This is a genomic window from Pantoea trifolii (assembly GCF_024506435.1).
GTDB lineage: Bacteria > Pseudomonadota > Gammaproteobacteria > Enterobacterales > Enterobacteriaceae > Pantoea > Pantoea trifolii.
Map to the genome: position 1 here is coordinate 287,892 of NZ_JANIET010000001.1, position 57,671 is coordinate 345,562.

A 57,671-nucleotide genomic window follows, 5' to 3' on the forward strand; every position below is an offset into this window, starting at 1 on the left:
TTCCCTGCAGGGAATCGATAAATTCTTGCGCCTGAGCGCGCTGTTCACGACGAGACGTTTTAGCAGACATAGCAAGTTTCCGGTAAAGGTTGGAAGTTGCTTGTCCAGAGTTCGGAAGGAGTAACAGCGACGATGCTGGGCGCCAGCTTGCAACGTGCTGATGATGTCTACTCTTGTTCCCTTCGCAGGTACTAACCTGATCAGGTTCCGCGGATCCCGAATTAACGGTCTCAGCCCCGGAGGGCACTCCGACAAGGTTGTGTTTTGTGGTTTAAGCTACTTTGCTTGCCATTTTGCACCTGGGCAGTGCTCGTGACCGTCACGTACTACGTGTACGCTCCGGTCCCTGCGCGCTGTCCGAGTGCAAACTGGCTGCGCACGCTACGCTTAAACCGCAAAATTTGGCTCTTCATGTTTTGAAGAGGCAATAAAAAAGCCCATTCAGCATAAGAGGGCTTTTCTTGAATAACAAGTTTTTTACAACTTCAGGATGTTAAGCCGGGCGGGCGATGACGCTGTCATTGGCCACCGGCGGGCGCGCCAGCTGGTGATCCCAGGCGAGCTGCACCAGCTTATCTTCCAGCGTAAAGCGCGATTCCAGCACTTCACCGACTTCGGAGAGCGCGGTTTGAAAATCCACGCAATTATCATCGTTAATCGCTTGCTGCAGATGGGTGTCGTAAAGCTGCATGATGCGATCGGTATTCGCCTCAAGTGCCGGATAAATCTGCGCGGCCACGATTAATGGGCTATCACCCTGCATCTCACTAATGATGTGTTCATACACGCTGAAATGGCCGGTAGACAGGTAATCTACCAGGTTGTGACAAAACGCATCCAGCGCCTGTTCATCCAGCGCAGTTAACGCATCTTTTTGTGGCTTCATGCCAATAAGCTCGTAGTAAGTGACGAGCAGCTGTCGACGGGCGCGCAGCCATGAATCCACCAATTCATTTCTGCCACCGACACGCTCTGTCAGGTTCTCTAACTGGTTAAGCATATGGGGCTCCAGGTAGGTTATAGTTGTTAATTACACACTTAATATTAGGATTTCAGCGTGCGATTTGACGCTAAGGACAACGATTAAGATGCAACGTGAGATCTCAAGCTTAGACGCTGGTTGGTGGGTTGTCAGCCATGAGCAAAAACTTTGGATGCCGCAGGGTGAATTGCCGCATGGCTTAGCCAGCGATTTTGGCCTGAACGGCAGCAACGGCATGTTGATTGGCGAGTGGCAGGGCGAGAATGTCTGGCTGGTACGCGAGTCGCGCCCGGACAGCATGGGCTCGGTGCGCCAACTGATTGATGAGGATGTCGGCCTGTTCCAAATCGCCGGGCGTGGCGTGCAGCTGGCGGAGTTTTACCGTTCGCATCGCTGGTGCGGCTATTGCGGCCATGAGATGCACATCAGCAAACGCGAATTTGCCTGCTTGTGCAATCATTGCCGCGAGCGCTATTACCCGCAAATTGCGCCGTGCATCATCGTGGCCATCCGTCGTGGCGATGAGATCCTGCTTGCCAATCATGCGCGTCATCGCAACAACATCTATACCGTGCTGGCAGGGTTCGTCGAAGTGGGCGAAACCTTAGAACAAGCGGTAGCGCGGGAAGTGATGGAGGAGAGTAACGTGCGGGTGAAAAACGTGCGTTACGTGACCTCGCAGCCGTGGCCGTTCCCGCACTCCCTGATGATGGCGTATATGGCGGAATATGATGGCGGCGATCTGCAACACGACGGCAAAGAGCTGCTGGATGCCGGTTGGTATCGCTATGACAATCTGCCGCTGTTACCGCCGCCCGGCACGGTGGCGCGTCGCCTGATTGAAGATACTGTTGCCCTGTGTCGCGCCAGCGCGGCGTGAAAATGCTACACTGCCGGCCTTAGCATGAGAGAGCCCATTATGAGTGAACTGAAGAACGATCGTTATCTGCGCGCCCTGTTACGTCAGCCGGTAGATGTCACGCCGGTATGGATGATGCGACAAGCTGGGCGCTATTTGCCGGAGTACAAAGCCACGCGCGCTGAAGCCGGTGATTTTATGTCGCTGTGTAAGAATGCTGAGCTGGCGTGTGAAGTCACGCTGCAACCGCTGCGTCGCTATGCGCTGGATGCGGCAATCCTCTTCAGCGATATCCTCACCATTCCGGATGCGATGGGACTTGGGCTCTACTTTGAGACCGGCGAAGGCCCGCGTTTCTCCAACCCGATCACCTGTCGTGCGGATGTCGACAAACTGCCGGTGCCGGATCCAGAGCATGAACTCGGTTATGTGATGAACGCGGTGCGTACCATTCGTCACAACCTGAAAGGCGAAGTGCCGCTGATCGGTTTCTCCGGCAGCCCGTGGACGCTGGCAACCTACATGGTTGAAGGCGGCAGCAGCAAAGCCTTCACAAAAATCAAAAAGATGATGTACGCCGAGCCGCAAACCCTGCACAAATTGCTGGATAAGCTGGCGGACAGCGTGATTCTTTATCTCAATGCGCAGATCAAAGCTGGCGCGCAGTCGATCATGGTGTTCGATACATGGGGCGGCGTGCTGACCGGACGCGACTATTGCGAATTCTCGCTCTATTACATGCATAAAATCGTCGATAGCGTGCTGCACGAGAACGAAGGTCGTCGCGTACCTATTACGCTGTTCACCAAAGGTGGCGGCCAATGGCTGGAAGCGATAGCCGCGACCGGCTGTGATGCGCTGGGGCTCGACTGGACCACCGATATCGCCGATGCGCGTCGTCGCGTAGGTGACAAAGTGGCGCTGCAGGGCAACATGGATCCTTCCATGCTGTATGCACCGCCTGCGCGCATCGAGCAGGAAGTAGCCGGGATTCTTGAAGGTTTTGGCGCGGGCGAAGGCCACGTGTTTAACCTGGGCCACGGCATCCATCCAGACGTACCGCCTGAGCATGCCGGTGCGTTTGTAGAAGCGGTGCATCGTCTGTCACGTCCTTATCATCAGGGCTGATGGTGGATTTAGCCGCACTACGCCAGGAACAGTTGCAACGCGCTGCTGATGTGGTGCGGCAGGATGATTTCGACGTGCTGCCGCCGCGTTTTATTGGTGGCGCCGACGTAGGTTTTGAACAGGGCGGTGAGATCACACGCGCTGCTCTGGTCATCCTCGAGTATCCATCCTTAACGCTGGTGGAACATCGCATTGCACGCGTGGCCACTACCATGCCGTATATTCCGGGCTTCTTATCCTTCCGCGAAATGCCGGCACTGCTGGAAGCCTGGCAGCAACTCTCCCACATGCCCGATCTGCTGTTTGTTGATGGTCACGGTATTTCCCATCCGCGTCGGCTTGGCGTGGCGGCGCATTTCGGATCGCTGGTGGATGTGCCTACCATTGGCGTAGCGAAGAAGCGTCTATGCGGGCGTTTTGCTGAGCTGGACGCTGAGCCAGGCAGCCGTCAGCCGCTGCTCGACAAAGGTGAGCAGATTGGCTGGGTATGGCGCAGTAAAGCGCGCTGTAATCCGCTGTTTATCTCGACCGGCCATCGGGTCAGCATGGATAGCGCCTTGCATTGGGTGGAAGCCTGTACCGCAGGCTATCGTTTGCCGGAACCGACGCGTTGGGCGGATGCTGTCGCCTCTGGACGCCCGGCCTTTCTGCGCTGGCAAAATACGCCTTAACGCTGTTTGTGCCCGGCTTTTGCGGTACACTGCCGCCAGCTAACCTATTGAGAGTAAGTTTGATGTTACAGAATCCCGTCCATTTGCGTCTGGCGAAGCTTGAAAGCTGGCAGCATATGACTTTCATGGCCTGCCTGTGCGAGCGTATGTTCCCCAACTATTGGGCTTTCTGTCAGCAGACCGAATTCGCCGATCCGCAACTCTATCGCCGCATCCTCGATCTAATCTGGGAAAGCCTGACGGTCAAAGATGCCAAAATCAATTTCGACGGTCAGCTGGAGAAATTTGAAGCGGCGATCCCTGATGGTGACGATTTCGAGGTTTACGGTGTGCATCCGGCGATTGATGCCTGCGTGGCATTAAGTGAACTGCTGCATGCACAACTCAGCGGCGAAACGCTGGAGCACGCCATTGAAGTCAGCCGTACATCGATCACCACCGTGGCGATTCTGGAAATGACGCAGGCCGGTCGCGAAATGACCGACGAAGAGCTGCGTGGAAATCAGGCGGTAATCGATGAATGGGACCTGCAGTGGGAGATTTTCCGCCTGCTGTCGGAGTGCGAAGAGCGCGACCTCGAATTGATTAAAGGCCTGCGTGCAGACCTGCGCGAAGCGGGAATCAGTAACATCGGTATACTTTTTCAGCAATAAGGCAAGAAAACGTGACTTCAGGCCCGAATTACCGCGCCTGGAGGCTTCACATCGGCCCCCTGTCTGGTCTACATTTGGGGGGCTGAAAATTGTGGCTATCGGTGCGTGCCGGCTGAACAAGGCCTGAGAAGGGCTTTTCCCTCGCACTCGTTGCTTAGCAAGCGATAAATACACTTTAAGGATAACTTATGAACAAGACTCAACTGATTGATGTGATCGCAGAGAAAGCTGACCTGTCTAAAACCCAGGCTAAGACTGCGCTGGAATCTACCCTGGCTGCGATCACTGAGTCTCTGAAAGAAGGTGATGCTGTACAACTGGTTGGTTTTGGTACTTTTAAAGTGAACCACCGCGCTGAGCGTACCGGTCGCAACCCGCAGACTGGCAAAGAGATCAAAATTGCAGCGGCTAACGTGCCAGCGTTCGTTTCAGGCAAAGCTCTGAAAGACGCTGTTAAGTAAGTTTCCGCATTGCGGTTTAGCTTTAAAAGAGGGGGCGTTAGCGCCCCTTTTTGTTGCCGGGACCTGCCATGCTGAATTCAATTCCTCAGCGCGTGTGCGCCCTGTTATTCGGTGCGCTACTTACGGGCTGTAGCTCCACTCCTGATCTTCCTGCCTTTACGGCGAGCGGCTATCTGGCCGACCGCGGCACCGTGCGCATCTGGCGCAAGAATAGCGACCATCAAGTGGTTCATCTGCGAACGGTCTTCACGCCCTTTAATGGCGATGCGATGGAAACCACTGATTACAACTGGCAGCAGCAGAAGCTGATTAGCGTCGAACGACGCGTCGCGGGTGCACAGCCGGATGATGTCACCTTACGCTTCGATCATCAGGGCAATCTCAATTTCATGCAGCGCCAGCTGGCGGGACGACGTGAAGCAGTCAGCGCTGATAGCGTTGAGCTGTATCGCTTCGATGCGCAGCGCATGCTGGATCAGAGCAATGCGTTGCTTGCAGGCCGCGTATTGCTGCGTCAGGGCCATTGGCTGGGCGGCAATCAGGTACGAGAGTGCGATGACAAGCTGGTGAATGCGGCCTTTGATCGCGTCACGCTGTATACGCTAAGTCGCCAGCAGCAGAGCCAGTCTGCGCCGTTGATGGTGTCGTGGCTGGAAGCGCCGGAAGGTGTGCAACTGCTACGTGCTACGCCGGATGACGAATGCAGCTGGCAGCCAAAAGAGAGTGATTTCTAGCAGGCAGATAAGTGAAGGGGCACATGCTGTGCCCCTTTGCGTACTTATTTGCGGTTAATGGCGCGATAACCGATATCACGGCGGCAGAAGCTGCCATCCCACGAAATATGCTGCGCCAGCGCATAAGCGTTCTTCTGCGCAGCGGCTACATCGTCGCCCAGCGCGGTCACGCACAGTACGCGGCCACCGTTAGTCACCACCAGATCGTCTTTCATGGTGGTACCAGCGTGGAACACTTTGCCGTCCGGCACTTCTTCGAGCGGCAGACCATGAATCTGATCGCCTGTGTTGTAATCGCCCGGATAACCACCCGCCGCTAACACCACGCCGAGAGAGGGACGCGGATCCCACTGCGAGGTTTGCTGATCCAGTTTGCCATCGGTAGCCGCCAGACACAGCTCAACCAGATCCGACTGCAGACGCAGCATGATTGGCTGAGTTTCCGGATCGCCGAAGCGGCAGTTAAACTCGATCACTTTAGGTTGACCGGCTTTATCGATCATTAAACCGGCATACAGAAAACCGGTATAGATGTTGCCTTCAGCTTTCATACCGTTAACGGTTGGCCAGATGATCTGATCCATTACGCGCTGGTGGATCTCATTGGTCACCACTGGCGCCGGAGAATACGCGCCCATGCCGCCGGTGTTTGGACCGGTATCGCCATCGCCGACACGCTTGTGATCCTGGCTGGTGGCCATCGGCAGCACATTGTTGCCGTCGACCATCACGATAAAGCTGGCTTCTTCGCCATCAAGGAACTCTTCAATCACGATGCGGTGACCGGCATCGCCGAACGCATTGCCAGCCAGCATATCCTGCACAGCAGCTTCGGCTTCCGCCAGTTCCATCGCCACGATCACGCCTTTACCGGCGGCGAGACCGTCAGCTTTAATGACGATCGGTGCGCCTTTCTCGCGCAGATAGGCCAGCGCAGGCTCCACTTCGGTGAAGTTCTGGTATTCGGCGGTTGGGATCTGCTGACGTGCCAGGAAATCTTTGGTGAACGCCTTTGAACCTTCCAGCTGGGCGGCGGCTTGCGTTGGGCCAAAGATCTTCAGACCTGCCGCACGGAACGCATCAACCACACCCATCACCAGCGGCGCTTCCGGGCCAACGATGGTCAGATCGATTTTTTCCTGCTGCGCAAAAGCCAGCAGCGCGGCAACGTCGGTGGCGCTGATTGCCACGTTTTGCAAAGCCGGCTCAAGCGCGGTGCCCGCATTGCCAGGCGCGACAAACACGGTTTCGGCCAGTGGCGATTGTGCCGCTTTCCATGCCAGCGCGTGCTCACGTCCGCCATTACCAATCACTAAAATTTTCATCTGTACTGCTCCCAACAATTAATGGCGGAAATGACGCATGTCAGTAAAGATCATCGCGATGCCGTGCTCATCAGCGGCGGCAATCACTTCATCATCACGGATTGAACCGCCTGGCTGAATCACGCAGCTGATGCCGACAGCCGCTGCGGCGTCGATACCGTCGCGGAACGGGAAGAATGCATCAGACGCCATTGCGGAGCCTTTCACTTCCAGACCTTCATCACCCGCTTTGATGCCGGCAATTTTGGCCGAGTAAACGCGGCTCATCTGGCCGGCGCCAATGCCGATGGTCATATTGTCACGTGCGTAGACGATGGCATTGGATTTAACGAACTTCGCCACTTTCCAGCAGAACAGCGCATCACGCAGTTCCTGCTCAGTTGGCTGACGCTTGCTGACGACGCGCAGCTGGCTAGCATCGACCATGCCCAGATCGCGATCCTGAACCAGGACGCCGCCGTTAACGCGTTTGAAATCCAGCGCCGCAACACGACCTTGCCACTGACCACACACCAGAACGCGCACGTTCTGCTTGGCCGCAGTCACTTTCAGCGCTGCTTCGCTGGCGGATGGCGCGATGATCACTTCAACAAACTGACGGCTGATGATCGCCTGTGCGGTGGCTTCGTCCAGCTCGCGGTTGAAAGCGATGATGCCGCCGAAAGCAGAAGTCGGGTCAGTTTTGTAGGCACGTTCGTAAGCCTCAAGAATCGAACCGCCAACAGCCACGCCGCATGGGTTAGCGTGTTTAACGATCACGCAAGCGGCTTCGTCGAACTCTTTCACGCACTCGAGTGCGGCATCGGTATCGGCGATGTTGTTGTAAGAGAGCGCTTTGCCCTGAACCTGCTGCGCGGTGGCAACAGAAGCTTCAGCAACATTCTCTTCTATATAGAAGGCAGCATCCTGATGGCTGTTCTCGCCGTAACGCATATCCTGCTTCTTAATGAAGTTGAGGTTAAGCGTGCGCGGGAAGCGGCCGGCCGGCTCTTTGCTGTCGCTGTGATAAGCCGGCACCAGGCTACCGAAGTAGTTGGCGATCATGCTGTCATAAGCGGCAGTGTGTTCGAAGGCTTTGATGGCCAGATCGAAACGCGTTTCTAGCGTGAGCGAGTTTTCGTTGGCATCCAACTCGGCAATGATCGCCTCGTAATCGCTGCTCTTGACCACAATCGCCACGTCTTTATGGTTCTTCGCCGCTGAGCGAACCATAGTTGGGCCACCGATATCGATGTTCTCAACCGCATCAGCTAATGAGCAATCAGGTTTGGCAACGGTTTGTGCGAAGGGATACAGGTTGACGACCACCATGTCGATTGGGTTGATGGCGTGTTCAGCCATGATCGCATCATCCTGACCACGACGACCCAAAATGCCGCCATGCACTTTCGGGTGCAGCGTTTTGACGCGTCCATCCATCATTTCCGGAAAACCGGTGTAGTCAGAAACTTCGGTGACGGGCAGGCCCGCATCTGCCAGCAGACGTGCGGTACCGCCTGTGGAGAGCAGCTCAACACCACGACTGGAGAGTGCCTGAGCAAATTCGAGGATACCGGCTTTGTCAGAGACGCTGAGTAGAGCGCGGCGTACAGGACGACGTTGTTGCATGGTGGTTTTATCCCTTGGCTTTGTTTCGCGTAAAAAAGAGCGTTACATCAAGCTTAGTGTCTCTCTTCTATATAGAAGGAAACGCTTGCCTCATGTAACGCCCCAAAAGGGGCATCCTTGACGTCGCCAGGCATTGTAGCGAAAACGTTTGCGTGATGCTCGCCTAAATTCATTTGTGCGGCAGAGTGTGGATAACACTGTGTGTAACTGCGTATAAGGCGGGGTTTTGCTGTGGAATGCAGCGAACGGTTGTTTTTATTGAATTTAGCGGTTGCGCGCTGAGAACAACTCCCTATAATGCGCATCCATCAACACGGCACAACGGTTTACGAAATGCGGTGTTGGTGAGGAAGATTCGACAAGAACTTCCGCCGGATGAAAACGCTGAAAAAAGTGTTTGACTCCGAAGGAGAGTAGCGTAGTATACGCCACCTCGCGACAGACGGTTCAGCCGCTGCTCGCAACGCTCTTTAACAATTTATCAGACAATCTGTGTGGGCACTCGCAGGATTGATATCAGCGTCTCCGGACGCAACAAAATATCAAAGCCTCACGAGTGAACACATAATGAAATTCATTATGACGTTTTACAGATGAGCACCGCTGAACTTGTTTCAGCAAATCAAACTTAAATTGAAGAGTTTGATCATGGCTCAGATTGAACGCTGGCGGCAGGCCTAACACATGCAAGTCGAACGGTAGCACAGAGAGCTTGCTCTCGGGTGACGAGTGGCGGACGGGTGAGTAATGTCTGGGAAACTGCCCGATGGAGGGGGATAACTACTGGAAACGGTAGCTAATACCGCATAACGTCGCAAGACCAAAGTGGGGGACCTTCGGGCCTCACACCATCGGATGTGCCCAGATGGGATTAGCTAGTAGGTGGGGTAATGGCTCACCTAGGCGACGATCCCTAGCTGGTCTGAGAGGATGACCAGCCACACTGGAACTGAGACACGGTCCAGACTCCTACGGGAGGCAGCAGTGGGGAATATTGCACAATGGGCGCAAGCCTGATGCAGCCATGCCGCGTGTATGAAGAAGGCCTTCGGGTTGTAAAGTACTTTCAGCGGGGAGGAAGGCGGTGAAGTTAATAGCTTCACCGATTGACGTTACCCGCAGAAGAAGCACCGGCTAACTCCGTGCCAGCAGCCGCGGTAATACGGAGGGTGCAAGCGTTAATCGGAATTACTGGGCGTAAAGCGCACGCAGGCGGTCTGTCAAGTCGGATGTGAAATCCCCGGGCTTAACCTGGGAACTGCATTCGAAACTGGCAGGCTAGAGTCTTGTAGAGGGGGGTAGAATTCCAGGTGTAGCGGTGAAATGCGTAGAGATCTGGAGGAATACCGGTGGCGAAGGCGGCCCCCTGGACAAAGACTGACGCTCAGGTGCGAAAGCGTGGGGAGCAAACAGGATTAGATACCCTGGTAGTCCACGCCGTAAACGATGTCGACTTGGAGGTTGTTCCCTTGAGGAGTGGCTTCCGGAGCTAACGCGTTAAGTCGACCGCCTGGGGAGTACGGCCGCAAGGTTAAAACTCAAATGAATTGACGGGGGCCCGCACAAGCGGTGGAGCATGTGGTTTAATTCGATGCAACGCGAAGAACCTTACCTACTCTTGACATCCAGAGAACTTAGCAGAGATGCTTTGGTGCCTTCGGGAACTCTGAGACAGGTGCTGCATGGCTGTCGTCAGCTCGTGTTGTGAAATGTTGGGTTAAGTCCCGCAACGAGCGCAACCCTTATCCTTTGTTGCCAGCGGTCCGGCCGGGAACTCAAAGGAGACTGCCAGTGATAAACTGGAGGAAGGTGGGGATGACGTCAAGTCATCATGGCCCTTACGAGTAGGGCTACACACGTGCTACAATGGCGCATACAAAGAGAAGCGACCTCGCGAGAGCAAGCGGACCTCATAAAGTGCGTCGTAGTCCGGATCGGAGTCTGCAACTCGACTCCGTGAAGTCGGAATCGCTAGTAATCGTAGATCAGAATGCTACGGTGAATACGTTCCCGGGCCTTGTACACACCGCCCGTCACACCATGGGAGTGGGTTGCAAAAGAAGTAGGTAGCTTAACCTTCGGGAGGGCGCTTACCACTTTGTGATTCATGACTGGGGTGAAGTCGTAACAAGGTAACCGTAGGGGAACCTGCGGTTGGATCACCTCCTTACCTGAAGATACCTTCCCGCGCAGTGCTCACACAGATTGTCTGATAAAAAGTAATGAGCAAGACGGCTGCGAAGTCGTGACACTACTCGTGTCCCCTTCGTCTAGAGGCCTAGGACACCGCCCTTTCACGGCGGTAACAGGGGTTCGAATCCCCTAGGGGACGCCACTTGCTTGGTGACAGGTGAAAGGTGTCTCCACGAAGTATCTCAAAACTGACTTAACCGTCATGTTTGAGATATTGCTCTTTAACAATCCGGAACAAGCTGAAAATTGAAACGACGTGTTGGTTCATTTCTCCGTAATAGGAAATGAATAACAACATGTTCGAGTCTCTCAAATGCTTACAGTCCGCAGCGTTGCAAAACGCCTGTGGGTTGTGAGGTTAAGCGACTAAGCGTACACGGTGGATGCCCTGGCAGTCAGAGGCGATGAAGGACGTGCTAATCTGCGTAAAGCGTCGGTAAGGTGATATGAACCGCTACAGCCGACGATGTCCGAATGGGGAAACCCGGTGCACTCAGTGCATCATCGCAACATGAATACATAGTGTTGCGAGGCGAACCTGGGGAACTGAAACATCTAAGTACCCAGAGGAAAAGAAATCAACCGAGATTCCCCCAGTAGCGGCGAGCGAACGGGGAACAGCCCAGAACCTGAATCAGTTTGTGCGTTAGTGGAAGCGTCTGGAAAGTCGCGCGATACCGGGTGATAGCCCCGTACACGAAAGTGCACATACTGTGAGTTCGAAGAGTAGGGCGGGACACGTGGTATCCTGTCTGAATATGGGGGGACCATCCTCCAAGGCTAAATACTCCTGACTGACCGATAGTGAACCAGTACCGTGAGGGAAAGGCGAAAAGAACCCCGGCGAGGGGAGTGAAACAGAACCTGAAACCGTGTACGTACAAGCAGTGGGAGCCTCTTTAATGGGGTGACTGCGTACCTTTTGTATAATGGGTCAGCGACTTATATTCTGTAGCAAGGTTAACCGTATAGGGGAGCCGCAGGGAAACCGAGTCTTAACTGGGCGTTAAGTTGCAGGGTATAGACCCGAAACCCGGTGATCTAGCCATGGGCAGGTTGAAGGTTGGGTAACACTAACTGGAGGACCGAACCGACTAATGTTGAAAAATTAGCGGATGACTTGTGGCTGGGGGTGAAAGGCCAATCAAACCGGGAGATAGCTGGTTCTCCCCGAAAGCTATTTAGGTAGCGCCTCGTGAACTCATCTTCGGGGGTAGAGCACTGTTTCGGCTAGGGGGCCATCCCGGCTTACCAACCCGATGCAAACTGCGAATACCGAAGAATGTTATCACGGGAGACACACGGCGGGTGCTAACGTCCGTCGTGAAGAGGGAAACAACCCAGACCGCCAGCTAAGGTCCCAAAGTCATGGTTAAGTGGGAAACGATGTGGGAAGGCACAGACAGCCAGGATGTTGGCTTAGAAGCAGCCATCATTTAAAGAAAGCGTAATAGCTCACTGGTCGAGTCGGCCTGCGCGGAAGATGTAACGGGGCTAAACCATGCACCGAAGCTGCGGCAGCGACACTATGTGTTGTTGGGTAGGGGAGCGTTCTGTAAGCCGTTGAAGGTGTGCTGTGAGGCATGCTGGAGGTATCAGAAGTGCGAATGCTGACATAAGTAACGATAAAGCGGGTGAAAAGCCCGCTCGCCGGAAGACCAAGGGTTCCTGTTCAACGTTAATCGGAGCAGGGTGAGTCGACCCCTAAGGCGAGGCTGAAAAGCGTAGTCGATGGGAAGCAGGTTAATATTCCTGCACTTGGTGTTACTGCGAAGGGGGGACGGAGAAGGCTAGGTTATCCGGGCGACGGTTGTCCCGGTTTAAGCGTGTAGGCTGATATCTTTGGTAAATCCGGGATATCTTAAGGCTGAGGCGTGACGACGAGCCACCACGGTGGTGAAGTAACTGATGCCCTGCTTCCAGGAAAAGCCTCTAAGCTCCAGGTAACACGAAATCGTACCCCAAACCGACACAGGTGGTCAGGTAGAGAATACCAAGGCGCTTGAGAGAACTCGGGTGAAGGAACTAGGCAAAATGGTGCCGTAACTTCGGGAGAAGGCACGCTGGCGCGTAGGTGAAGGGACTTGCTCCCGGAGCTGAAGCCAGTCGAAGATACCAGCTGGCTGCAACTGTTTATTAAAAACACAGCACTGTGCAAACACGAAAGTGGACGTATACGGTGTGACGCCTGCCCGGTGCCGGAAGGTTAATTGATGGGGTTATCCGCAAGGAGAAGCTCTTGATCGAAGCCCCGGTAAACGGCGGCCGTAACTATAACGGTCCTAAGGTAGCGAAATTCCTTGTCGGGTAAGTTCCGACCTGCACGAATGGCGTAATGATGGCCAGGCTGTCTCCACCCGAGACTCAGTGAAATTGAAATCGCTGTGAAGATGCAGTGTACCCGCGGCAAGACGGAAAGACCCCGTGAACCTTTACTATAGCTTGACACTGAACATTGAGCCTTGATGTGTAGGATAGGTGGGAGGCTTTGAAGCGTGGACGCCAGTCTGCGTGGAGCCAACCTTGAAATACCACCCTTTAATGTTTGATGTTCTAACGTAGGCCCGTAATCCGGGCTGCGGACAGTGTCTGGTGGGTAGTTTGACTGGGGCGGTCTCCTCCCAAAGAGTAACGGAGGAGCACGAAGGTTGGCTAATCCTGGTCGGACATCAGGAGGTTAGTGCAATGGCATAAGCCAGCTTGACTGCGAGAGTGACGGCTCGAGCAGGTGCGAAAGCAGGTCATAGTGATCCGGTGGTTCTGAATGGAAGGGCCATCGCTCAACGGATAAAAGGTACTCCGGGGATAACAGGCTGATACCGCCCAAGAGTTCATATCGACGGCGGTGTTTGGCACCTCGATGTCGGCTCATCACATCCTGGGGCTGAAGTAGGTCCCAAGGGTACGGCTGTTCGCCGTTTAAAGTGGTACGCGAGCTGGGTTTAGAACGTCGTGAGACAGTTCGGTCCCTATCTGCCGTGGGCGCTGGAGAATTGAGGGGGGTTGCTCCTAGTACGAGAGGACCGGAGTGAACGCACCACTGGTGTTCGGGTTGTCATGCCAATGGCACTGCCCGGTAGCTAAGTGCGGAAAAGATAAGTGCTGAAAGCATCTAAGCACGAAACTTGCCCCGAGATGAGTTCTCCCTGACTCCTTGAGAGTCCTGAAGGGACGTTGAAGACTACGACGTTGATAGGCCGGATGTGTAAGCGCAGCGATGCGTTGAGCTAACCGGTACTAATGACCCGTGAGGCTTAACCTTACAACGCCAGAGGCGTTTTGGTCTGAGAGACCGAAGATTTTCAGCTTGTTTTACGGATTAAAGATTTAGCGGAAGCGGATGTTATTCGTTTTTGCACAAAGAATTTGCCTGGCGGCTTTAGCGCGGTGGTCCCACCTGACCCCATGCCGAACTCAGAAGTGAAACGCCGTAGCGCCGATGGTAGTGTGGGGTCTCCCCATGCGAGAGTAGGGAACTGCCAGGCATCAATTAAGTGAAGAAGCCCCGAACGAAAGTTCGGGGCTTTTTTACGTCTGAAATTTAGAAAAACACTTCAGATTTAGTACCATCCTGAAGCTAAAATTCGCCACATGACATACTCATCTCCCTAACGACTTTCCCAAATCCCACCTAAAGCTGAAACATTTTCATAAACCGCATGAAGACTCGACATTCTCGACATAACACGCTAATGTCGGGCATCTGGATGTCTAAACGTTTATACGGTTATCAGTAAGAGGTGAGCAGGTTATGCCAATCAGGATTCCCGACGAATTACCGGCAGTGAATTTTTTGCGTGATGAAAATGTCTTTGTCATGACGTCGTCGCGCGCCAGTGTTCAGGAGATCCGTCCGCTAAAAGTGCTGATTCTTAACCTGATGCCAAAGAAGATTGAGACAGAAAACCAGTTCCTGCGCCTGCTCTCAAACTCACCGTTGCAGATTGATGTGCAGCTGCTGCGCATTGATAGCCGCGAGTCGCGCAATACGCCGACAGAGCATCTGAACAACTTCTACTGCAACTTTGAAGACATCCAAAACGATAATTTCGATGGACTGATTGTGACCGGCGCGCCGCTGGGATTGGTCGATTTCAATGATGTCGCGTATTGGCCACAGATCCAGCGCGTGCTGCACTGGGCGAATGAGCACGTCACCTCCACGCTCTTTGTCTGTTGGGCGGTTCAGGCAGCACTCAACATTCTTTATGGCATTCCTAAGCAGACGCGGCAGAACAAATTGTCCGGTGTTTATGAGCACCAAATCCTGCATCCACACGCTTTACTGACGCGTGGCTTTGACGACAATTTCCTGGCCCCGCATTCACGCTATGCCGATTTCCCCAGCCAGCTGATCCGCGATTACACCGATCTTGAGTTGTTTGCCGAATCGGAATCAACCGGCGCGTATCTAATGGCGAGCAAAGACAAGCGCCTGGCGTTTGTCACCGGCCACCCTGAGTACGACGCTTTGACGCTTTCAGGTGAATATCATCGCGATTACGATGCGGGCCTACAGCCGGACGTGCCGTTCAACTATTTCCCACACGACAATCCAGAATTGCCGCCGCGCGCCACCTGGCGTAGCCACGGCAATCTGCTGTTTTCCAACTGGCTGAACTACTACGTTTATCAGATCACGCCGTTCGATCTGCGTCGAATGAACCCAACGCTCGAATAAATCGCAACACTTTGTTTGATCCTGCCGCGCTAGCCGAAAGCTATCGCGGCTTTTTTTTGCCTTCTGTTCAGAGGTGGAAGTAATTGCCTTTAATTCGAGAGATTAAATTGCATAAATATCAATCTGATAAATCACTATAAATATGAAAATGGAAATAGTTTTTGAAAATAAAATAAAAATCATTATGCTCTGATCTTGCAGGTTATAAAACACCCTACATCCGGATCCGATCGTTAAACGATGGATCAACCCAGGAGGCAGCCCGCATGACAGACTCGGTTATCAGCAATACGCTAACCTTCAGCCAGCCCTTTACCCACGCGGAAAAGCAGTTGCTTACCCCAGAAGCGATCGACTTTGTACACGCATTAGTAGTGCGTTTCGCACCAGAGCGCGAACGCCTGCTGAAGGCACGCCAGCAACGCCAGAAGCGTTACGATCAAGGTAAGTTACCGGGATTTGATTCGGAAACCACTTCCATTCGTGAAAATGCGTGGCAGGTTCGTCCTATTCCGCAACTGTTACAAGATCGCCGCGTGGAGATCACCGGGCCGCCGGATCGCAAAATGGTGATCAACGCACTCAATGCGAACGTCAACGTCTTCATGGCCGATTTTGAAGATTCATTGGCGCCAACCTGGCAGAAGCTGGTTGATGGACAATTAACCTTGCGCGATGCGGTCAATGGCACGCTGAACTTCACCAGTGAAACCGGCAAGATCTACCAGCTGCGCGCCAATCCGGCGCTGCTGATGTGTCGGGTGCGCGGTCTGCATCTGAATGAAAAGCATGTGGAGTGGCGCGATCGGTCTATTCCCGGCGGATTGTTCGACTTTGCGCTCTACTTTTTCCACAACGTTGAAGCGCTGCTGGAAAAGGGCCACGCGCCATGGTTCTATCTGCCGAAAACCGAGCATGCCGCTGAAGTGGCGTGGTGGCGTGAGATCTTCCGCTTCAGTGAAGATCGCTTCGATCTGCCGCGCGGCACCATCAAAGCCACGGTGTTGATCGAAACGCTGCCGGCGGTGTTCCAAATGGATGAGATCCTGTGGGAACTGCGCGATCACGTGGTGGGCTTGAACTGTGGCCGTTGGGATTACATCTTCAGCTACATCAAAACGCTGGGCCAGCATCCCGATCGTATCCTGCCGGATCGCCAGCAAATCAGCATGGATCAACCGTTCCTTGATGCCTATTCACGCCTGCTGATCAGAACCTGTCATCGCCGTGGTGCGCTGGCAATGGGCGGTATGTCGGCGCTGATTCCGAGCAAAGACGCGGAGCGCAATTTATGGGTGACGCAGAAGGTGCAGGAAGATAAAGCGCGCGAAGCGGGCAACGGTCACGACGGAACCTGGGTGGCGCATCCCGGCCTGGCAGATATCGCGATGGAGGAGTTTGACCGCCGATTGGGCGATCAACCGAATCAATTGCACATTACGCGTGAGCAGGATGCACCAATCACCGCCGAGCGTCTGCTGGCTCCGTGTCGCGGTAAGCGTACCGAAGCGGGCATGCGCGCCAACATCCGCGTGGCGCTGCAATATCTGGAAGCCTGGATCAGCGGCAACGGCTGCGTACCGATTGACGGATTGATGGAAGATGCCGCCACCGCTGAAATCGCTCGTACCTCCATCTGGCAATGGATTCATCACAAACAAATTCTCAGCGATGGCCAGCCGGTCACGGTGGCGCTGTTTGAACGGCTGCTGGCGGAAGAGCTGGCTGCCTTGCAGCAAACCGTTGGCGCAGAACGTTTTCAAAATGGACGCTTCGACGATGCCGCCGCGCTGATGGCGCAAATCACCACCGATGACGAACTGGTTTCCTTCCTCACTCTGCCGGGCTACCGCCTGCTGCCTTGAACCTGGAGATATGACGATGAATCGTACGCAACAGATCAAACAACTGGAATCGAGCTGGAATGATGCGCGCTGGCAGGGAATCACTCGTCCGTACAGTGCGGAGGATGTGGTCAACTTGCGCGGTTCGGTCAATCCCGCCTGTACGCTGGCGGAGCGCGGTGCCACTAAACTCTGGTCGCTGCTGAATGGCGAATCGAGCAAAGGCTACATCAACAGCCTTGGCGCATTGACCGGCGGACAAGCGGTGCAGCAGGCGAAAGCCGGTATAGAAGCGATTTACCTTTCCGGCTGGCAAGTGGCGGCGGATGCCAACCTGGCCGGGCAGATGTATCCCGACCAATCGCTGTATCCGGTGAATTCAGTGCCGAATGTGGTAGAGCGGATTAACCAGAGCTTCCAGCGTGCCGATCAGATTCAGTGGGCCAGCGGCGTATCGCCAGAAGACAATGATTTTATTGATTACTTCCTGCCAATTGTCGCCGATGCGGAAGCGGGCTTTGGCGGCGTACTCAATGCGTTCGAGCTGATGAAATCGATGATTCAGGCCGGTGCGGGCGCGGTGCATTTTGAAGACCAACTGGCGGCGGTGAAGAAGTGCGGCCACATGGGCGGCAAGGTCTTAGTCCCGACGCAGGAAGCGATTCAGAAACTGGTGGCGGCGCGTCTGGCCGCAGACGTAATGAACGTCCCGACGGTATTGCTAGCGCGCACCGATGCGGATGCCGCCGATCTGATCACCTCAGACTGCGACCCGCGCGACGCGGCGTTTATCACCGGCGAGCGTACTTCGGAAGGCTTCTTCCGCACCCATGCCGGGATTGAACAGGCAATCAGCCGCGGGCTGGCGTATGCGCCTTATGCCGATGTGTTGTGGTGCGAAACCTCAACGCCGGATCTGGAGATGGCGCAGCGTTTTGCCGACGCGATTCACGCGCAGTATCCCGGCAAACTGCTGGCCTACAACTGTTCGCCATCATTCAACTGGAAGAAGAACCTCGACGATCGCACCATCGCGCGTTTCCAGCAGGCGTTGAGCGAAATGGGCTATCGCTTCCAGTTCATTACGCTGGCCGGAATTCACAGCATGTGGTTCAACATGTTCGACCTGGCGCACGCTTATGCGCAGGGCGAAGGCATGCGTCATTACGTGGAAAAAGTGCAGCAGCCAGAGTTTGCGGCGCGCGATAAGGGCTACACCTTCTCGTCGCATCAGCAGGAAGTCGGCACCGGCTATTTTGATCGCGTCACCAATATCATTCAGGGCGGACAATCCTCAGTGACCGCGTTGACCGGTTCCACCGAAGCCGCGCAATTCTAAAGCCGTCGTAGGGTCGCCATTCATGGCGACCATTTCCCCGGAGCGTTGCCGATGACACCGAGAGAATCGCTGATCGCCCACACCATCCTGCAAGGTTTTGACGCGCAGTATGGCCGCTTTCTGGATATCACCGCCGGCGCACAACAGCGCTTCGAGCAGGCTGACTGGCACGCGGTGCAGCAGGCCATGAAAGCGCGTATCCACCTTTACGATCACCACGTTGGCCTCGTCACCAACCAGCTGCGCATTCTCAATGACACGTCGGATTGGGACGACGCGTTCTGGCTGCGGGTGAAAAGCCATTATGAAACCTTGCTGCCCGGCTATCCGCGCCATGAAATCGCCGAAAGCTTCTTCAACTCGGTCTATTGTCGGTTGCAGGGCCACAGTCATCTGTCGCCCGAACGCCTGTTTATCTTGCCGTCACAGCCGTATGCGCCTGCGCCGGTTGCCCAGCGCCCGTTGTCGCGTCTTTATCGCCCGCAACACAATTGGCAGGAAACATTGCGTCAGGTGCTGAATGACATTCCGCTGCGCTTAACGTGGCAGGATCAAACGCGCGATATCGGCTGGATTGTGCGCCATCTGCACGAGCAGTTTGGTGCCGCGCAACTGGCGACGGCAACGCTGGATGTCGCCAGCGAGCTGTTTTACCGCAACAAAACCGCATGGATCGTGGCGCGCCTGCAGCTGAGCGATGGCATGGTGCCCTGTTTGCTGCCGATTCAGCGCGATGATGCAGGACGATTGTGGATCGACACCTGTCTCACCGATAGCGATGATGCCAGCATTGTGTTTGGCTTCGCCCGCGCCTATTTCATGGTCTACGCGCCGGTGCCGGCCGCGCTGGTGGCGTGGCTGCAACCGATTCTGCCGGGAAAAACCGTGGCTGAACGCTACATGGCGATTGGCTGTCAGAAGCACGGTAAAACCGAATGCTACCGTGAATACCTGCACTATCTGGCGCACAGTCAGGAAGATTTCACCGTCGCACCCGGCATTCGCGGCATGGTAATGATGGTGTTCACGCTGCCGGGTTTTGATCGGGTATTTAAGGTGATCAAAGACCGCTTCGCCCCGCAAAAAGAGGTCACCGATGCGCAGGTGCGCGACTGCTATCGCATGGTCAAAGAGCACGATCGCGTGGGCCGCATGGCGGATACGCAGGAGTTTGAGCACTTTGCGTTACCGCGCGCGCGTATTCCGGCTGAACTGATGGCGGAGTTTGAGCGCGATATCCCGGAAAAAATCGAGGTGCGCGACGACGTGGTGATCATCCGCCATTTGTGGCTGGAACGTCGCATGGAGCCGCTCAATCTGTGGCTGGCCCAGGCTTCGCCGGAACAGCGCCAGCACGCGATTGGCGAATACGGTGATGCGATTCGTCAGCTGGCGGCGGCGAACATTTTCCCCGGCGACATGCTGTACAAAAACTTTGGCATGACGCGTCACGGCCGCGTGGTGTTTTACGATTACGACGAAATCCGCCCGATGACCGAGCTGGTGTTCCGCGATGTACCGCAGGCGCGCTATGAGGAAGATGAGCTGCAGGCCGAGCCGTGGTACAGCGTCGGGCCGGATGATGTGTTCCCGGAAACTTTCCGCTATGCGCTGTGCAGCGAACCGTCGACCGGCAAACTGCTGCAGGCGCTGCATCCGCAACTGTTTGATCCCAACTGGTGGCGCGCGCTGCAAACGCGCATCCGCGAAGGGCATATTGAAGAGGTGATTGCGTGGCGCGCCAGCCAGCGTTTCAGCGCGCGCTATGCTTCGGTGGCCGCTTAGCGGCCAGAGTAGGTTTGGGTCACCTGTTTGGCGGCGCGGATCACCAGCGCACCGAGCTCCGTGATGCGGTCGTCAGTCATGCGCGCAATCGGGCCGGAGATCGAGATGGCGGCGAAGGGTTCGCCATGTTCGTCATAAATCGGCGCCGCAACGCAGCGCAGACCCAACGCGTGCTCTTCATCATCGTGTGAAAAGCCCATCTTACGAATCAGCGCCAGATTTTCCTTCAGGCTGTGCGGCGACATCAGCGTTTTTGGCGTGTAGTGGTGCAATCCTTTTTGATGCAGCAGCGCGGTAACTTGCTCATCGCTGAGATGCGCCAGAAACGCTTTACCGGCGCCGGATGCATGCATCGGCAGCTTGCCACCAATCGGCGCGGACATGCGCATCAGCTGCGTACACTGCACCTGATCGATAATCACCGCCTGATAATCGCTGAGATCCAGCACCGCCAGATTCACCGTCTCACCGGCATCTTCCATCAGCTTGCGCAGCAGCGGATGGACAATCGCCAGCAGATTACGGCTCTGCAGGAAGCTGCTGCCCACCACAAAGGCGTGCGAACCAATAGTCCACAAACCTAAATCGCCCACCTGATGCACAAAACCTTGCTGCTGCATGGTGGAGAGCAGGCGATGAGTGGTGGAGTTGGGTAAACCGGCCTGTTGCGCCAGTTCGGTCAGCGCCACGCTGCCGTGGGATTCGGCAATCAGCTCCAGCAGGCGCAGGCCGCGCGTCAGAGATTGTACTTGCCCGCCGACAGGCGCGCTGGTGGGTGTCGTTGTAGCACGGGGTTTCTTGCCGCGTTTCGCGGGCACGGGGGTTGCCATAACGTCTCCAATTCGCATCAATGCTGGAAACCATTTTCGTTTTTAACTGCATTAATGCAAACGCTGACTTTCTGGTCAGACCTGTAATGCCTGATAGCTGAAAATGTCTCATCTGAGCTGACTTTTGATCACCTGCAAGTTGTGCCAGTATGTCTGGCTGGCATATTTGCCAACGCAATGACGTGGACGGGGCGAGAGTGAGCAACAAAACAGAAATGCTGCAGCAGCAGCTGGCACAACGCATTATGATTCTGGACGGTGGCATGGGCACCATGATCCAGAGTTATAAACTGAGTGAGCAGGATTTCCGTGGCAGCCGCTTTGCCGACTGGCCATCTGATTTGAAGGGCAACAACGATCTGTTGGTGCTGACCAAACCGGATGTCATCCGCGAAATCCACGATGCCTACCTCGCCGCCGGCGCGGATATTCTGGAAACCAACACCTTCAACGCCACCACCATTGCGATGGCCGATTATGCGATGGAAGCGCTGTCGGCGGAGATCAACTTCGAAGCCGCCAAGCTGGCGCGCGCCAGCGCCGATGAATGGACGGCGAAAACGCCGCATCGTCCGCGCTATGTGGCGGGCGTATTGGGCCCGACTAACCGCACCTGTTCGATCTCGCCGGACGTCAACGATCCCGCTTATCGAAACGTAACCTTTAATCAGCTGGTGGAAGCCTACCGTGAATCCACACAGGCGCTGATTGCTGGTGGTTCCGACCTCATCATGATCGAAACGGTGTTCGATACCCTGAACGCCAAAGCGGCGATCTACGCGGTGCAGGCCGAGATGGAAGCGATGGGCGTGAAGCTGCCGCTGATGATCTCCGGCACCATCACCGATGCGTCCGGTCGTACGCTTTCCGGCCAAACCACTGAAGGCTTCTATAACTCGCTGCGTCACGCCGAACCGCTGTCGTTCGGCCTCAACTGTGCGCTGGGCCCGGATGAACTGCGCCAGTATGTGGCGGAGCTGTCGCGTATTGCTGAAGGCTACGTCACCGCGCACCCGAACGCCGGCTTGCCCAACGCCTTTGGTGAATACGATCTCGATGCGGCGATTATGGCCGAGCAAATTGGCGAATGGGCGCGCGCCGGTTTCCTCAATATTATCGGCGGCTGCTGCGGCACCACGCCAGAACACATCGCGGCGATGGCGGCAGCGGTAGACGGCGTTGCGCCGCGCCAGTTGCCAAAGATTCCGGTTGCCTGCCGCTTAGCCGGGCTTGAACCGCTGAATATTCAGGCTGATTCGCTGTTCGTCAACGTCGGCGAACGTACCAACGTAACCGGCTCAGCCAAGTTCAAGCGCCTGATTAAAGAAGAGAAATACAACGAAGCGCTGGATGTGGCGCGCCAGCAGGTGGAGAGCGGCGCGCAAATCATCGATATCAACATGGATGAAGGCATGCTGGATGCCGAAGCGGCGATGGTGCGCTTCCTCAATCTGATCGCGGGCGAACCCGATATCGCACGCGTGCCGATCATGATCGACTCCTCGAAATGGGAAGTGATCGAGAAAGGCCTGCAGTGCATTCAGGGCAAAGGCATCGTCAACTCCATCTCGATGAAAGAGGGCGTTGAACCCTTCATCGAGCACGCGCGCAAAGTACGTCGTTATGGCGCCGCGATGGTGGTGATGGCGTTTGATGAAGTGGGCCAGGCGGATACGCGTGCACGCAAAATCGAGATCTGTCGTCGCGCCTACAAGATCCTGACCGAAGAGGTCGGTTTCCCGCCTGAAGACATCATTTTCGATCCGAATATTTTTGCCGTGGCGACCGGCATTGAAGAACACAATAACTACGCGATGGATTTCATCGGCGCTTGTGAAGACATCAAGCGCGAACTGCCGCACGCGATGATCTCCGGCGGCGTCTCCAACGTGTCGTTCTCGTTCCGTGGTAACGAACCGGTGCGCGAAGCCATTCACGCGGTGTTCCTCTATTACGCCATTCGCAACGGCATGGACATGGGCATCGTCAACGCCGGTCAGCTGGCGATTTATGACGATCTGCCTGCCAAGTTGCGCGACGCGGTGGAAGACGTGGTGCTGAACCGCCGTGACGACGGCACCGAGCGCTTGTTGGAGCTGGCGGAGAAGTATCGCGGCAGCAAAAGCGATGGCGAGCAGGAGAAACAGCAAGCCGAATGGCGCAGCTGGGACGTGGTTAAGCGTCTGGAATATTCGCTGGTTAAAGGCATCACCGAATTCATTGAGCTGGATACTGAAGAGGCGCGTCAGGGCTATGAACGTCCGATTCAGGTAATCGAAGGGCCGCTGATGTCCGGCATGAACGTGGTCGGCGATCTGTTCGGCGAGGGCAAAATGTTCCTGCCGCAGGTAGTGAAATCGGCGCGCGTAATGAAGCAAGCGGTGGCGTATCTCGAACCCTATATCGAGGCGAGTAAAGAAGCCGGACGCAGCAACGGCAAGATCGTGCTGGCGACGGTAAAAGGCGACGTGCATGACATCGGCAAAAACATCGTCGGTGTGGTGCTGCAATGTAACAACTACGAAATTATCGATCTCGGCGTCATGGTGCCGAGCGACAAAATCCTCAAAACCGCGATCGCTGAGAACGCCGATATTATCGGGCTTTCCGGCCTGATCACGCCGTCGCTGGATGAAATGGTCAACGTGGCGAAAGAGATGGAGCGTCAGGGTTTCACCATCCCGCTGTTGATTGGTGGCGCGACCACCTCTAAAGCGCATACCGCCGTGAAGATCGAACAGAACTACAGCGGTCCAACTGTCTACGTGCAGAACGCCTCGCGCACCGTCGGCGTGGTGTCATCGCTGCTCTCCGAGACGCTGAAAGAGGATTTCGTGGCGCGCACGCGCAAAGAGTACGACACGGTGCGTATTCAGCACGGGCGTAAAAAACCGCGCACCCCGCCGGTGAGCCTGCAAACTGCGCGCGAGAATGATTACGCCATCGACTGGGAAAGCTATACGCCGCCGGTGGCGCATCGTCTCGGCGTGAGCCCGGTCGCAGCCAGCATTGAAACGCTGCGCAATTACATCGACTGGACGCCGTTCTTTATGACCTGGTCATTGGCCGGCAAATATCCGCGCATTCTGGAAGATGAAGTGGTGGGCGAAGAGGCTAAGCGCCTGTTTGCCGACGCCAACGCCATGCTCGATATGCTGAGTGAGACTGGCACGCTCAATCCACGCGGTGTGGTGGGAATTTTCCCGGCTAATCGTGTCGGCGATGACATTGAAATCTACAGCAATGAGAACCGCAATCAGGTGCTGTGCGTCAGCCATCACTTGCGTCAGCAGACCGAAAAAACCGACTTCGCCAACTACTGTTTAGCCGACTTCGTGGCACCGAAATCCAGCGGCAAAGCCGATTATCTCGGTGCGTTTGCGGTTACCGCCGGGATTGAGGAAGATGCGCTGGCCGAGGCGTACGACAAGCAGCACGATGATTACAACAAAATCATGGTGAAAGCGGTGTCGGATCGTCTGGCCGAAGCCTTTGCCGAGTATCTGCACGAGCGCGTGCGTAAGGTGATTTGGGGCTTTGCTGCCCATGAAAATCTCAGCAACGAAGAGCTGATTCGCGAGAATTACCAGGGCATTCGTCCTGCGCCGGGTTATCCGGCTTGTCCGGAGCACACTGAGAAAGCACCGATCTGGCAGTTACTGGAGGTGGAAAAACACACCGGCATGAAGCTCACCGAGTCTTTCGCCATGTGGCCAGGCGCGGCGGTTTCCGGCTGGTACTTCAGCCATCCCGACAGCAAATACTTCGCCGTGGCGCAGATTCAGCGCGATCAGGTAGAAGATTACGCAGCGCGTAAAGGCATGAGCGTGAGTGACGTCGAGCGCTGGCTGGCGCCGAACCTGGGTTACGACGCGGATTAACGCATCTCGTAGGGTCGCCATTCATGAATGGCGACCTTCTATATGTATGCACAAATTAAAAATGTCGCCATAAATGGCTTAATGCTTATCAGTTAAGCCAGCGGCGAGTGCGCAGGCCGGGGTCACTTTTGGTCCGGCGGTCCTCGCGCCGCTAGCGCGGTACCTTCACTTCGCTCGTCTGCCTGACGGACCGGCCGAGACGGGACGTCCTGTCCCGGCTCCGCCTTTCGCCCGCGTCCTGCGGGCTCTCCTGGCTTCCTTGCTTCGTTCAGCGCTGCGGATTGCCTGCCCAAAAGCGGCCCCGGCCTGCTTAAACTTCAGTGCGAATTGTTGAAAGGGGCACATTTACCACAGGCGCTGGCGCGTCTGCTGCGGCAAAAGGGCTATCCGCAGCGCTGAGGCTTTTACGTTGGGCCAGGAGCCTCACGCATGGATGCGTGAGGCAGTTCGGGGCCGGCCAGGACGGCCGATCCCCGGACGGTCCGTTGGCACAACGTGGAAGCCGAAGGCACCGCGCTAGCGGCGCGAGGACGGCCCGTGACGCAGCAGATGTGTCAGCGCCCGCTAACTACTTAAAGCAAAATGCTTTATTAACTGACAAGCATGACGCCATTCATGGCGACCTTCTTACATGCACGCACAAATTAAAAAGGTCGGCATTAATGCCGACCCTACGGTTAATGCATATGAATCAATTAATTAAACCGCGCATCCCGATCTGACGTCAGGTCATATAGCTGATATTTACGGCCCAGCATCTGCCCGCCATCACGCGTCAACGGCACCCAGTTCACCTGCGCACGGCCGCGCGTTGGCGTCACGGTAAACAGGTCCATTGGCACCGAAATGTAGAAGCCTTTGGTGAAGGTGCCTTCGCCATACTGTTCGGCGGAGACGTTGGTTTTAGTGGCATAGAAACCAACCATCACGCCGCTGTCAAAGCGCTTAGACACATCCAGCGTCACGCCTTTATCCTTCGCCAGATACTGCCCAACGCTGGCTTTCACCAACACATCCTGCATAAACCATGGACGCCAATACGCCGTCAGATTTCCGGTTGGCGCTTTGTAATCGGTGAACTGCATCATGTTGTCCCAATCACGCTGCTTCACGTAGTTGGCATCAACACCGAATGCCCAGTTGCTATCAATCGGACGATACAGCACTTCGCCGCCGACGCCGCCGTACATGGTTTCCAGATAACCGCCGTAAACCTGGCCGTAGAAACCGTTGCCCAGCGCATGCATGTAGTTGGCTTGCAGGTCGTTAACGTAAACGTTGTTCTCAACGTAATCACGAATGTGCGTGCGCACGCGCGGCAGTGTGGAATCCGCTGGAGCGCCGTTGTAGTTGAACTTGTCGTAGTTATTGGCGATGTTGCCAAACAGACTGCCGCCGACCAACAGGTGATCGGTAAGCCAGTAATCGGCATTGGCCATTACGCCAACCTGATACATGTAGAAGCTTTCTGGTCCACCAACCGACTGATTGAGCACTGGCGACAGGCTGTAGTTCAGGCGATCTTTGCGGATAAAGAAACCTTGCTCGGTGGTGCCGGGATCCACCGGATCTTCACGCGTCTGCTGCAGCGGCTGTTCATGGCCCAGCGGATAACCCGTCAGCTCGTTGTGCAGGCTGGCAACGTTGGTGCGCGTGCTGACCTGCGGCATATTAAAGCGCGACTCGGTGACGTCGATGGTATCGATGCCAGCCGGCAGGTTGTTCATGATGATGCGATTGGCGCGATCGACACCTTCGCGCGTGTCGCGATATTTGGTCTGCTCGCCAGAGACATACAGCGTGCTGCCTTTGGTCTGAATATGTGGGCCATTCAGTCCCGCGTTGTACTTCAGATCGGTCAACTGGTTCGCCACCACCGTTGGCTGCAACAGGTCGCCCTGCGGCTGCGGGTTGTAGGCTGGCTTCTGGCTATCAATGTGCGACTGATGCAGATCGTTGAAGTTGGTGCGCAGAGTAAAGCCGAACATAAAGGTGTTGCCGCGCTCGTAGCTGGCGTTGATGTCCGCCCAGTCGGTGATGCGATAAATCGCACCGACGTTAACCTTGCTACGTTGCTCCAGGCGACCGGCGAAATCATCCTGATAATCGTTACCTTCGTACTCCAGCTTGAGGCGCAACGGCTGCCACGGCGTTTGGTATTCCACGCCGCCAAACAGCGCTGCCGGGCCGTGGAACATCTGTGAACCGTTGATGGTGCCGGTTTCGCCGCCGCCACTGCGGCTGCAATAGCTGTCGCTGTAGGAGCAAAATGGATTTTTAAGGGTGCCGCTGTTGCCGAGATAACCCCAGCCAATACCGAGACTGAAATCGAATGGCCCCCACGCTTTGCTGGCCACCAAATATTCGCTGTCGAACAAGCCGGTGCCGCCTAAGTCGCGCGAGCCAACCGCCACTTCCGGCAACCAATAGCTCTCCTGCCATAAACGTAGCTTCACATCGAAGGCTTTATCTTTATAGCTTTGGTTGCCGCTAAAGCCTTCCACCGCGCTGTAACGGCGGGTACGCACATCGGTATAACGCACGGTGGTTTCCAGCCACGGGAACAGCTGCAGTGAGGCGGAATAGTAGCGATATTGATCGTTATCGCGGAAGTTGACGCTAAACTCGCCCTCTTTCGCCATCCGCGCGGTCGGCGTCTGCATCAGGCCGACGCCACCAAAATCTGATTGCGAAGGACCGACCGGTTCAGGCCAGGTTTCCGCATGCACCTGGCAAGCGGCGGAAACAGAAGCAGCCAACAGGCTGAGAAGTAATTGTTTTTTCATCAGTCTGGTATCCGGTGAGTCAGAACGGAAAGCATGCGCGCATTTAAATCGCTTTGGCCCCATGGCAAGCTCCATGAGGTGAAACCGAGCCAGATGATGCTGCCGGGTTCCACTTCGATATGGCGATGATTCCAGTACGCGACCGGCACTTGCTGAGTGCTGCCGGACGGTGCAATCACCGTGGCATAGCTACGTTCCGCGCCGGAAAGGCGATCGTGGCCGTCGAGGTAATCACGCACTTCACGGCCCGGCTGCCAGCTCTCTTTACCCGGATTGCTCAACGCCCCCAGTACCAACACCTGCGTCGGCGGCGCCAGCGCGTAGAGATCATAGCTGCCTTGCAGCGTGCGGTTATCCTGTGGACGCAGGCGCACGGCGTCGGGATCGAGCGAGGTGAACTGGCGGCCCGTTACCTGCATCGCGCCAAGCTGGTGGATAACCGAGCCGATAGTTGCGGCCAGAGACTCGCCGCTGTCGGCTTGCCATGTGCGCAGATCGGCCAGCAGCTGTTCCTGCTGTTGCTGTGCTAGGGAAGTTGCGCCGCGCTCGGCAATCACCGTGCCTGGCCACCAACTGCGCAGTTCAGGGTGGGTAAGTAACTGACTGAGATTCTGCGCATCGTTGATTTGCAGAGTGTTTTTTCCCTGCACATCGTGCACGGTGACTTGCGCCGCCGCCAGCGCGTGGCCAGCCGTGAGCAGCGTTAACGCTGCCAGCATTGGAGTTATTTTTTTCATGATTTCGCCGGCTTCAGAATAGTGGTTTCAACTGGGAAGGCATCGGCGGCCAGCATCTGATTGGCCTGCAGCACCGTGCCATCGCGGTTATCAATCCAGAAGGTGTTCTGCCACTCCGCGCCCACGCTCTCCATGCGCACGGTTTCATGCCAGACGCGGCACGGCACGCGATCACCGGCGATATCCAGCACCGTATCGTCACCGCGATCGAAACGTGAGACGGCGGTGGCGGCACGCACTTTGTCTTGCTCGCGCCACTGCACCACGCGCGTCCAGCTGGTACCGTTTTGCAGATGCAGCGCATCGGCGAGCGGATCCTGCGCCAGGTTACTGACGTCAGTGAGATTGCTCGGTAAACCCAGGGTTTTGATCAGGCGGCCATGCTGCATCACCAGCATCGCTTTATCCTGGGTGATCCACTTCTGTTGGCCGTTTTCGTTGTAACCGAGCACCACGAAAATGCGCGGACCTTGATTGATGCGGGCATAGAGGCTGGCGTAGGGCAGGTTAGCAACCTGTTCGTCGGTGACCGTGACATCATCCGGGCCGTTCACGGCCAGCATCACGGTTTGTTCGAGGCCTTTTTGCGTTTGTGTGCAGGCCTGCAACAACAGGCAAAGAAGTAGCAAAGAGAGTCGGCGCACTGTGTATCCCTGTCTAAATAAGCCAAGCAAAAAATAACCACACGGGTGTGTGGTTATGCTTAAAGGTGTTACATCAACGAGTGGTGCTCGTTGTGGTGGTTGTTGTTGTACCGGTATTTGCACCGTCACCGCCGCCAGAAGCAGCAATGCCGAGACCCACTAACGCACCGAGCGCGCCGATACCCACAGCGGTTGACGCGCCAGTTGAGATTGCTCCCGCCTGTGCGCCTGCTGCAGCACCAGCTTCTTCCGGCGCGGCAATCGCAGCGGAAGAAACGGCAACGTAAAGTAAGGCTGCACCGGCAACCATCAGTTTTTTCATAACAACGTTTCCTGCATTTATATGAATCAATGAATGTAGGATTTACCCAGATTTTGGGCGCGTTCAGTATAGGGCAACAAATTACCAGAGTTCAGCATGAGTAAAAGAGGGCAGAAACCAGGGATGTTTCTGGTGATAAATAAGGCGAATTGGCGTTAGCTGCTTTTTTTAAATGCCTTTTTTTGGACTAGTAGAACAACTGCATACCTGGTGATTTCCCGGCAGAATTTTTCACTTTTGCACTAAATATTGGTACGGAATGGGAATAATCGGAATTTGCTCAGCAGGCTTAAATAAAAATCATATATCTATCAGATGGATAAATTATAGGTTGGGTTAAATTAGGTCCATTTTAAAGCGGAGTGATCTGCAGTAGATTGAAGTGAATTACGAATTTCCTTACGCCATTTTAAGAATTTTCTAACCCTATTTAATGCAGTAAAAACAATATTGCGAGTGAGGCGGCCTGGTTGACATAAAAAAAGGCGGCAATTACGCCGCCTTCTGCAAATTAGCCGGGAAATTAACGCCAGGATTTATAGCGATTAATTAAGCCATTGGTGGAGCTATCGTGGCTGCTAATTTCAGCGTCATTTTCCAGCTCTGGCAGAATACGGTTTGCCAGCTGTTTACCCAACTCAACGCCCCATTGGTCAAAGGTGAAGATGTTGAGAATCGCGCCCTGCGTGAAGATCTTGTGCTCATACAGCGCAATCAGTGAACCGAGGCTGAATGGGGTGATTTCACGCAGCAGGATGGAGTTGGTTGGACGGTTACCCTCAAACACCTTGAACGGCACGATGTGCGCGACAGATTCGGCAGATTTACCGGCATCGGTAAACTCTTTCTCTACCACGTCGCGTGACTTACCAAACGCCAGCGCTTCGGTCTGCGCGAAGAAGTTCGACAGCAGCTTCGGATGGTGATCGGTCAGCACGTTGTGGCTCAGCGCCGGTGCGATGAAGTCGCATGGAATCAGTTTGGTGCCCTGATGAATCAACTGGTAGAACGCGTGCTGGCCGTTGGTGCCTGGCTCGCCCCAGATGATTGGGCCAGTCTGGTAATCCACTGGATTGCCTTCACGGTCAACGTATTTACCGTTGGATTCCATGTTGCCTTGCTGGAAGTAAGCAGCAAAGCGATGCATGTACTGGTCGTACGGCAGAATCGCTTCGGTTTCAGCACCGAAGAAGTTGTTGTACCAGATACCGATCAGCGCCAGCAGCACCGGCAGGTTCTGCTCGGCAGGCGTGTTAGCGAAGTGCTTATCCATCGCGTGCGCACCGCTTAGCAGCTGCTCAAAGTTCTCAAAGCCGATGGAGAGAATGATCGACAAACCGATCGCTGACCACAGTGAATAGCGGCCGCCAACCCAATCCCAGAACTCGAACATGTTGTCGGTATCGATACCGAACTCACCCACCGCTTTACCGTTGGTCGACAGCGCAGCGAAGTGCTTCGCCACGTGCTGCTGATCGCCGGCGGTTTTCAGGAACCAGTCACGCGCGCTGTGGGCGTTGGTCATGGTCTCTTGGGTGGTGAAGGTTTTTGATGCCACCAGGAACAGCGTGGTTTCCGGGCTGAGATCTTTCAGCGTTTCGGCGATGTGCGTGCTATCGACGTTAGAAACGAAGTGCATGTTGAGGTGGTTTTTGTACGGACGCAGCGCTTCGGTCACCATGAACGGGCCGAGATCTGAACCGCCAATACCGATGTTCACCACGTCGGTGATGGCTTTACCGGTATAGCCTTTCCAGTCACCGCTGATGATGCGCTCGGAGAAGCCTTTCATCTTCGCCAGCACCGCGTTGACTTCCGGCATCACATCTTTGCCGTCCACCACAATTGGCGTGTTGCTGCGGTTACGCAGCGCAACGTGCAGTACCGCGCGCTCTTCGGTGCGGTTGATCTTCTCGCCAGAGAACATCGATTTGATGGCGCCTGCCAGATCGGTCTCTTTAGCCAGCGCCTGTAATTTTTCGAGGGTTTCCTCGGTGATGCGGTTTTTGGAGAAATCCACCAGCATCTGGTCATCGAAAGTGGCAGAGAATTTCGCAAAACGATCGGCATCTTGCGCAAACAGGTCGGCGATTTGCACCGATTTCATCTGTTCAAAATGCTGCTGCAGCGCTTTCCAGGCAGCGGTTTGTGTCGGATTGATATTTTTCATGGCAACACTCTAGTTGAAATAAGAACCGTCATTCCATCCGGGGCATCCTGCTGGCCCGGCATCCATAACACTCTTGCACGGGGAAGAGTATGACCACAGTTACCAATGAAGGGAAAAAATTTGTGACCGTGGCCGCACTGTTTCAGGTAAATCCGGCAGCGATTGTCGGTGCTGCGCCAGGAGAATTCCCTGTGCCGCATCAGAAAAAAGCCGCTTTTGTCTAATTCGGACACTACTTTAGGCCGCGGTTGACGGGCACGTTTGTTCAACGATGCGTTTACCGAAGTGTAAAAGTGAGAAATCCTCAAAGTGCAGGGATGGACAGGGGGGAAAATAATCAGTAATTTATGCGCGCTACTTACACCTCCGGGTGTAAGCCAGAAGAGGCGCGTCGCCCAGGCAGTGTGTTTGAGGATCCGTATCCGCAGAGAACACATCAGGGGGTGTGACGCCGAGGTGGGGCAACACGCGGGGTGTTGCACTGTCGGCTGCAGGGGCTGAATCCTCTGGGTTGTCACCAGAATCGTCCACAGTCGGACGGTTCGCAAGGTGAAGCGCTTTTGGTGACTTGTCTACTACTGATCTTGTCTGCCCAATTCTGCTCTTCTCTTGTGCCTAGGCTGCTACTATGTCTTCCGCCCCAAAACGGAAGAAAGATAACCTGACACGGGGTTCGTAATATGTCCCAAACTCTTATCGTGGCTAAATTTGGCGGCACCAGCGTTGCCGATTTTGATGCTATGAACCGCAGTGCAGATGTTGTGCTGTCGGATGCCAATACGCGTTTAGTGGTGCTCTCAGCCTCCGCTGGCGTCACCAATCTGCTGGTTGCCCTTGCTGAAGGTCAGGAACAAGCGCAGCGCGCTTACCTGCTGGATGAAATCCGCCGCATTCAATACGCCATCATCGATCGTTTGCAATCGCCGGAGGTGATCCGCGATGAGATTGATCGCATGCTGGAAAACATCACCATGCTGTCTGAAGCCACTTCGCTGGCGACCTCACATGCGCTGACCGATGAGCTGGTGAGCCACGGTGAGTTGATGTCGACGCTGCTGTTCGTGGAGATTCTGCGTGAGCGTCAGGTCAACAGTGAATGGTTTGACGTGCGTAAAGTGATGCGCACCAGCGATCGTTTTGGTCGCGCAGAACCGGAAGTGGCGACGCTGAAAGAGCTGGCCGCAACACAACTGCAGCCGCGCATTGCGGAAGCGCTAGTGGTAACGCAGGGCTTTATCGGTAGTGAAATCAAAGGCCGCACTACCACGCTCGGTCGTGGCGGCAGCGATTATACCGCTGCGCTGCTGGGCGAAGCGCTGCAGGCCGCACGTATTGATATCTGGACTGATGTGGCCGGTATCTACACCACCGATCCACGCGTGGTGTCCACCGCTAAACGCATCGAAGAAATTACCTTCGAAGAAGCAGCGGAAATGGCGATCTTTGGTGCCAAAGTGCTGCATCCAGCAACGTTGCTGCCCGCCGTACGCAGCGATATCCCGGTATTTGTCGGTTCGAGCAAAGATCCGGCCGCAGGCGGTACGCGCGTCTGCAACGAAACCAAAAATCCACCGCTGTTCCGTGCGCTGGCGCTGCGTCGCAAGCAGACGTTGGTAACGCTGCACAGCCTGAACATGCTGCATGCACACGGCTTCCTTGCCGAGGTATTTAACATCCTGGCGCGCCACAGTATCTCTGTCGATCTGGTGACCACCTCCGAAGTGAGCGTGGCGCTGACGCTGGACAGCACCGGTTCAACCACCACCGGCGACAGCTTGCTGACCCAGGCGCTGTTGACCGAACTCTCTTCGCTGTGCCGTGTGGAAGTGGAAGAGAATCTGGCGCTGGTGGCGATCATCGGCAACAACCTGTCAAAAGCCTGTGGCGTGGGTAAAGAAGTATTCGGCGCACTTGAGCCGTTTAACCTGCGTATGATTTGTTACGGTGCCAGCAGTTATAACCTTTGCTTCCTGGTTCCAACGCCAGATGCGGAAGAAGTGGTACGCGCGCTGCATAAGAATCTTTTTGGTTCTTAAGGCAAATTTTTAGCAGAATGAATCAAGCCGGACATTGTCCGGCTTTTTTATTGATTAAATTTGTTAAGCAATATTTTAAGCCCAGCGGCAGCCACTCTTTCGCTCCAGACATTTCTGATGATCCCCATTATAGCTCGCGATAACCGTCTTTTTCGCTGGGATTGCCTAAAAATCACACTAGTCTCACATTCAGCGGTAGCGCTTTAATCGCCGAAAACGATAATCGCCGCCGCGAAAAGATTAAATTATTTGAGGGGATAGATTTGAAAAGATCAGTGGCTGAAAACTCGGCACCTTTGTACTGGTTTTAGGCGGTTGTGGTAGTGCGGTTTTGGCTGCGGCTTTTCCAGAATTAGCTATTGGTTTTGCCGATGTCGCGCTGGCATTTGGTTTGACGGTGTTGGTGATGGCATTTGCCGTCGGCCATATTTCAGGCGGCCATTTTAACCCGGCGCGCAGCACCGCTGTGGCGATCTTCCAGGGGGTTAGGCGTTGGAACTGCTGTGGATGTTCTGGTTGTTACCGATTATCGGTGCCGCGATTGGTGGTGCGATCTACCGCTTTGTACTGGAAAAAGCAGAGTAACTTCGCCGTATTTCTGCGGATCGGCAGCAGCCGATCCGCATTTTCCCCCGCAAGCGACTTCCCGCCTTACGTCAAGATAATGAAATGTTATGATCCCGCGTCCGTCGCTGTGGTCGTTCCCTGCGCGACATTTCATCTGTGGCAATATAAAAAAATTCCTAAGGAAGTCTGGTTATGCTCGGCAAACTTACCCGCCTGTTCCCGCTCTGGGCCGTGCTGCTCTCGGTCGCTGCTTATTATTCTCCCACCACCTTTCTCGGCATTGGGCCGTGGGTGACTTACCTGCTGATGCTGATTATGTTCGGCATGGGCGTGACGCTAAATATCGATGATTTCAAACGCGTGCTGGTGCGTCCGGCGCCGGTGATCGCCGGTACTTTCCTGCATTATCTGGTGATGCCGCTGGCCGCGTGGGGTCTGGCAAAGCTATTCCAGATGCCACCTGATCTGGCAGCAGGGATGATTCTGGTCGGCAGCGTGGCTAGCGGTACCGCTTCTAACGTGATGATTTATCTGGCGAAGGGCGATGTGGCGCTGTCGGTGACCATCTCATCCGTCTCGGCGCTGGTGGGTGTTTTCGCCACGCCGCTGCTGACACGCTTCTACGTTGATACGCACATTCAGGTGGATGTGGTGGGCATGCTGCTCAGCATCGTGAAAATCGTGGTGATTCCGATTAGCCTCGGCCTGATTATCCATCACTCCATGAACAGCGTGGTGCGCCGCGTTGAGCCGTATCTGCCGGCGTTTTCGATGGTGTGTATTCTGCTGATCATCAGTGCGGTGGTGGCAGGCAGCCAGGGCTTTATCGGTTCCGTCGGCTTGATGGTGATTGTGGCGGTGATCCTGCACAACGCGATTGGTCTGCTGGGCGGTTATTGGGGTGGCAAGCTGTTTGGCTTCGATGAATCCACCTGCCGCACACTGGCGCTGGAAGTCGGCATGCAGAACTCAGGTCTGGCGGCGACGCTGGGCAAACTCTACTTCTCGCCGTTAGCTGCACTGCCGGGCGCGCTGTTCTCGGTGTGGCACAACCTGTCAGGTTCGCTGCTGGCCGGTTACTGGTCGGGTAAACCGATCGATAAGAAGCAGAAGTAATTGCGGTTTCAATAAACAGCGGTCGCCATGAATGGCGACCCTACAAAACGCACCTCTCTGCTGTTACAACTTCAGATAGGTGCGAATCCCATCCAGAAACATCTGCGTCGCCAGCATAATCAAAATCAATCCCATCAGGCGCTCCAGCGCGTTAACGCCTTTGTCGCCCAGCAGGCGTAAAAACAGCCCTGACATCAGCAAAATCACCACCGTCACGCCCCACGCGATCAGCAGCGCACCGACCAGATGCGTCATTTGATTAGGATATTGATGCGACAACAGCATCAGCGTCGCCAGCAGCGACGGACCGGCCACCAGCGGGATCGCCAGCGGCACGAGGAACGGCTCTTCACCGGCCGGTAAGCCGCTGGAGCTGCTCTCCTCGGAAGGGAATATCATGCGAATGGCGATCAGGAACAGAATGATGCCGCCGGAGATCGACACGGTTTCGGTGCGCAAATTAAGAAACGCCAGAATGCGTTCACCGGCGAATAAAAACAGCAGCATCAGAATCAGCGCGATCACCATTTCGCGCATCAGCACCACGCGGCGGCGTTTGGGTTCCAGATGCTTCAGTACCGACATGAAAATCGGCAGGTTGCCCAGCGGGTCCATAATCAACAACAGCAATATGGTCGCGGATATCATTTCAGTCATGTTGGGTTAGCCATTATTAGTTGTACTGCTGAAAAAGTTAACGCAATCGAATTAATTCACTTGCCAGAAGTGCTGCATTTTGTAGAGTTGACGGTCATAGGTAAACCTGATTATTACGCAGACTGGCATGATTATCCGGCCAGTCTTTTCCTCGCACCACACGGCCTCTTTCGAGAGCACCCGAGACGGACAGAAAATGAAGAATGTAGGTTTTATTGGTTGGCGTGGCATGGTCGGCTCAGTGCTGATGTCACGCATGAGCGAAGAACGCGATTTTGATGTCATCAATCCGGTCTTCTTCTCCACGTCACAGCTTGGTCAGGCGGCACCAACATTCGGCGGTAAGTCGACCGGTGCGCTGCAGGATGCTTTTGATATCGAGGCGCTGAAGGCGCTGGATATTATTATCACCTGCCAGGGCGGCGATTACACCAGTGAAGTCTATCCGAAGCTGCGCGAAAGCGGCTGGCAGGGTTACTGGATTGATGCGGCTTCCACGCTGCGCATGAAAGATGACGCCATCATCATTCTCGATCCGGTTAACCATAATGTGATTCGTCAGGGCCTCGACAACGGCATCAAAACCTTTGTTGGCGGTAACTGCACCGTCAGCCTGATGCTGATGTCACTGGGCGGTCTGTTTGCGAACGATCTGGTTGAGTGGGCGTCGGTTGCTACGTATCAGGCGGCATCGGGCGGCGGCGCGCGTCATATGCGTGAACTGCTGACGCAGATGGGCATGCTGCACGATCACGTGGCGAAATCCCTGCAGGATCCGGCGTCGGCGATTCTGGATATCGAACGCAGCGTGACCGATTTCACTCGCTCTGGCACCTTGCCAACCGACAACTTCGGCGTACCGCTGGCAGGCAGCCTGATTCCGTGGATCGACAAGCAGCTGGATAACGGCCAAAGCCGCGAAGAGTGGAAAGGCCAGGCGGAAACCAACAAAATTCTGCTCACCAGCAATGTGATTCCGGTTGATGGCCTGTGCGTACGCGTTGGCGCGCTGCGCTGCCACAGCCAGGCATTCACTCTGAAGCTGAAAAAAGACCTGCCGCTGAGCGAAATCGAACAGCTGCTGGCTTCACATAACGAGTGGGTGAAAGTGGTGCCAAACGATCGCGAAATCACCATGCGCGAACTGACACCCGCCGCCGTCACCGGTACCCTGACCACGCCAGTGGGTCGCCTGCGCAAACTGAACATGGGACCGGAATACCTTTCCGCCTTCACCGTAGGCGATCAGTTACTGTGGGGCGCGGCTGAACCGCTGCGTCGCATGCTGCGTCTGCTGATCGACTAAGCGCAGCGGCAAACCAGACAGGCCGGGGTTTCCCGGCCTTTTTTAGTAATCCAGGCTGCAAAAAGTCATGCAAATTGCGCCTGACAAGTGATCCGCTTCCCCTTTTTGCTCGCCCGATAAGTATTTTTCACGATCCTCCCTGGTTTCTGCTGTCCCCAAGCTATGATTTAACAGAGATGTGCCGGTTGTTAACTGTTTTTGTTTTTTCGAACTGAATGGTTGTTGTACACGGTGAAGATCTTTCCCACGGACGGTTGTGTCCTCGCGGTGTACCTATGGCTCAATGAAAAGCAGCGCACCCGAGGCGATAATCCTGCCGACTCGGGTCGCCTGCGCAAAATCATAGGAAGAAAGTCATGTCAGAGCTTCCCGATCGCCAGGCGATCAATGCCCTTTTTGCCGGGAATTATGCCGATCCCTTTTCACTACTGGGAATGCACCAAACTGCCCAAGGCCTTGAAGTGCGTGCGCTGCTGCCCGATGCCTCCGATGTTTGGGTGATTGAAACCAATACTGGACGCAAATGCGCCCAGCTAACCTGCCTCGACTCACGCGGTTTCTTCTGTGGCGTGATTCCGCGCCGAAAAAACCGGTTTGGCTATCAGCTGGCGGTGAACTGGCACGGCCAGCAAAACCTGATTGATGATGCCTATCGCTTCGGCCCGCTGCTGGAGGAGATGGATGCCTGGTTATTGGGTGAAGGCACGCATCTACGTCCTTACGAAACCCTCGGCGCGCACGGTACCACCATTGACGGCGTACACGGCACGCGCTTCGCCGTTTGGGCACCTAACGCGCGTCGCGTATCGGTGGTGGGCGAGTTCAACTTCTGGGATGGCCGACGCCATCCGATGCGTTTTCGCCGTGAACTCGGCGTTTGGGAACTGTTCATACCGGGCGCGGTGAACGGCCAGCTGTATAAGTTTGAAATCGTCGATAATTCCGGCCAGATGCGCATCAAAGCCGATCCCTTCGCCTTTGAAGCGCAAATGCGTCCACAAACCGCCTCGATGATCTGCGGGCTGCCGCCGAAAACCGAGATGCAGCCACGGCGCAAAGCCGCCAATGGATTTGACCAGCCGATTTCGATTTATGAAGTGCATCTCGGTTCATGGCGACGTCACACCGACAACAATTTCTGGCTCAGCTACAAAGAGCTGGCGGAGCAGCTCATCCCTTACGTCAAAGAGATGGGATTCACCCATATCGAACTGATGCCGATTAACGAACATCCGTTTGACGGCAGCTGGGGCTATCAGCCGCTCGGCATGTATGCGCCGACGCGCCGTTTTGGCACGCGCGATGAATTCCGCCACTTTATTGCCGCCGCGCATGATGCCGGCATTAATGTGCTGCTCGATTGGGTGCCCGGCCACTTCCCAAGTGATGATTTCGGCCTGGCGAAGTTCGATGGCACCGAACTCTACGAACACAGCGATCCGCGTGAAGGTTTTCATCAGGACTGGAACACGCTGATCTACAATTTTGGTCGCCGTGAAGTCAGCAATTATCTCTCCGGCAACGCCTTGTACTGGATGGAGCGCTTTGGCATTGATGGGCTGCGCGTCGATGCGGTGGCGTCAATGATCTACCGCGATTACAGCCGCGCCGAAGGCGAATGGGTGCCAAACCACTTTGGTGGACGCGAAAACCTCGAAGCGATTTCGTTCCTGCGTCATACCAACCGCATTCTGGGCCGCGCTGCGCCCGGCAGCGTCACGGTAGCCGAAGAGTCCACCGATTATCCTGGCGTTACGCGTCCTTCGGAAGATGGCGGCCTCGGCTTCTGGTTTAAATGGAATCTGGGCTGGATGCACGACACGCTGGATTACATGAAACTCGATCCGGTACATCGTCGCTACCATCATCAGCTGATGACCTTCGGCATGCTTTACAACTACACCGAAAACTTTGTGCTGCCGCTGTCGCACGACGAAGTGGTGCACGGCAAACGTTCGATCCTCGATCGCATGCCCGGCGATGCCTGGCAGAAGTTCGCCAACCTGCGCGCCTATTACGGCTGGATGTGGGGCTTCCCTGGCAAGAAGCTGCAATTTATGGGCAACGAGTTTGCGCAGGGACGCGAGTGGAACCACGACACGAGCCTCGACTGGCATCTGCTGGAAGGCGAGGATAACTGGCACAACGGCGTGCATCGTCTGGTACGCGATCTCAACCACACTTATCGCCATTTCGCGCCGCTGCATCAGCTCGATTTTGATGGGCAAGGTTTTGAGTGGCTGGTGGTCGATGACCATGAGAATTCGGTGTTCGTGTTTGTGCGCCGCGATCGCGAGGGCAATGAGATCATCGTGGTCAGCAACTTTACGCCGGTAGCGCGTCCGCACTATCGCTTTGGCGTCAATCAGCGTGGCGGCTGGCGCGAGATCATGAATACCGACCAGCACGATTATCACGGCAGCGACACGCGCAATCATGGTGTGGTGCACACCGATGAGATTGAAAGCCACGGTCGGCCGCAGTCGCTGAGTTTGACCTTACCGCCGTTGGCAACGCTTTGGCTGGTGCGGGAGAGCGACTGATGCTGGAGCAGGGGCAGCCGGAACCCTTAGGTGCGCACTATGATGGGCATGGCGTTAATTTCACGCTGTTCTCCCAGCATGCTGAACGCGTTGAACTCTGCCTGTTCGACGCGCACGGTGCTGAGCGCCGTTACGCGCTGCCCGCGCACAGCGGTGATATCTGGCACGGCTATTTCCCCGCGCTGAAGCCCGGCCAGCGCTATGGCTATCGCGTACACGGTCCGTGGGCACCGCAGCAGGGACATCGCTTTAATCCCGCCAAGCTTTTGGTCGATCCCTGTGCCAAAGCAGTAACGGATGAAGTGGCGGACGACGCGCGTTTCAACGGCGGTGAACGTGAACCGGATGGTGCCGACAACGCTGCCATCGCGCCGAAATCGCTGGTGATTGCCGAGGATTTTGACTGGGAAGGCGATTGCGCGCCGTGCACGCCGTGGGGCAACACGGTGATCTACGAAGCGCATGTGCGCGGCTTAACGCAGCAGCATCCGGAAATTCCGGAAAGGCTGCGCGGCACTTATGCGGCGCTGGGTCATCCTGCTATGGTGAAGTACCTGCGCCATCTCGGCATCACCGCGCTTGAGCTGTTGCCGATTGCTCAATTCACCAGCGAGCCGCGCCTGCGCCGCTTAGGGTTGAGTAATTACTGGGGTTATAACCCGTTTGCCTTGTGGGCGGTGGATGCGCGTTACGCCTCGGGCGAAAACGGTTTAACGCCGTTGCAGGAGTTTCAGCAGGCGGTCAAAGCGCTGCACGCGGCGGGCATCGAAGTGATTCTCGATGTGGTGTTCAACCACACCGCCGAGCTGGAAGAGATCGGGCCAACGATTTCGCTGCGCGGCGTGGATAACGCCAGCTATTACTGGCTGGATGGCAACGGCGAATACCAAAACTGGACCGGCTGCGGCAACACGCTGAACCTCAGCCATCCGCAGGTGATGGTGTGGGCGCTGGAAGCACTGCGCTACTGGGTGCGCGTTTGCCATGTTGATGGTTTCCGCTTTGACCTCGCCAGCGTGTTGGGGCGCACGCCGGAATTTCATCAGGATGCGCCGCTGTTTGCCGCCATCAAAGCCTGTCCGTTGCTCTCTAAGGTGAAGCTGATTGCCGAGCCATGGGACATCGGTCCCGGCGGTTATCAGGTCGGCAGCTTTCCGCCGGACTTCGCCGAGTGGAACGACCATTTTCGCGATGCGGCACGCCGTTACTGGCTGCAGGGTCAACTGAATAATGGCGATTTCGCCCGCCGTTTTGCCGCATCCAGCGACGTTTTCCAGCGTGAGGCGCGTCTGCCGCACGCCAGCATCAATCTGATTACCGCTCACGACGGTTTCACGCTGCGTGATGTGGTGAGCTTCAACAACAAACACAATCAGGCCAACGGCGAAGACAATCGCGACGGCAGCAGCAGTAACTTCAGCCATAACCACGGCAAAGAGGGATTGCAGGTCAACTTCGATATTGTCGAACGGCGGCGGCGTAGCGTGCATGGCTTGCTGACCACGCTGCTGCTGGCGCAGGGCACGCCGATGCTGCTGGCGGGTGACGAACGCGGTCACAGCCAGCACGGTAACAACAACGCCTATTGCCAGGACAATCCGCTGACCTGGTTGAACTGGCAACAGGATGATTTTGGCCTGGTCGACTTCACTGCTGCGTTAATCCGCCTGCGCCAGCGCATTCCCGCGTTGACGCAGGATCGCTGGTGGCAGGAGGGCGATGGCAGCGTGCAGTGGTGCAATGCCAGCGGCACACCACTGGAAGCCGAGCAGTGGGAACAGGGGACGCACAGAATGCAGATCCTGCTCTCCGGCCGCTGGTTAATAACAATAAATGCCACGGAATCGGTGAGTGATATCGCCTTACCAGACGGAGAGTGGCGTGCCATTCCTCCTTTCGCCGGGGAAGATAACCCCATCCTGACAACTGTCTGGCACGGTCCCGCACACGGTGTGTGTGTGTTCCTAAAGCAATCATAAGGAGTCAGACATGGTGAAATTAGATAGAACAGATCATCTGATGCTGGCGCGCCAGCTCCCTACACAAACGGTTGCCCTGATCCTTGCTGGCGGGCGCGGTACGCGCCTGAAAGATCTCACCGCGAAACGCGCCAAACCTGCCGTGCACTTCGGTGGCAAGTTCCGCATCATCGACTTTGCGCTGTCCAACTGCATCAACTCGGGCATTCGGCGCATCGGCGTGATCACACAATATCAGTCACATACGCTGGTGCAGCACATCCAGCGCGGCTGGTCGCTGTTCAACGAAGAGATGAACGAGTTTGTCGATCTGTTGCCGGCACAGCAGCGTGCCGCTACCGAACACTGGTATCGCGGCACGGCCGATGCGGTGACGCAGAACCTCGACATTATTCGCCGCTACAACGCGCAGTACATCGTGATACTCGCCGGGGATCACATCTACAAAATGGATTACTCGCGCATGTTGCTCGACCATGTCGATCGCGGCGCGAAATGCACCATCGCCTGCTTACCGGTGCCGTTGGCCGAAGCCACGGCGTTTGGGGTGATGGCGGTGGATGCCGAAAACAACGTGGTCGATTTTGTTGAAAAACCGCCGAAGCCGCCGTCAATGCCGGGTGATGACAGCCGCGCGCTGGCCAGCATGGGCATTTACGTGTTCAACGCCGATTACCTGTATCAACTGCTGGAAGAGGACCTGCAAGTGGCCGATTCCAGCCACGATTTCGGCAAAGATCTGCTGCCGAAAATCGTCGCCAGCGGCGAGGCGTATGCGCACTCCTTCACGCTCTCCTGCGTGCAGGTGGATGAAAACGCCGAGCCGTACTGGCGCGACGTCGGGACGCTGGAAGCGTACTGGCGCGCCAATCTCGATTTGGCGTCGGTTACGCCCGAGCTGGATATGTACGACCACAGCTGGCCGATACGTACCCACATGGAACCGCTGCCGCCGGCGAAATTTGTGCAGGATCGATCCGGCAGCCACGGCATGACAATGAATTCGTTGGTTTCGGGCGGCTGCATCATCTCCGGTTCGGTGGTGGTGAATTCGGTGCTGTTCCCGCGCATTCGCATCAACTCGTTTTGCAACATTGATTCCGCAGTGCTGCTGCCTGATGTGGTGGTTGGCCGATCGTGTCGTCTGCGTCGCTGCGTGATCGATCGCGCCTGCGAGCTGCCAGAAGGCATGGTCATTGGCGAAAACCCCGACGAAGACAGCCGTCGTTTTTACCGTTCTGAAGAGGGCATCGTACTGGTGACGCGCGCCATGCTGGCCAAATTGGCCGGAGGCGGTCAGTAAGTGACGAAAGATTATAGAGAAAATTGCCGCGTGGAACGTGTGCGATAACAATAGGGGTTCAGGATGCAGGTTTTACATGTCTGTTCAGAGCTTTTCCCGCTGTTGAAAACCGGCGGACTGGCTGATGTCGTCGGTGCATTACCACAGGCGCAAATAGCCGATGGTACGGATGCGCGGGTGTTGATTCCCGCCTATCCGGATCTGCGTAAAGGAATTCCTGATACTGAGGTCCTGGCGGAGTTGCAAACTTTCGCCGGACCGGTACGCTTACTTTTTGGACAATTTAACGGCGTTGGTATTTATTTAATCGATGCGCCGGGATTGTATGAACGTCCCGGCAGCCCGTATCACGATACCTCGCAGTTTGCTTACGTGGATAACTATCTGCGTTTTGCGCTGCTGGGCTGGATGGGCGCCGAGATTGCCAGCGGGTTAGATACGGATTGGCAGCCGGATATCGTGCACGCGCATGACTGGCATGCAGGCTTAACCTGCGCCTATATCGCCGCGCGCGGTCGTCCGGCAAAAACGGTGTTCACCGTGCATAATCTGGCGTATCAAGGGCTGTTTTCTGCGCGTCATCTGGATGAGATCCAGATCCCGCGCGCCTTCTTTGACATGCATGGACTGGAGTTCTTCGGGCAAATTTCTTACCTCAAGGCGGGCCTGTTTTATGCCGATCATATAACGGCGGTCAGCCCGACTTACGCGCTGGAGATCACCCGACCGGAATTTGGTTACGGCATGGAAGCGCTACTCGAGCAGCGACTGCGTGAAGGACGACTGAGCGGGATTTTGAACGGCGTCGATCCGGGCATTTGGGACCCGGCGCACGATCTGCTGCTCACCGCGCGCTACGACAGCGAAACGCTGGAGAGCAAAGCGGAGAACAAGCGCCAGCTACAGATTGCCATGGGCCTGAAGGTGGATGATAAGGCGCCGGTGTTCTGCGTTATCAGCCGTCTGACCAAACAGAAAGGGCTGGATCTGGTACTGGAAGCGCTGCCGGGCTTGCTGGCGCAGGGCGGACAGCTGGTGCTGCTCGGTCAGGGTGATGCCGAGCTGCAGCAAGGTTTCCTGGCGGCGGCGGCCGAACATCCGGGCCGCGTTGGCGTGCAGATTGGCTATCACGAAGCCTTCTCGCACCGCATTGTCGGCGGCGCGGATGTGATTATGGTGCCGAGCCGTTTTGAGCCGTGCGGCTTAACCCAGCTGTACGGTTTGAAATATGGCACGCTGCCGCTGGTGCGTCGCACCGGTGGACTGGCGGATACGGTGCAAGACAGCTCGCTTGAGAACCTGGCGGATGGTGTTGCCAGCGGTTTCACCTTTGAAGACAGTAATGCCTGGTCGCTGCTGCGGGCGATTCGGCGCGCATTTGTTCTGTGGTCTCGTCCTGCACTCTGGCGCTACGTTCAGCGGCAGGCGATGGGGATGGATTTTAGTTGGCAGGTGGCAGCACAAGCCTACCGCGATCTTTATCAACGTTTGCTGTAATGAGAGATTGGGATACTTGATATGAATGCACCTTTCACCTATGCCTCACCCACGCTGACGGTTGATGCACTGAAGCACTCAATCGCCTATAAGCTGATGTTTACTATTGGTAAAGATCCATCGATTGCGAATAAGCATGAGTGGCTTAACGCCGCGCTCCTGGCGGTGCGTGATCGCATGGTGGAACGCTGGTTGCGCTCCAGCCGCGCGCAGCTCTCGCAGGATGTGCGACAGGTTTATTATCTGTCGATGGAGTTCCTGATGGGGCGCACGCTCGGCAATGCGTTGCTGGCGATGGGCATTTATGAGGATCTCAATCAGGCGCTGGAGGAGATGGGCCTCGATCTCAGCGAGCTGATGGAAGAGGAGAACGATCCCGGCCTCGGCAACGGCGGTTTGGGTCGTTTAGCGGCCTGTTTCCTCGATTCGCTCGCCACGCTCGGTTTACCGGGGCGCGGTTACGGCATCCGTTACGATTACGGCATGTTTAAGCAGAATATCGTTGACGGGCAGCAGCGCGAATCGCCGGATTACTGGCTGGAGTACGGCAATCCGTGGGAGTTTCAGCGCTTTAACACGCGCTACAAAGTGCGCTTCGGTGGCCGTCTGCAACACGAAGGCGCGCGAGTGCGCTGGGTGGAAACCGAGGAGATCGTGGCGATGGCCTACGATCAAATCATTCCCGGTTTTGATACCGATGCCACCAACACGCTGCGTCTGTGGGGCGCGCAGGCCAGTAATGAAATCAACCTCGGTAAGTTTAATCAGGGCGATTACTTCGCTGCGGTAGAAGATAAAAACCACTCGGAAAACGTGTCACGCGTGCTCTATCCCGATGACTCCACCTATTCAGGCCGCGAACTGCGTCTGCGTCAGGAGTATTTCCTCGTTTCCTCGACGGTGCAGGATATTCTCAACCGTCATTGGCAGATGCATGAAACCTGGGACAATCTGCCAGACAAAATTGCCATCCACCTTAACGATACGCATCCGGTGCTGGCCATTCCGGAACTGATGCGTCTGCTGATCGATGAGCAGAAATTCAGCTGGGACGATGCCTTTGAAGTGACCTGTCAGGTGTTCTCCTACACTAACCACACGCTGATGACCGAAGCGCTGGAAACCTGGCCGGTGGATATGATCGGCAAGATCCTGCCGCGTCATCTCAGCATCATTTTTGAAATCAACGACTACTTCCTGAAAACCATCCAGGAATACTATCCGGATGATTGGGAGCTGTTAGCGCGCATCTCGATCATCGACGAAAACGATGGCCGCCGCATTCGTATGGCATGGCTGGCGGTGGTGGTGAGCCACAAGGTTAACGGTGTATCGGAGCTGCACTCCAACTTGATGGTGCAATCGCTGTTCGCTGACTTCGCGCGTCTGTTCCCTGGCCGTTTCTGCAATAAAACCAACGGCGTGACGCCACGTCGCTGGCTGGCGCTGGCCAATTCGGCGCTCTCCGACGTGCTGGATGAGGCGATTGGCCGCAACTGGCGTACCGATCTTGGCCAGCTCAATGAACTGACCACGCAGGTCGATTATCCGGCCTTTATCGAACAGATCGCCGACGCCAAGTTCGCCAACAAGAAACGCCTGGCGGATTGGGTGGCGAAGAACATGGATATCGTGCTTGATCCCCATGCGCTGTTCGATGTGCAGATTAAGCGCATCCACGAATATAAACGTCAGCTGCTAAACGTGCTGCACGTGATTACGCGCTACAACCGTATCAAGGCCGATCCCAACGCTGAATGGGTGCCGCGCGTTAATATCTTCGCTGGTAAAGCGGCGTCGGCCTATTACGTGGCGAAGCACATCATTCACCTGATCAACGATGTCGCCAATGTGATCAACAACGATCCGCAGGTGAAGAACAAGCTGAAGGTGGTGTTCATTCCGAACTATGGCGTGAGCCTGGCGCAGATCATTATTCCGGCGGCGGATCTCTCCGAGCAGATTTCAACGGCGGGAACTGAAGCGTCTGGCACCAGTAACATGAAGTTTGCGCTGAACGGCGCGTTAACCATCGGCACGCTGGATGGCGCAAACGTCGAGATGCTGGAGCATGTCGGCAAGGAGAATATCTTTATCTTCGGCAACACCACGCCGCAGGTCGAGAAGCTGCGCACCGATGGCTACAACCCGCGTAAGTATTACGAGGACGATCCCGAGTTGCATCAGGCGCTGACGCAAATCGCCAGCGGCGTGTTCAGCCCGCAGGAGCCGGGGCGCTACCGTAATCTGTTTGATGCGCTGGTGAACTTCGGCGATCACTACCAGCTGCTGGCGGATTATCGCAGCTATGTGGATACCCAGGACAAGGTGGACAAGCTTTATCGTCAGCCGGACAAGTGGCAGCGCAGCGCAGCGCTGAATATCGCCAATATGGGTTATTTCTCGTCGGACCGCACCATTCAGGAGTATGCGGATGAGATCTGGCACATTTCGCCAGTGAGATTGTAAGGCGAGGGTTGCAAACCAGGTCGCCATGAATGGCGACCCTACGAAAACCGCATTGAGCCATTTGTAGGGTCGCCATTCATGGCGACCGTTCCAAAGCTTATTTCAATGTGATGCTTTTGACGATGTTATCTGCATCGCTTTGCGCCTGCTGTTGGTTATCAGCTGGCAAGGTAATCTGCAGCGTCAGCAGTTTTCCGTCCACTTTTGCCAGAATCACCGAAGACCATGAGGTCTGATTGTTGGCAGAAATCACCGTATCCAGCTGTTGTGCCGGCTGGTCTTTCAGCGTTACCGCTTTGTTAGACACCACCTGCAACTGTGGATCGCGACCGCGCTGCTGCTGTTCCAGACGCTGTGCCAGCGCATCAAGCGCTTCGTTGGTGGGATCGCCTGCAATCACGATAATCGCGCGCTGACCGGTTTCGTCGGCATAGACGTGCATGTTGGTGGATTCAGAGCCGAGCTTGCCGCTCTTGTCAGACATGCCCGCCGGCAGAGAGAAGCTCAGTTTGCCGTCCATCAGGTTAACCGTCTGGGCCGACTGGCTGGCGCTCGCACCGTTGCTGTTCGCTGCCGCATCATCTTTCTTCTGGTCACATGCCGCCAGGCCGATAACCAACAGGCCAATACCCACATATTTCACTACGTTACGCATTCTTTTCCCTTTTACATGATTCCAGTCGTTTAGGTTTATAGCCTAAATAATTCAAGCGGCAGAAAGGCGGTAAGCGCGTGAACCCATGAGCTTACATGAGTAAGTGATTGGGTGAACGCGTGCAACCAACGCATCTGCCGTTTGAAGTATGACGGCTATAAAAACGGAATCGGCGGTTAAAAGCAACCGCCGGTATGTCAGGAAATCTTAGCGTGCGGTAGCGTTTCGTCTATGTGCAATTAGCCGAAATTGATCTGCTGCTGCGCGGAACGTTCGGCTAAGCGCTTCAGCATGGCATTCAGCAGTACGCCGTAAGCTGGGAGGAAGAAGATCATGCAGATCAGCACCTTGAAGCTGTAATCCACCAGTGCGATTTCGACCCAGTGCGCCGCCATAAACGGGTCTGGACTCTTGTAGAAGGCGATGAAAAAGAAGGCCAGCGTATCGCTGATATTACCGAGGAACATCGCTGCCGCTGGGGCAATCCACCACTGCGATAAACGGCGCAAACGGTTAAAAACGTGGACGTCGAGAATCTGTCCCAGCGCATAAGCCATAAAGCTGGCGCAGGCGATACGCGCAACAAACAGATTTACCTCTTCCAGTGATGCCCAACCTTGCCATTCGCCCTGATAAAACACGCAGGAAACGATGTAGGAGATCACCAGCGCGGGCATCATCACCGCCAGAATAATGCGACGAGCCAGCGGCGCGCCAAAGATACGCACGGTGAGATCGGTAGCGAGGAAAATAAACGGAAAGCTAAACGCGCCCCATGTGGTGTGGAAGCCGAAGATGGAAACCGGCAGCTGTACCAAATAGTTACTGGAGGTGATCACCAGCAGATGGAAAAGCGATAGCCAAAACAGCGCATGCATGCGCTGACGTGCAGAAAAGTTGATCATTGTAAGCCTTTTTAGTGATGGGGTGAGGGAACCCAGGTTCGTGCGTTGGCACGATGGTAAATAAAAAATCGGCGGCATCTTAACGCGTTGCGCAATTTATGCAATGGTTAATTTTAACGCAATCGTTATCGCCTTGCGTTGGCTCATTCGCGCGCTAGAATGAGCGCCCATCACTAACAACTGACAGAGAATCATGAGCGATCCCTTTTCTGCGCCAGACCATCAGCTTGATGCCCTTGGCCTGCGCTGCCCGGAGCCGGTAATGATGGTGCGTAAAACCGTGCGCAGCATGCAGGCCGGTGAAACCTTGCTGATCATTGCTGACGATCCCGCTACTACGCGCGATATTCCTGGTTTCTGCCGCTTTATGGAGCATGAGTTGCTGGCACAGCAGACCGAAAGCCTGCCGTACCAGTTTCTGATTAAAAAAGGCGCCTAACGCTGACGCAGCAAGCGCAGCGCGTTGGCTGTCACCAGTGCGGTGGCACCGGAATCCGCTAAGACCGCCAGCCACAAACCGGTGAAGCCGAGCAGCGTGGTGACCAGAAAAATCGCCTTCAATCCCAACGCCAGCGCCACGTTTTGACGAATGATGGCGCGCGTGCGCCGTGCCAGCACAAGGGTGCGTGGCAGAATCGCCAGCTGGTTTTGCGTTAATGCCACATCCGCGGCTTCCAGCGCCACATCGGTGCCGCTGCCCATCGCAATGCCAATGGTGGCGGCTTTCATGGCGGGCGCATCGTTAATGCCATCGCCGACCATCGCCAATGCCTGCTGCGCGCCTAACGTCCTCACCGCCTCAACTTTATCAGCGGGCAGCAAACCCGCGCGATAATTGATGTTGAGTTCAGCCGCAATGGCGGCGGCCGCGCGTGGATTGTCGCCGGTGAGCATCACGCTATTCACGCCAAGCTTCTGCAACTCAGCCAGCGCGCGGATCGCTTCGCTGCGCAACTGGTCCTGCAACGCTAACGCGCCCAGCACCTGCTGCTCCTGCAACAGCAGCACCACGGTTTGGCCCTGCGCTTCCAATTCAGCAATCTGCTGTTGCTGTGCGTCGTCGAGATGGCTGACTTCGCGCGGCGTGAGCAGTTGATAGGTTACGCCAGCGATCGCGGCACGAATGCCGCTGCCGGCCAGGGTTTGCTGCTGTGCCGCTTGCGGAATGGTGAGCGCGCGACGCTCGGCTTCGCTGACAATCGCCCGCGCCAGCGGATGGGTGGAACCTTGTTCAACGGCGGCGGCGATACTTAGGAGATTGTCTTCCGCCATCGCGCCAAAAGGCTGGATGTGGTTGATCTGCGGTTTACCGGCGGTCAGCGTGCCGGTTTTATCGAACGCCATCATACTCACGCGACTGAGACGCTCCAGCGCCGCGCCGCCTTTGATCAGCGCGCCCTGACGCGCGGCAGCGGCCAGGCCCGAGGTGATGGCGGCAGGCGTCGAGATCACCAGCGCACACGGGCAACCAATCAGCAGCAGCGTCAACCCTTTATAAATCCACGGCAACCACTCGCCAAAGCCCAGCAGCGGCGGCAGCACCATCACCAGCAGCGCCAGCAGCATAATGGCGGGCGTATAAATGCGGCTGAAGCGATCGATAAAACGCTCAACCGGCGCACGATGGATTTCGGCTTCCTCAATCAGTTGCAGAATGCGGTCAATGGCACTTTGGCCCGGCTGGGAAATGACTTTCAACGTCACCAGACGATCAAGGCTGGTGGCGCCGGCCATGATCTGTTCGCCTGGCTCACGCGCTACCGGCAGCGATTCGCCGGTCAGCGCGCTTTCATCAAAGCTGGCGCTGGCGTGCAACAGTTCGCCATCGGCCGGTAAACGTCCGCCAGCCGCCACTTCAATCACATCGCCGGGTTGTAATACCTCTAAGCGGACGTTTTCCCGCTGCGTGTCGTTGATGCGCGTGGCGGTATCCGGGCGCAGCGCCATCAGCGCGGTGACACCACGGCGTGCACGTGCGGCGGCGTAAGCTTCCAGGCGTTCACCCAGTTGAAACAGCAGCAACACCATCGCGGCTTCGGCATGCGCGCCAATCACCAGTGCGCCAGCGGCGGCGATGGTCATCAGCATCTCAATGCTGAACGGCGAACCGCTGCGCAGCAGTTTCCAGGCACTGCGGGCAATCGGCGCTAAACCAACCAAGGTGGTGGCAATAAACAGGCGATCGCCCCAAAGCGGCGAAAACTGGCTCAGCAGCCAGCTGGCGAGCATTAGTCCGCCAAGCAGCAGCAAACCGGCATTTTCCTGCCAGCGGCTTTCGGGTTGAGGAGGCGATGGGGAATCGCTGGCGCTCAGCGTGAAGCCAGCATTTTTCACCACCTGTTCGATGGTGGCGCGGATATCGTGGTCGGCATCAACCACCAGTTTTTCACTGGCAAAAATCACGCGGGCTTGTTGTACCTGCGGCACGCGTTGCACGGCGGTTTCAATTTTACGCGCGCAGCTGGGGCAATCCATGCCAGCAATCTGCCAGCGGAATTGATGTGAGGTGAGCGCGGGCCTGTCGCTTTCGGCGTCGCTTTCGCCGCCGGGCGATCCGCTGTCGCTGTCACAGCAGCCGCAATCGCTGTCTGGTGTAACGGGCTGCGCCGCGGAAATTTTCATTGTTACGGGTTTTATGCTGCGAATTGAGCACAGCGGCTGCGGCTGACGGTGAGATTTGCCACAGCGGCAAGGGTGAGCATGTTGATGCATATAACCTCCGGAATCAGGGGCGGGCTGATGCCCGCGCCCTAATGCTACACTCTGGAGTGGACTCCAGAGTCAAGCGGAAGGTGAGGTTATCTTCAGTAGAGCCACAGTGAACGCACAATCATGAAGTGACCGGCAAAGTAGCAGGCGGCGACGATGGCGCTATCGGCGCTGAAACGGCGGCGATAATGCGAGATAAACCAGACTATATTGGCTAACAGCAGCAACGCGGCACCCACCAGCAGCGAGAAGCTGAAGTCAGTTGGACGGAAGAAGTAGTTCTCCGCCGCCATCCAGTTCATCACCAGCGTCATGCCGATTAAGGTGCAGATCGGCCAGCGCAGATCTTCCAGCTTGGTCCACAGAATCCCGATAACAATCACACCAATAATCAGGAAGGTGAGAGGAATCGGCCAGAAGAAACTCATGGTCATGTGCGCAGCAAAACTGATGGTGTACAGCAGATGCGACAGGAAGAACGCGCCCAGCGCATAGAGCATCTGCTGACGCGGCAACAGCATTAACGCGTCACCCACCAGCGTGGCGACCAGACCGGCCAGAATCAAATAATCGGTGGTGTTGAAGGTTGGAGCTTGCCACGCCCAGGCAACGAGCAACAGCAAGGTGACAGGTTTAAATAGCCAGCGTTGCCATTGCGGACCGCGGTATGAAGCATCGACGTAGAGCCAGCCGGAAAAAAGTACGGCAAGGAAAGACCAAAGCATTTTTTCTCCCTTTTCTGGACGAAATGTCCGCCAGTTTGATGAATTTTCCCAAAATCACCTTCTCAGTGTAAGTTACCGCCGCCGAATGTGACAATCAGCCGACTCTGGTTGTATGCTTTGTCGTCTTTACCCGTTCCGAATTAACGCAAAGCACGAGATAAATCATGAGCAAACCACCGCTAATCTTTTTCATCGTACTGGCCATTATTGCCGTTTTGGCGACCCGTCAGTTTATTAAACAGCGCCGCGAAACGGCGGTGAACGATGCTTCGCCGGTGCGCTCGCTGAGCGTGAAAGTGAAAACTAAACGCGAATTTCCGTCACCCAATCGCCGTTCACGTCAGCGTGAAGAGATTGTGGCGGAAGAGATGAAGTATGAAGCCTGGTTCCATCCGCTGAACGGTGCCAGCGATATCAAAGTGACGGTGAACGCGAACGAGTATCACCAGATCGATAAGGGCGCGAAGGGCGAGTTGAAGATGAAGGGCACGCGTTTCGTAAGTTTTACCCCGGTCCCGTAGGGTCGCCATTCATGGCGACCTGGTTATAGGCCGCACCAACCTACATCTTCGGATAATGCTTTTTCTGCCACGCCAACAGTTCAAACACGCCAAAGAAGAAGATCTTCGCCTGGGTTACGCCGCTCAGTTTCGGGGCGTCTTTCGATTGGGTCGCGCGCAGCAACACCAGTTGCAGGCCGTGCATAATCACCATAAAGAACAGCGCCACGTGCACGAAATAGCGCAGCGGCGTCGGGAAAGGGTGCACCAGATTGAGCAGTAAAAAGGCCCAGACGCATATCATCAGCAAACGTCCCACATTAAGCCACATCGTGCGTCTCCTGTTGACGTTGATAAAGGCGATAAGCCACCTGACCGGCAATCTTTTCGCGATACAAATCCCAATTCGCAGGTGCTACGGGCGTGCCGTTTTCCACTTCGCTCTCGACATAAATCAGCGCTTCAGCCGCTAACCAGCCATTTTTCTCCAGCAGCGTCAACGTTTCCTGTAACAACCCTTTACGGAACGGCGGATCGACAAACACCACATCAAACGGCTCGCCCGGCTGGCTCAGCCACTGCAGCGTATTGGTTTGCACCACCTTGGCCTGCGAGGCGCGCAGCGTTTGCAGGTTCTGTGACAGCTGTTGCGCCACAGCACGCTCCAGCTCCAACAGCGTGGCTGAAGCCGCATAACGAGACAGCGCTTCCAGCCCTAACGCGCCGCTGCCGGCGAAACAATCGAGGCAGCGCGCTTCCTGAATATCCGGTGCCAGCCAGTTGAACAGGGTTTCACGTACGCGATCGGTGGTGGGGCGCAAACCTGCGCTATCCGGCACCGGTAATTTACGGCCGCGCCACTGACCGCCAATGATGCGGATCTGGCCAGCGCTGCTGCTACGGGGGGCTTTACTCATTTTGCTCACAACTCGTCATAATTTGTTGCGTAGTTTAACGGGCGTAGCGGGCAGAAGAAACGTTAAAAAAGGGTGCTGTGGTGCGCTGGCTGGAAAGTGTTAGACTACTGAGTTGGTATAGTGCGCGTAATTACCTGATTTTTACGCCGCTCACCCGCTTAAAATTGAATATTTTATCCCCTGGGAACAAGCGTGCTACCGGGAATAAGCCATCGAGGAGTAGGGTCACACAATGGCAAAAGAGAAAAAACGCGGCTTTTTTTCCTGGTTAGGCTTTGGCAAAGAAGAAGAGACGCAACAACCTGCTGAAGAGCAGCAGCAAACCACCGAGGTGGTCGCTGAGCCTGCCGTTGAAGAGAGTGCGCTCGATCGTGCCGAAGCGCAGGCTGTCGAAACCGTCGCCGTCACCGAACAGGTGGCGGAACAGCAGCAGGTTGAAGCGGAACTGATTGAAGCGCCGGTTATCGAGCCGCAGGAACCTGAACCGGTTACCGCCATCGTTGAAGACGTGCTGCCGGAAGAGATAACGCAGCCGGATGTGGCACCAATCGAAGAAGAGCCGCAGCGGGAAGAGCTGGCGCTTGATGAGCCAGAACGGGATGAAGAAGCGCCTTTAACCGATGAAGAACTGGAAGCGCTGGCGTTAGCGGAAACCTATGCGGAAGATGCCGAGCTAGCCGAAGCTACGCAGGATACCGTGAGCGATCTGCCGCTGGCCGCTGCGCCGATAATTGCGCAGGAGCAGGAACGTCCTACCAAAGAGGGCTTTTTCGCCCGTCTGAAACGCAGCCTGGTCAAAACCCGTGAAAACCTCGGTTCGGGCTTTATCAGCCTGTTCCGTGGTAAGAAAATTGATGATGATTTGTTTGAAGAGCTGGAAGAGCAGCTGCTGATTGCCGACGTTGGCGTTGAAACCACGCGCCGCATCATCACCAATCTGACACAACAGGCCAACCGCAAGCAGCTGCGCGATGCGGAAGCGCTGTATGGCCTGCTGAAAGCTGAAATGTCCGGTATTTTGGAAAAAGTGGATCAGCCGCTGGAAGTGGGTGGCAAAACGCCCTTCGTCATCCTGATGGTGGGCGTCAACGGCGTGGGTAAAACCACCACCATCGGTAAGCTGGCGCGTCAGTATCAGGCGCAGGGCAAATCGGTGATGCTGGCAGCGGGTGATACCTTCCGTGCCGCCGCCGTTGAGCAGCTGCAGGTTTGGGGCCAGCGCAACAACATTCCTGTGGTGGCGCAGCACACCGGCGCCGATTCTGCCTCGGTGATTTTTGACGCCATTCAGGCCGCCAAGTCGCGCAATGTGGATGTACTGATCGCCGATACCGCCGGTCGCCTGCAAAACAAATCGCACCTGATGGAAGAGCTGAAGAAAATTACCCGCGTGATGAAGAAGCTGGATGAAGATGCGCCGCATGAAGTGATGCTGACGCTCGACGCCAGCACCGGGCAAAACGCCATCAGCCAGGCCAAACTGTTCCATGAAGCGGTGGGCCTGACCGGCATCACCCTGACGAAACTGGATGGCACCGCCAAAGGCGGCGTGATCTTCTCGGTTGCCGATCAGTTCGGCATTCCGATTCGTTATATCGGTGTTGGGGAAGGCATCGAGGATTTACGGCCGTTTAAGGCCGCAGACTTTATTGAGGCACTGTTTGCCCGAGAGGAATGATTGGGATGATTCGCTTTGAAGAGGTCAGTAAAGCTTACCTGGGAGGACGTCAGGCGCTGCAGGGAGTGGATTTCCATCTGCGTCCCGGCGAAATGGCGTTCCTGACCGGCCATTCCGGTGCGGGGAAAAGTACCTTACTGAAGCTGATTTGTGGCATTGAGCGCCCGAGCGCCGGGCAGATCTGGTTTAGCGGCCACGATATTTCGCGTCTGCGTCACAGCGAAGTGCCTTTCCTGCGACGTCAGATCGGCATGATTTTCCAGGATCACCATTTGTTGATGGATCGTTCGGTCTACGACAACGTGGCGATCCCGCTGATTATTTCCGGTGCCAGCGGCGAAGATATTCGTCGGCGCGTGTCGGCCGCGCTGGATAAAGTCGGCCTGCTCGACAAAGCGAAAAGCTATCCGATTCAGCTCTCTGGCGGTGAACAACAGCGTGTCGGCATTGCCCGCGCGGTGGTGAACAAGCCTGCGGTGCTGCTGGCGGATGAACCTACCGGTAACCTCGACAACGCGCTGTCGGAAGACATCCTGCGCCTGTTTGAAGAGTTCAACCGCGTTGGCGTCACGGTATTAATGGCAACGCACGATGTCGGGCTGATTGCACGCCGGAATTATCGCGTGATGACGCTCAATCAGGGACGTCTGCACGGAGGCCACGATGGTCAATAAACGCAACAAGCGCGCACCTGCGCCGAAAGCGAAGCAGCCCTCTAAAAGCAAGGCGCTGAAAGGCGGCTGGCAGGAGCAGTGGCGCTATGCGCTGCGCGGCACGCTGTCGGATATGTGGCGTCAGCCGCTGGCAACGCTGCTGACGGTGATGGTGATTGCCATTTCCCTGACGCTGCCAAGCGTGTGCTACATGGTGTGGAAGAACGTCAGCCAGGCGGCGACGCAGTGGTATCCCGCGCCACAGTTAACGGTGTATCTGGATAAAGCGTTGGATGACACTGCGGCGGAGAACGTTACTGCACAGCTCAAGCAGCTCGACGGCGTGGATAACGTCAATTACCTGACTCGCGAAGAAGCACTGAATGAGTTCCGTAACTGGTCTGGTTTTGGTGGTTCGATGGACATGCTGGAGCAGAATCCGCTGCCGGCGGTGGCCATCATCACGCCGAAACTCAATTTCCAGAATTCGGACACCATGGCGAATCTGCGCGATCGCGTCGCGAAAGTGCAGGGCGTTGATGAAGTGCGCATGGATGACAGCTGGTTCGCGCGTTTAGCGGCCTTAACCGGGCTGGTGGGGCAGATTGCCTCAATGATTGGCCTGCTGATGGTGGTCGCGGTGTTCCTGGTGATCGGCAACAGCGTGCGGCTCAGCATCTTTGCGCGGCGCGATACCATTAACGTGCAGAAGTTGATTGGTGCCACCGACGGCTTTATCCTGCGTCCCTTCCTGTACGGCGGTGCGCTGTTAGGATTTGGTGGCGCGGTTCTCTCGCTGCTGCTCTCCGAAGTGCTGGTGTTGCGCCTGCAATCGGTGGTGGCGCAAGTGGCAACAGTATTCGGTACCACCTTTGTGCTGGAAGGTTTTTCCTGGGATGAAGGGCTGCTGTTATTGTTGATCGCCGCCATCATCGGCTGGATTGCTGCCTGGCTAGCAACGGTACAACATTTACGCCGTTTTACGCCGCAGTAACCAAAAGCAACGTTTTTTGATATACTCTTCCTCTGCTGCCGACGACCTGGGAGCAGAGGAATCCTCCTATTTTCCCCGCCGTCATCTGTGTGTAAAATATTCACTGCTATAATTGAACTTGTGGATAACTTTGTCGTCCAAGTAGCACAGATTGCTTCTGGTTTTCTCGTGACGTTGACATAATGTAGCGTCTGCGCAAAATACCGTGCGGCAAGTCCATTGAATTTGTGAGGGTTTGAATGACCAAAGAAATGCAAACTTTAGCGATTGCTCCTCTGGGTAACCTGGAATCTTACGTCCGGGCTGCCAACAACTGGCCGGTGCTGACGGCAGAAGAGGAAAAAGCATTGGCTGAGCGGCTGCATTACCAGGGCGATCTGGATGCAGCTAAGACGCTGATCCTGTCTCACCTGCGCTTTGTTGTTCATATTGCTCGTAACTACTCCGGTTACGGCTTGCCGCAGGCAGACCTGATTCAGGAAGGTAACATCGGCCTGATGAAGGCGGTGCGTCGCTTCAACCCTGAAGTCGGCGTGCGTCTGGTGTCATTTGCCGTGCACTGGATTAAAGCAGAGATTCACGAATACGTGCTGCGTAACTGGCGTATTGTGAAAGTCGCGACCACCAAAGCTCAGCGTAAGCTGTTCTTTAACCTGCGTAAAAGCAAACAGCGTCTCGGTTGGTTCAACCAGGACGAAGTGGAAATGGTCGCACGCGAGCTGGGCGTGAGCAGCAAAGACGTGCTGGAAATGGAATCGCGCATGGCCGCGCAGGATATGACTTTCGACATGTCGTCTGATGACGAAGCGGGCGAAGGCAAATCAATGGC

Annotated in this window: 43 protein-coding genes, 1 tRNA gene, 3 rRNA genes, 1 pseudogene and 2 riboswitches (2 of these 50 cut by a window edge); of the genes and pseudogenes, 31 read left to right on the forward strand and 17 right to left on the reverse strand. The window is 55.7% G+C overall.

The window, feature by feature from the left end:
* Positions 1 to 70, reverse strand: partial view of a phosphomethylpyrimidine synthase ThiC gene (gene thiC, locus NQH49_RS01280; protein WP_256698089.1) — the 5' end (the start) only. Its footprint begins 1,853 nt before the window's first position; 70 of the gene's 1,923 nt are visible here — the first part of the coding sequence; its start codon is at positions 68 to 70; the stop codon falls past the left edge of the window.
* 90 nt (positions 71 to 160) lie between these two features.
* Positions 161 to 261: riboswitch (TPP riboswitch) on the reverse strand.
* 232 nt (positions 262 to 493) lie between these two features.
* The gene (locus NQH49_RS01285) at positions 494 to 1,000 is read right to left on the reverse strand and encodes an Rsd/AlgQ family anti-sigma factor (protein WP_008108413.1); all 507 of its coding nucleotides are present in this window, start codon (positions 998 to 1,000) and stop codon (positions 494 to 496) included.
* An 88-nt stretch (positions 1,001 to 1,088) separates the two neighbouring features.
* Here NQH49_RS01285 and nudC point away from each other — a divergent pair, with 88 nt between their 5' ends.
* The 6 genes from nudC (at position 1,089) to NQH49_RS01315 (ending at position 5,488) form a co-directional block, all read left to right on the forward strand.
* Positions 1,089 to 1,862 (forward strand): NAD(+) diphosphatase, encoded by a 774-nt coding sequence (gene nudC, locus NQH49_RS01290; protein ID WP_256698090.1) that lies wholly within the window; start codon positions 1,089 to 1,091, stop codon positions 1,860 to 1,862.
* A gap of 39 nt (positions 1,863 to 1,901) precedes the next feature.
* Positions 1,902 to 2,969, forward strand: a complete 1,068-nt coding sequence (gene hemE, locus NQH49_RS01295) for a uroporphyrinogen decarboxylase (RefSeq protein WP_256698091.1) — start codon at positions 1,902 to 1,904, stop codon at positions 2,967 to 2,969.
* A gap of 2 nt (positions 2,970 to 2,971) precedes the next feature.
* Positions 2,972 to 3,640 carry a deoxyribonuclease V gene (gene nfi / locus NQH49_RS01300; RefSeq protein ID WP_008108420.1) on the forward strand — a complete coding sequence of 223 codons (669 nt, stop codon included), beginning with the start codon at positions 2,972 to 2,974 and terminating at the stop codon, positions 3,638 to 3,640.
* Positions 3,641 to 3,702: 62 nt separating this feature from the next.
* Positions 3,703 to 4,293 (forward strand): YjaG family protein, encoded by a 591-nt coding sequence (locus NQH49_RS01305; RefSeq protein ID WP_256698092.1) that lies wholly within the window; start codon positions 3,703 to 3,705, stop codon positions 4,291 to 4,293.
* A gap of 188 nt (positions 4,294 to 4,481) precedes the next feature.
* Positions 4,482 to 4,754, forward strand: coding sequence for a nucleoid-associated protein HU-alpha (gene hupA, locus NQH49_RS01310; protein ID WP_007886275.1), 273 nt, complete (start codon positions 4,482 to 4,484; stop codon positions 4,752 to 4,754).
* Between the two features lie 68 nt (positions 4,755 to 4,822).
* The gene (locus NQH49_RS01315; protein WP_256698093.1) at positions 4,823 to 5,488 is read left to right on the forward strand and encodes a DUF1481 domain-containing protein; all 666 of its coding nucleotides are present in this window, start codon (positions 4,823 to 4,825) and stop codon (positions 5,486 to 5,488) included.
* A 44-nt stretch (positions 5,489 to 5,532) separates the two neighbouring features.
* Here the strand turns inward: NQH49_RS01315 and purD are convergent, their stop codons facing one another.
* Both purD and purH read right to left on the reverse strand, forming a co-directional pair.
* Complete coding sequence (gene purD / locus NQH49_RS01320) at positions 5,533 to 6,813, reverse strand: phosphoribosylamine--glycine ligase (RefSeq protein WP_256698094.1); 1,281 nt, start codon at positions 6,811 to 6,813, stop codon at positions 5,533 to 5,535.
* Positions 6,814 to 6,831: 18 nt separating this feature from the next.
* The gene (purH, locus tag NQH49_RS01325; RefSeq protein WP_256698096.1) at positions 6,832 to 8,421 is read right to left on the reverse strand and encodes a bifunctional phosphoribosylaminoimidazolecarboxamide formyltransferase/IMP cyclohydrolase; all 1,590 of its coding nucleotides are present in this window, start codon (positions 8,419 to 8,421) and stop codon (positions 6,832 to 6,834) included.
* Between the two features lie 630 nt (positions 8,422 to 9,051).
* On the opposite strand from purH, the gene NQH49_RS01330 reads away from it, so the two are divergent.
* From NQH49_RS01330 to aceK, 8 genes are all read left to right on the forward strand, one after another.
* A 16S ribosomal RNA gene (locus NQH49_RS01330) occupies positions 9,052 to 10,591 on the forward strand.
* A gap of 89 nt (positions 10,592 to 10,680) precedes the next feature.
* A tRNA-Glu gene (locus NQH49_RS01335) sits at positions 10,681 to 10,756 on the forward strand.
* Between the two features lie 214 nt (positions 10,757 to 10,970).
* A 23S ribosomal RNA gene (locus NQH49_RS01340) occupies positions 10,971 to 13,876 on the forward strand.
* Between the two features lie 107 nt (positions 13,877 to 13,983).
* A 5S ribosomal RNA gene (gene rrf / locus NQH49_RS01345) occupies positions 13,984 to 14,099 on the forward strand.
* The 16S, 23S and 5S rRNA genes sit together here with 1 tRNA gene alongside, the layout of an rRNA operon.
* Before the next feature lie 266 nt (positions 14,100 to 14,365).
* Positions 14,366 to 15,295 (forward strand): homoserine O-acetyltransferase MetA, encoded by a 930-nt coding sequence (gene metA, locus NQH49_RS01350; RefSeq protein WP_101763126.1) that lies wholly within the window; start codon positions 14,366 to 14,368, stop codon positions 15,293 to 15,295.
* A 266-nt stretch (positions 15,296 to 15,561) separates the two neighbouring features.
* On the forward strand, positions 15,562 to 17,160 hold the full coding sequence (gene aceB, locus NQH49_RS01355) for a malate synthase A (protein WP_256698102.1): 1,599 nt from the start codon (positions 15,562 to 15,564) through the stop codon (positions 17,158 to 17,160).
* A 16-nt stretch (positions 17,161 to 17,176) separates the two neighbouring features.
* A complete protein-coding gene (aceA, locus tag NQH49_RS01360; protein WP_256698103.1) occupies positions 17,177 to 18,478 on the forward strand; it encodes an isocitrate lyase in 1,302 nt (433 codons plus the stop codon).
* Between the two features lie 51 nt (positions 18,479 to 18,529).
* Positions 18,530 to 20,263: a bifunctional isocitrate dehydrogenase kinase/phosphatase gene (gene aceK / locus NQH49_RS01365; protein WP_256698105.1), complete on the forward strand. Its 1,734-nt coding sequence runs from the start codon at positions 18,530 to 18,532 to the stop codon at positions 20,261 to 20,263.
* Here the strand turns inward: aceK and iclR are convergent.
* Entirely contained in the window at positions 20,260 to 21,093 is an 834-nt protein-coding gene (gene iclR, locus NQH49_RS01370; protein ID WP_256698106.1) for a glyoxylate bypass operon transcriptional repressor IclR, read from the reverse strand. The two genes, aceK and iclR, sit on opposite strands and share 4 nt — an antisense overlap.
* A 197-nt stretch (positions 21,094 to 21,290) precedes the next feature.
* Between iclR and metH the strand changes: the two genes are divergently transcribed.
* Positions 21,291 to 24,974, forward strand: a complete 3,684-nt coding sequence (gene metH, locus NQH49_RS01375; RefSeq protein ID WP_256698107.1) for a methionine synthase — start codon at positions 21,291 to 21,293, stop codon at positions 24,972 to 24,974.
* A 695-nt stretch (positions 24,975 to 25,669) separates the two neighbouring features.
* Here the strand turns inward: metH and NQH49_RS01380 are convergent.
* The 5 genes from NQH49_RS01380 to pgi all read right to left on the reverse strand — a co-directional run bounded on the left by NQH49_RS01380 (position 25,670) and on the right by pgi (position 31,633).
* Positions 25,670 to 27,760, reverse strand: a complete 2,091-nt coding sequence (locus NQH49_RS01380; protein WP_154194817.1) for a YjbH domain-containing protein — start codon at positions 27,758 to 27,760, stop codon at positions 25,670 to 25,672.
* Positions 27,760 to 28,497 (reverse strand): capsule biosynthesis GfcC family protein, encoded by a 738-nt coding sequence (locus NQH49_RS01385; RefSeq protein ID WP_256698108.1) that lies wholly within the window; start codon positions 28,495 to 28,497, stop codon positions 27,760 to 27,762. The genes NQH49_RS01380 and NQH49_RS01385 overlap by 1 nt, the downstream gene beginning before the upstream one ends.
* Complete coding sequence (locus NQH49_RS01390; protein WP_256698109.1) at positions 28,494 to 29,141, reverse strand: YjbF family lipoprotein; 648 nt, start codon at positions 29,139 to 29,141, stop codon at positions 28,494 to 28,496. Before NQH49_RS01390 ends, NQH49_RS01385 begins: the two co-directional genes overlap by 4 nt.
* Positions 29,142 to 29,214: 73 nt before the next feature.
* Complete coding sequence (gene yjbE / locus NQH49_RS01395) at positions 29,215 to 29,463, reverse strand: exopolysaccharide production protein YjbE (protein WP_008109848.1); 249 nt, start codon at positions 29,461 to 29,463, stop codon at positions 29,215 to 29,217.
* Between the two features lie 523 nt (positions 29,464 to 29,986).
* A complete protein-coding gene (gene pgi / locus NQH49_RS01400; protein ID WP_256698110.1) occupies positions 29,987 to 31,633 on the reverse strand; it encodes a glucose-6-phosphate isomerase in 1,647 nt (548 codons plus the stop codon).
* A gap of 89 nt (positions 31,634 to 31,722) precedes the next feature.
* Here pgi and NQH49_RS01405 point away from each other — a divergent pair, with 89 nt between their 5' ends.
* The 4 genes and pseudogenes from NQH49_RS01405 to panS all read left to right on the forward strand — a co-directional run bounded on the left by NQH49_RS01405 (position 31,723) and on the right by panS (position 35,352).
* Positions 31,723 to 31,857 (forward strand): hypothetical protein, encoded by a 135-nt coding sequence (locus NQH49_RS01405; protein ID WP_256698111.1) that lies wholly within the window; start codon positions 31,723 to 31,725, stop codon positions 31,855 to 31,857.
* Between the two features lie 149 nt (positions 31,858 to 32,006).
* Positions 32,007 to 32,201, forward strand: a riboswitch (Lysine riboswitch).
* A gap of 112 nt (positions 32,202 to 32,313) precedes the next feature.
* A complete protein-coding gene (gene lysC, locus NQH49_RS01410) occupies positions 32,314 to 33,669 on the forward strand; it encodes a lysine-sensitive aspartokinase 3 (protein ID WP_256698112.1) in 1,356 nt (451 codons plus the stop codon).
* A 301-nt stretch (positions 33,670 to 33,970) separates the two neighbouring features.
* Positions 33,971 to 34,123, forward strand: a pseudogene (locus tag NQH49_RS23500) (aquaporin); the annotation flags it as partial.
* Between the two features lie 305 nt (positions 34,124 to 34,428).
* A complete protein-coding gene (gene panS / locus NQH49_RS01420; RefSeq protein ID WP_008109856.1) occupies positions 34,429 to 35,352 on the forward strand; it encodes a ketopantoate/pantoate/pantothenate transporter PanS in 924 nt (307 codons plus the stop codon).
* A gap of 63 nt (positions 35,353 to 35,415) precedes the next feature.
* Here panS and NQH49_RS01425 read toward each other — a convergent pair whose 3' ends face one another.
* Positions 35,416 to 36,009 carry a YhgN family NAAT transporter gene (locus NQH49_RS01425; RefSeq protein ID WP_256698113.1) on the reverse strand — a complete coding sequence of 198 codons (594 nt, stop codon included), beginning with the start codon at positions 36,007 to 36,009 and terminating at the stop codon, positions 35,416 to 35,418.
* Between the two features lie 196 nt (positions 36,010 to 36,205).
* On the opposite strand from NQH49_RS01425, the gene asd reads away from it, so the two are divergent.
* From asd to glgP, 6 genes are all read left to right on the forward strand, one after another.
* Complete coding sequence (gene asd / locus NQH49_RS01430) at positions 36,206 to 37,315, forward strand: aspartate-semialdehyde dehydrogenase (RefSeq protein WP_256698114.1); 1,110 nt, start codon at positions 36,206 to 36,208, stop codon at positions 37,313 to 37,315.
* Between the two features lie 356 nt (positions 37,316 to 37,671).
* Positions 37,672 to 39,858, forward strand: coding sequence for a 1,4-alpha-glucan branching enzyme (gene glgB, locus NQH49_RS01435; RefSeq protein ID WP_256698115.1), 2,187 nt, complete (start codon positions 37,672 to 37,674; stop codon positions 39,856 to 39,858).
* Positions 39,858 to 41,837, forward strand: a complete 1,980-nt coding sequence (gene glgX, locus NQH49_RS01440) for a glycogen debranching protein GlgX (protein ID WP_256698116.1) — start codon at positions 39,858 to 39,860, stop codon at positions 41,835 to 41,837. The genes glgB and glgX overlap by 1 nt, the downstream gene beginning before the upstream one ends.
* A 10-nt stretch (positions 41,838 to 41,847) precedes the next feature.
* Positions 41,848 to 43,140, forward strand: coding sequence for a glucose-1-phosphate adenylyltransferase (gene glgC, locus NQH49_RS01445; protein ID WP_256698117.1), 1,293 nt, complete (start codon positions 41,848 to 41,850; stop codon positions 43,138 to 43,140).
* A 63-nt stretch (positions 43,141 to 43,203) separates the two neighbouring features.
* On the forward strand, positions 43,204 to 44,637 hold the full coding sequence (glgA, locus tag NQH49_RS01450) for a glycogen synthase GlgA (protein WP_256698118.1): 1,434 nt from the start codon (positions 43,204 to 43,206) through the stop codon (positions 44,635 to 44,637).
* Between the two features lie 21 nt (positions 44,638 to 44,658).
* Positions 44,659 to 47,106, forward strand: a complete 2,448-nt coding sequence (gene glgP, locus NQH49_RS01455) for a glycogen phosphorylase (protein WP_256698119.1) — start codon at positions 44,659 to 44,661, stop codon at positions 47,104 to 47,106.
* Positions 47,107 to 47,203: 97 nt separating this feature from the next.
* Here the strand turns inward: glgP and NQH49_RS01460 are convergent, their stop codons facing one another.
* Together NQH49_RS01460 and NQH49_RS01465 are read right to left on the reverse strand one after the other, a co-directional pair.
* The gene (locus NQH49_RS01460) at positions 47,204 to 47,761 is read right to left on the reverse strand and encodes a DcrB family lipoprotein (protein ID WP_256698120.1); all 558 of its coding nucleotides are present in this window, start codon (positions 47,759 to 47,761) and stop codon (positions 47,204 to 47,206) included.
* A gap of 239 nt (positions 47,762 to 48,000) precedes the next feature.
* Positions 48,001 to 48,666, reverse strand: coding sequence for a 7-cyano-7-deazaguanine/7-aminomethyl-7-deazaguanine transporter (locus NQH49_RS01465; protein WP_256698121.1), 666 nt, complete (start codon positions 48,664 to 48,666; stop codon positions 48,001 to 48,003).
* 193 nt (positions 48,667 to 48,859) lie between these two features.
* Between NQH49_RS01465 and tusA the strand changes: the two genes are divergently transcribed.
* Positions 48,860 to 49,105: a sulfurtransferase TusA gene (gene tusA / locus NQH49_RS01470; protein ID WP_036649974.1), complete on the forward strand. Its 246-nt coding sequence runs from the start codon at positions 48,860 to 48,862 to the stop codon at positions 49,103 to 49,105.
* On the opposite strand, the gene NQH49_RS01475 is transcribed toward tusA, so the two are convergent.
* The gene (locus NQH49_RS01475) at positions 49,102 to 51,378 is read right to left on the reverse strand and encodes a zinc/cadmium/mercury/lead-transporting ATPase (RefSeq protein WP_256698122.1); all 2,277 of its coding nucleotides are present in this window, start codon (positions 51,376 to 51,378) and stop codon (positions 49,102 to 49,104) included. The genes tusA and NQH49_RS01475 overlap by 4 nt on opposite strands.
* 92 nt (positions 51,379 to 51,470) lie before the next feature.
* Positions 51,471 to 52,100 carry a lysoplasmalogenase gene (locus NQH49_RS01480; protein WP_256698123.1) on the reverse strand — a complete coding sequence of 210 codons (630 nt, stop codon included), beginning with the start codon at positions 52,098 to 52,100 and terminating at the stop codon, positions 51,471 to 51,473.
* Positions 52,101 to 52,264: 164 nt separating this feature from the next.
* On the opposite strand from NQH49_RS01480, the gene NQH49_RS01485 reads away from it, so the two are divergent.
* Positions 52,265 to 52,621: a DUF2500 domain-containing protein gene (locus NQH49_RS01485; protein ID WP_256698124.1), complete on the forward strand. Its 357-nt coding sequence runs from the start codon at positions 52,265 to 52,267 to the stop codon at positions 52,619 to 52,621.
* Positions 52,622 to 52,661: 40 nt separating this feature from the next.
* Here NQH49_RS01485 and NQH49_RS01490 read toward each other — a convergent pair whose 3' ends face one another.
* Together NQH49_RS01490 and rsmD are read right to left on the reverse strand one after the other, a co-directional pair.
* Positions 52,662 to 52,931, reverse strand: a complete 270-nt coding sequence (locus NQH49_RS01490) for a DUF1145 family protein (protein WP_256698125.1) — start codon at positions 52,929 to 52,931, stop codon at positions 52,662 to 52,664.
* The gene (gene rsmD / locus NQH49_RS01495; RefSeq protein ID WP_256698126.1) at positions 52,921 to 53,517 is read right to left on the reverse strand and encodes a 16S rRNA (guanine(966)-N(2))-methyltransferase; all 597 of its coding nucleotides are present in this window, start codon (positions 53,515 to 53,517) and stop codon (positions 52,921 to 52,923) included. Before rsmD ends, NQH49_RS01490 begins: the two co-directional genes overlap by 11 nt.
* Positions 53,518 to 53,749: 232 nt before the next feature.
* On the opposite strand from rsmD, the gene ftsY reads away from it, so the two are divergent.
* From ftsY to rpoH, 4 genes are all read left to right on the forward strand, one after another.
* Positions 53,750 to 55,195, forward strand: a complete 1,446-nt coding sequence (gene ftsY / locus NQH49_RS01500; RefSeq protein WP_256698127.1) for a signal recognition particle-docking protein FtsY — start codon at positions 53,750 to 53,752, stop codon at positions 55,193 to 55,195.
* Positions 55,196 to 55,200: 5 nt separating this feature from the next.
* Entirely contained in the window at positions 55,201 to 55,869 is a 669-nt protein-coding gene (gene ftsE / locus NQH49_RS01505; RefSeq protein WP_008109888.1) for a cell division ATP-binding protein FtsE, read from the forward strand.
* Complete coding sequence (gene ftsX / locus NQH49_RS01510; RefSeq protein ID WP_008109891.1) at positions 55,859 to 56,842, forward strand: permease-like cell division protein FtsX; 984 nt, start codon at positions 55,859 to 55,861, stop codon at positions 56,840 to 56,842. Before ftsE ends, ftsX begins: the two co-directional genes overlap by 11 nt.
* Before the next feature lie 239 nt (positions 56,843 to 57,081).
* A protein-coding gene (rpoH, locus tag NQH49_RS01515; protein WP_008109892.1) for an RNA polymerase sigma factor RpoH crosses the window boundary here: on the forward strand, positions 57,082 to 57,671 show its 5' portion. Its footprint extends 268 nt past the window's final position; the window shows 590 of its 858 coding nt (coding positions 1-590); its start codon is at positions 57,082 to 57,084; the stop codon falls past the right edge of the window.

Bases quoted from the DNA above. Each gene is read 5' to 3' on its own strand.
- iclR (WP_256698106.1), bottom strand. From the start codon at position 21,093: ATGGCAACCCCCGTGCCCGCGAAACGCGGCAAGAAACCCCGTGCTACA.
- asd (WP_256698114.1), top strand. From the start codon at position 36,206: ATGAAGAATGTAGGTTTTATTGGTTGGCGTGGCATGGTCGGCTCAGTG.
- yjbE (WP_008109848.1), bottom strand. From the start codon at position 29,463: ATGAAAAAACTGATGGTTGCCGGTGCAGCCTTACTTTACGTTGCCGTT.
- NQH49_RS01485 (WP_256698124.1), top strand. From the start codon at position 52,265: ATGAGCAAACCACCGCTAATCTTTTTCATCGTACTGGCCATTATTGCC.
- ftsX (WP_008109891.1), top strand. From the start codon at position 55,859: ATGGTCAATAAACGCAACAAGCGCGCACCTGCGCCGAAAGCGAAGCAG.
- ftsE (WP_008109888.1), top strand. From the start codon at position 55,201: ATGATTCGCTTTGAAGAGGTCAGTAAAGCTTACCTGGGAGGACGTCAG.
- glgA (WP_256698118.1), top strand. From the start codon at position 43,204: ATGCAGGTTTTACATGTCTGTTCAGAGCTTTTCCCGCTGTTGAAAACC.
- aceA (WP_256698103.1), top strand. From the start codon at position 17,177: ATGAATCGTACGCAACAGATCAAACAACTGGAATCGAGCTGGAATGAT.
- nudC (WP_256698090.1), top strand. From the start codon at position 1,089: ATGCAACGTGAGATCTCAAGCTTAGACGCTGGTTGGTGGGTTGTCAGC.
- NQH49_RS01490 (WP_256698125.1), bottom strand. From the start codon at position 52,931: ATGTGGCTTAATGTGGGACGTTTGCTGATGATATGCGTCTGGGCCTTT.
- lysC (WP_256698112.1), top strand. From the start codon at position 32,314: ATGTCCCAAACTCTTATCGTGGCTAAATTTGGCGGCACCAGCGTTGCC.
- glgP (WP_256698119.1), top strand. From the start codon at position 44,659: ATGAATGCACCTTTCACCTATGCCTCACCCACGCTGACGGTTGATGCA.
- NQH49_RS01385 (WP_256698108.1), bottom strand. From the start codon at position 28,497: ATGAAAAAAATAACTCCAATGCTGGCAGCGTTAACGCTGCTCACGGCT.
- metA (WP_101763126.1), top strand. From the start codon at position 14,366: ATGCCAATCAGGATTCCCGACGAATTACCGGCAGTGAATTTTTTGCGT.
- NQH49_RS01285 (WP_008108413.1), bottom strand. From the start codon at position 1,000: ATGCTTAACCAGTTAGAGAACCTGACAGAGCGTGTCGGTGGCAGAAAT.
- NQH49_RS01425 (WP_256698113.1), bottom strand. From the start codon at position 36,009: ATGACTGAAATGATATCCGCGACCATATTGCTGTTGTTGATTATGGAC.
- NQH49_RS01480 (WP_256698123.1), bottom strand. From the start codon at position 52,100: ATGCTTTGGTCTTTCCTTGCCGTACTTTTTTCCGGCTGGCTCTACGTC.
- pgi (WP_256698110.1), bottom strand. From the start codon at position 31,633: ATGAAAAATATCAATCCGACACAAACCGCTGCCTGGAAAGCGCTGCAG.
- hemE (WP_256698091.1), top strand. From the start codon at position 1,902: ATGAGTGAACTGAAGAACGATCGTTATCTGCGCGCCCTGTTACGTCAG.
- glgX (WP_256698116.1), top strand. From the start codon at position 39,858: ATGCTGGAGCAGGGGCAGCCGGAACCCTTAGGTGCGCACTATGATGGG.
- rsmD (WP_256698126.1), bottom strand. From the start codon at position 53,517: ATGAGTAAAGCCCCCCGTAGCAGCAGCGCTGGCCAGATCCGCATCATT.
- purD (WP_256698094.1), bottom strand. From the start codon at position 6,813: ATGAAAATTTTAGTGATTGGTAATGGCGGACGTGAGCACGCGCTGGCA.
- NQH49_RS01305 (WP_256698092.1), top strand. From the start codon at position 3,703: ATGTTACAGAATCCCGTCCATTTGCGTCTGGCGAAGCTTGAAAGCTGG.
- NQH49_RS01405 (WP_256698111.1), top strand. From the start codon at position 31,723: ATGACCACAGTTACCAATGAAGGGAAAAAATTTGTGACCGTGGCCGCA.
- NQH49_RS01380 (WP_154194817.1), bottom strand. From the start codon at position 27,760: ATGAAAAAACAATTACTTCTCAGCCTGTTGGCTGCTTCTGTTTCCGCC.
- aceB (WP_256698102.1), top strand. From the start codon at position 15,562: ATGACAGACTCGGTTATCAGCAATACGCTAACCTTCAGCCAGCCCTTT.
- purH (WP_256698096.1), bottom strand. From the start codon at position 8,421: ATGCAACAACGTCGTCCTGTACGCCGCGCTCTACTCAGCGTCTCTGAC.
- ftsY (WP_256698127.1), top strand. From the start codon at position 53,750: ATGGCAAAAGAGAAAAAACGCGGCTTTTTTTCCTGGTTAGGCTTTGGC.
- glgC (WP_256698117.1), top strand. From the start codon at position 41,848: ATGGTGAAATTAGATAGAACAGATCATCTGATGCTGGCGCGCCAGCTC.
- NQH49_RS01460 (WP_256698120.1), bottom strand. From the start codon at position 47,761: ATGCGTAACGTAGTGAAATATGTGGGTATTGGCCTGTTGGTTATCGGC.
- glgB (WP_256698115.1), top strand. From the start codon at position 37,672: ATGTCAGAGCTTCCCGATCGCCAGGCGATCAATGCCCTTTTTGCCGGG.
- hupA (WP_007886275.1), top strand. From the start codon at position 4,482: ATGAACAAGACTCAACTGATTGATGTGATCGCAGAGAAAGCTGACCTG.
- tusA (WP_036649974.1), top strand. From the start codon at position 48,860: ATGAGCGATCCCTTTTCTGCGCCAGACCATCAGCTTGATGCCCTTGGC.
- NQH49_RS01465 (WP_256698121.1), bottom strand. From the start codon at position 48,666: ATGATCAACTTTTCTGCACGTCAGCGCATGCATGCGCTGTTTTGGCTA.
- NQH49_RS01475 (WP_256698122.1), bottom strand. From the start codon at position 51,378: ATGCATCAACATGCTCACCCTTGCCGCTGTGGCAAATCTCACCGTCAG.
- aceK (WP_256698105.1), top strand. From the start codon at position 18,530: ATGACACCGAGAGAATCGCTGATCGCCCACACCATCCTGCAAGGTTTT.
- panS (WP_008109856.1), top strand. From the start codon at position 34,429: ATGCTCGGCAAACTTACCCGCCTGTTCCCGCTCTGGGCCGTGCTGCTC.
- NQH49_RS01315 (WP_256698093.1), top strand. From the start codon at position 4,823: ATGCTGAATTCAATTCCTCAGCGCGTGTGCGCCCTGTTATTCGGTGCG.